This is a genomic window from Ruegeria sp. BB5 (genome assembly GCF_056539405.1).
The window spans coordinates 340684-396256 of the sequence record NZ_JBQFUX010000001.1 but is presented as its reverse complement, the minus strand read 5'-3'; the positions used below and the strand labels follow the sequence as shown (position 1 = coordinate 396256).

Sequence of the window (55573 nt, the reverse complement as noted above, 5' to 3'; positions counted from 1 at the left end):
TCATCTGTCGTATCCGCGGCACATTCTGCGCCGCGGACATCCTGTAATGGAGAGGTCAGATCCTCCATCCTTCATCAGCTGTCGTCAGAGTCCGCCTTGCCGTGTTTCTTGTGCTTGCGACCCATCCGCTCTTTCGCATCGGCGTATTCCTGTTCCGAGATCGTTCCGCTGTTATCCGCGTCGATACGGTCAAACATCTTGCCAGCGCGGCGCGGTTTGGGCAACTCGTCTTCACTCAGAAAGCCGTCCTGATTGGCGTCGTGTTTTTCGAACATCTTGGTCACGCGGTCATTGGCGCGTTTTTGGCCAGCGGCCTGCATTTCTTCGACGCTCAGTTTGCCGTCGCCGTCAGCGTCAGCGTTCGAGAATCGCTGCGTGCGGTGGGCCTCCAATTCTTCCTGCGTCAGTTGACCGTCACCATTGGCATCCAGTTCTTGAAAGCTTGCAGGTTCACGATCCTTTGGTCCGGCCGCCAATACGGACGTACCTGTGATTGCAATAGCCGAGATAAGGATGGCCGGAATGAATTTGGCGCTTTTCATGTCGTTTTCCCTTTGTTTGGCGGCCCCATCGCCGCTGCTCACATAAGTTCAAACGCAGGGCTGGATGCTTTCCGTCGCAAAAATCCAAAAAACTTTGCAGGCATTTACCAACACCCCACGCCACAAAGCGACGCACCCCTCTTTTTTTCAGGGCAAAACAAGCGCATTATCCGGCTCAAACGAACGCGCGAGTTTTACAATGACAGATCAAACGATCGACACCACGACTGAGAATGACCGCCCCACTTGGCCTGCTTTGGTCAAAGGCTTCCGCTGTCGCTGCCCCAAATGCGGCGAGGGCAAGGTTCTGAAAGGCTATCTGAAGGTCAAGGACAGCTGCGACTCTTGTGGGCAAGAGCTGTTTCACCATCGGGCAGATGACGGTCCGGCGTACCTGACCATTCTGCTGGTCGGACACCTGATGGCACCGGCCCTTCACGTGTCTTATGTAGAGTTTCGCCCGGAACCGATGACCATGTTCCTGATCTTTGCCATCGGTTGTACGGCCCTGTCCTTGTTCCTGCTGCCTCGGCTGAAGGGGGCGGTTGTCGCGTACCAATGGGCACGTCGCATGCACGGATTCGAAAAAGCGCAATGACCTCGCCCATCGGCTCGCACAGAACATGACAGTCGACAAATCAGCGATACGGGACGCGGCAACGGTCATCGTTCTGCGAGATCGTATGATCGAGCCGTCCATCCTGATGGGGCAACGCGGTGCAAAGGCCGTATTCATGCCCAATAAGTTCGTGTTTCCCGGCGGTGCAGTCGATGCCGAGGACAGCTCGGTCCCTTTGGCCACGCCCCTGCCCGCGTTGTGCAGCGACAGGCTGGACGAAAAGTCCGAACCAGGATTGCAAAACGCACTGGCCGCAGCCGCAATTCGTGAATTGTGGGAAGAAACAGGGCTGATCCTGGGGGATCCCGGCGGGTGGAGCGGCACAGTTCCGGACGATTGGCAGGGCTTTGCCGACTTGGGTTACCGCCCATCGGCCAGCGCGCTGCAATTTGTGTTCCGTGCTGTGACCCCTCCGGGGCGCCCACGCCGTTTCGACGCACGGTTCTTTCTGGTCGATGCCAACGCCATTCAGGGGGATCTGGATGATTTCAGCCGCGCGTCGGATGAGCTGTCCCATTTGCAATGGGTCCCGCTGGACCGCGCGCGCGAACTGGACCTGCCCTTCATTACCGAGGTCGTTCTTGCGGAAATAGCGGCCCGGGCTACAAATCCCGAACCACCCGCCACAGTGCCGCTATACCTGCATACCGAAGAACAAAGCCTGTTCTTGCAGCTCAAGGGTTATCCCATGCCCGACGCGGAATAGGCGTCACCTCATCCGGCTGACAACCGTCGTCACCTCGGGTTTTTTACCGATTTCTGACTTGGCGGTCTGGCGCACGATGCGGCGCAAAGCTTCCTCCAGCTTGTCATCGTCGCGCAACGTCTTGGCCTCGGCCCGCATCAGGAATTGGTTCAGGTCCTCTTCCAACACTTCAATCAGCGCCGCCCGCGACGTCCCGATTTCAGGCAAACCCATCGTGTCGCACCACGGCTCACCCAGCGGCTCGTCCTCTTCGTCCAGAATGACCGTCACGGTCACGTGCCCGTTCAAAGCCATGCGAATACGGTCACGCACGATCCCGTCCAGAGCCCCGACCTTGACGGTGCCGTCCAGATAGGTGCGGCCGGTTTCAATATAATCCACCACCTGCGGCGCATTGCCTGTCAGGTCAACCATCGTTCCGTTGACGGCCAGAATGCCCGTACGCCCACCGGCCTCGGCCAGTTTAGTGTGTTCACGCAAATGCCGATGCTCGCCGTGCATCGGGATCACCATCTGCGGGTCGATCAGGGCGTGAACTCTTTCAAGATCCGGTCGGTTGGCATGGCCGGACACGTGGTACAGACCTGAACTGTCATCCACCACATCCACACCCTTTTCGCTGAGCTGGTTCATGATGAAAATCACGCCGCGCTCATTTCCGGGGATGGTTTTGGATGAGAACAGGAACAGATCACCCTCTTTCAGCTCCAGCCCGCGGTATTTGCCCCGCGCCAGTTGGGCACTGGCGGCGCGGCGTTCGCCCTGGCTGCCGGTCACGATCAGCATCAGGTTCTGGCGCGGCATGTCCACGGCCTCTTCGGCACTGACAACCTTGGGAAAATCCGTGAGGATTCCAGTTTCAGTCGCGGCTTCGATCATCCGTCGCATAGCACGACCCAGCAACACAACCGAACGCCCGGCGCGCTGGCCCGCTTCGGCCAGTGTTTTCACCCGTGCAACGTTCGATGCAAAGGTGGTCGCAACCACCATACCTTCGGCGCTTTCAACCAGTTTGGTGATCTCGGGGCCAACCTCGGATTCCGAACGACCCGCATGGCCAGAAAAAACATTGGTGCTGTCACAGACCAGCGCCTTAACACCGGATTTCGCGACCTCGGCCCACAGATCGGGATCAAAGGGCTCACCCACCACGGGGTTTTCATCCAGCTTGAAGTCACCAGTATGCACAATCCGCCCCTTGGGCGTGTCGATCACCAGCGCAGCACTTTCGGGGATCGAATGCGACACAGGCAGGAAGCCAATCGTGAAGGGACCGACCGAGACCTGCTCGGGCCAGGCCGATACCGTGCGGACCGCGTCCTCGGGGTGGCCATGTTCCTCCATCTTGCGACGGGCAATGTTGGCGGTGAAGGCGCGTGCATAAACAGGTGCGCCCAGTGTCTCATAGCAATGGGCCACGGCGCCGACGTGGTCTTCGTGCGCGTGGGTGACGAATACGGCCTCGAGTCGGTCCGCCCTTTCGCGCAGCCACGAGATATCGGCATGGATCAGATCAACGCCCGGCGTCGTGTCCATATCCGGAAAGGTCACGCCAAGATCCACCAGGATCAGACGCTCTTTCCCGGGCTTTCCATAGCCATAGACATACGCATTCATGCCAATTTCGCCGGCACCACCCAGCGGCAAATAGATCAGTCGTTCACTGCTCATGTCGAGCCATTATCCTTGTTATAGCGATGGATCACGGTCAGCCCGTGCATCGTCAGATCTTCTTCGATCGCGTCAAACCCGACATCCGCCTGATCGAACAAAGGCGCAAGCCCACCGGTGCCGACCACTTTCATCGGCATGCCGTATTCCGCCTTGATCCGGGCAATCAGCCCTTCAATCAAACCGGAATAGCCCCAATACACGCCGGACTGGATGCAGCCAACAGTATTCGTACCAATCACCTTTTCCGGGCGGGTAATGTCGATATGCGGCAATGCAGCCGCGCCTTGGTGCAGAGCCTCAAGGCTGAGGTTCACACCCGGTGCAATGATGCCGCCAACATAGGCCCCGTCGTGGGCCACTACATCGAAATTCGTGGCCGTCCCGAAATCGACCACAACTACATCGCCGCCATGGCGGTCAAACGCGCCCACGGCATTGGCCAACCGGTCCGGGCCGGGGATTGTTCCTTCGTCAATGCGCGGTGCCACGGGCAACAGGCATTCAGGCTTGCCCACAACCAGCGGCCGACACCCAAAGAAGCGATCAGCAAAAATACGCAGGTTAAAGACCACACGCGGCACGGTCGAGGCGATCACCACGTCAGTGATCTCCGCTTCGATCCCGTAATGTTTCACCAGCGTCGAATACCAAGTGAAATAGGCATCCGCCGTACGCGAATGATGGGTCGAGGTGCGCAGGGTACACAGGAACTTTTCGCCGTCCCAGATCGAGAAAACGGTATTGGTGTTGCCGCAGTCGATAGCCAGAAGCATCTGAGCCCCCTTTAGAAGTACACGTCCGCCGCAGGAATGCTGACACGGCCTTTTGCGGTCTTTAGGACAAGGTTGCCGCCCGAGTCCACGGTTTCAAAGGTTCCAACCGTTTCAGATGTCGAGGTTCGCGCGGTGATCACTTCACCCAAGCGAGCGGCACGAGACAGCCAGGCAGTGCGAATCGGTTCGAACCCGTAGGTCACGAACTGAATTTCATATTGTGCATAAGCCGCGGCCAATTCGGTCAGAAAATCCTCGGGCAGCACTGCGGCACCGGTTTCCGACAACAGAGAGACTGGCCGCACCGCGCTTTGTTCCACCGCATAGGCTGGGGGCGCCTCGGAAAGATTTACACCGATGCCAATCGACAGATACGACACGCCCCCGCCCTTTCCGGTGCTTTCCAGCAAGATGCCCGCCAGCTTGCCCCCGTTCAGCAGCACGTCGTTGGGCCACTTCAATGACAGCCCGTCGGCGCGACCGGTGACCGCGACACAGGCGTCGAACAGCGCCAAGGCCGCCACAAAGCTGCGCAAGGCCGCTTGTTCCGGATTACCCTGCGGTCGCATTAACAAGGTCGCCGCCAGGTTGCCCTTGGGGTTGACCCACGCCCTACCCCGTCGTCCCCGCGCCGCCGTCTGGTGATGCGCCATGATCCACACAGGGCCCGGCGCCGTAGGGGCAAGCCGGGCAGCCTCATTCAATGTACTGTCGACTTCCTGCACGATGTGCAGTCCGTATCCTTGCGGCCAATCAGTCACGTCAAAAAGGCCCGGCCTTTTGACCGAGCCCCCTGTAATTGGATGTTAAACACGTCAGTTGACAAGCGTCGCTGCCGCAGCCGCAGCCGCGCCTTCGATGCCGAACTGATAGAAAACGCCCACCAGCATCAACGCCGCCGACCCCATCAGCGCGACCCACAGAACCGGGGTCGAGTGGGTTTCGATCGGATCCTCGTTCTCGGCCCCGAAATACATGTAGAACACGATCCGTAGGTAATAGAACGCACCGATCACAGAGGCGATGGCCGACACGATCACCAACCCGGTCAGACCCGCGCTGATACCAGCCTGCCAGACGCCGAACTTGGCGAAAAAGCCCAACATTGGCGGAACGCCAGCAAGGCTGAACATTAGGATCAGAACAGCCAAGGCCTTACCCGGATCGCGTTTAGAAAACTGGCGCAGCGCATCGATATCAGTGACGGGTTTGCCATCGCGTTCCATCATCAGGATGAAGGCAAAGGTGCCGATATTCATGGTCACGTAAATTGCCAGATACATCAGCATCGCTTTGATGCCCATTTCCGTACCCGCTGCCAGACCGATCAGCGCATAACCCATATGGGCAATCGACGAAAACGCCATCAGCCGCTTGATATTGCGCTGACCAATCGCGGCAACCGCACCCAGCAGCATCGACAGAACCGAAAGCAGCACGATCACCTGCTGCCAGTCTTTCACTACGCCACCAAAGGCGTCATGCATCAGGCGGGCAAACAGCGCCATCGCTGCCACTTTTGGTGCGGTAGCAAAGAAGGCGGTGATCGGCGTGGGCGATCCTTCGTACACGTCCGGCGTCCACATATGGAAGGGCACAGCCGAAACCTTGAAGGCAAGGCCCGAGATCAGGAAGATCAGGCCGAACAGCAGACCAACCGAGATGTCGTCATGGTGGACCGTTTGGATGATGCCCGAAAACAGCGTCGTGCCGGTAAAGCCATAAACAAGCGATGCACCATACAGCAGCAGCCCCGAACTGAGCGCACCCAGTACGAAGTACTTCAGACCGGCCTCAGTTGATTTGGCGCTGTCACGACGCAACGCAGCCACGACGTACAGCGACAGGGATTGCAGCTCCAGCCCCATATACAAGGACATCAGATCGCCTGCGCTGACCATCATCATCATACCGACAGCAGCCAGCGCCACCAGCAACGGGTATTCGAACCGCAACAGATCGCGGCGGGTCATATATTCCTGGCTCATCACCAGAACAGCCGCAGCCGAAAGCAGGATCGCGACCTTGGCAAACCGCGAGAACCCGTCATCGACGAACATCCCGTTGAACGCCACGTTGGTGCCATCGCCATTGGTTGCAATCCAGAAGGACAGCAGCGCCATCAGCCCCGCCGTCGTCCACACCAGAATTGGCGCCAGCGCGTCTTTCGTCGTGTAAACTGCCCCGATAAGGGCGGCCATCGCATACACGGCCAGAACGATTTCCGGCAGGATTATTGTCAGATCAGCCTGGATCATGTCTCCAAAGCTCCCTTAATGCGAGGCGGCCGTCTGGGTCGCGGCCTCAGCCGCGGCCAGAGCCGAGTCATAGTTCGAAATCAGCGCGGCGGTCGAATTGCCGATCACATCGGTTACCAGCGACGGGTAAACGCCCAACAGGATGGTCATCACGATCAGCGGCGCAAAGATCAACCGCTCGCGCGAGCTCATGTCCGTCATTGCCTTGAGGCTTTCCTTGATCAGATCGCCAAACACGACCCGGCGATACAGCCACAGCGCATAGGCAGCCGAGAAGATCACGCCAGATGCAGCCACAGCCGTCACCCAAGTATTGACCTGGAACGCGCCCATCAGCGTCAGGAATTCACCGATGAACCCGGATGTACCCGGCAGGCCGACATTGGCCATTGTGAACAGCATGAAGACCAGCGCGTATGCGGGCATGCGGATCACCAGACCGCCATAAGCGTCGATGTCACGCGTGTGCATCCGGTCATAGATGACACCGACACACAGGAAGAGCGCGGCCGAGATAAACCCGTGGCTGAGCATCTGGAAGATCGCGCCGTCAATACCCTGCTGGTTCGCAGCAAAGATACCCATAGTCACAAAGCCCATATGAGCAACCGAGGAATAAGCGATCAGCTTTTTCATATCCTCCTGCACCAGCGCCACCAGCGAGGTGTAGACTACTGCGATGGCCGACATCCACAGCACCAGATCAGTCATCACCGCTGACCCGACTGGGAACATCGGCAGACTGAACCGCAGGAAGCCATAGCCGCCCATCTTCAGCAGGATCGCCGCCAGCACAACCGAGCCTGCAGTCGGCGCCTGAACGTGTGCGTCAGGTAGCCAGGTATGAACCGGCCACATCGGCATTTTCACCGCAAACGAGGCAAAGAAGGCCAGGAACATCAACGTCTGCATACCGCCGACGATGTAAACGCCCAGCACGCTGAACCCTTCGGACGAGAAATGGTGGCTCATCAAGGCTTCGATATCGGTGGTGCCTGCATCGGAATACATCGCAACCATCGCCACCAGCATCAGCACCGAGCCGAGGAAGGTATAGAGGAAGAACTTGAAGCTGGCGTAAATCCGGTTCGCCCCACCCCAGATGCCGATGATCAGGAACATCGGGATCAGGCCGGCCTCGAAGAACAGATAGAACAGGACCAGATCCAGCGCCATGAATACGCCCAGCATCAGCGTTTCCAGCAGCAGGAAGGCGATCATGTATTCTTTGACGCGGTCGGTGACCTGCCAGCTGGCCAGAATGGTCAGCGGCATGATGAAAGTGGTCAGCAGTACGAACAGAACGCTGATACCGTCTACACCCATCTTGTATTTCAGACCCAGCAGCCACTCGGCCTCTTCCACCATCTGAAAGCCGGTATTGGACGGATCAAACCCTGTATAGATACCGATCGAGACAAGGAAGGTCACCGTGGTCGCCACCAGTGCAACCCATTTCGCGTTGCGCTGCGCAGCCGCGTCCTCACCATGCAGGAACAGGGCCAGGATGCCTGCCGCCACTGCCGGAATAAAGGTGACGATCGAGAGGATATTATCCATTAGTGTGCGCCTCCGCCGATCGACATCCAGGTGACCAGGGCAGCGATACCCAGAACCATCCAGAAGGCATAAGTAAAGATGTAGCCCGTCTGTGCCTTGCCTGCGAGGCGGGTAAAGAAGGGAATAACGCCCATCGAAACTCCGTTCAGGAAGCCGTCGATGGTATTGCCATCACCGCGTTTCCACAGGAACCGACCAAGCGCAACGGTGGGTTTGACAAAGATCGCATCGTAGATCTCGTCAAAGTACCACTTGTTCAGCAGGAACAGGTAAAGAGGACGCTGGTTCTGTGCCAGACGCCCCGGCAGGGACGGGTTCACGATATAGAACCAATAGGCCATGACAAAACCCAGCGCCATCGCGACAAAGGGTGAGACCTTGACCCATTTCGGGGCGGCATGCGCATCGTCCAGAATATGGTTGTCCGGCGCGATATAGATCGCGCCCTCGCCCGGCTCACCCGCGAAGACATAGTGGTGATCACCGCCATGCGCATCCTTCTCGCCGTGCCCATCATCGGCATGAGTATCTTCTGCGTGCCCCTCATCAGCGTGTGCATCATCCGCATGTGAATCCGCAGTGCCATGATCGCCCGCCTCGGCATGCTCCGACGCCTCGGCCACCGGAATGCCATAGAACTTGCCGACCTTGTCCGCATGACCAAAGAAGTTGCCATACCAGATCATCCCGGCAAAGACCGCGCCCAAGGACAGCACGCCCAAAGGAATCAACATGGTCATCGGGCTTTCATGCGCATGCTCATGCGTATGCTGATCACCGCGCGGCGTACCATAGAAAGTCAGAAAGATAAGGCGCCAGCTGTAGAACGCAGTGAACGCAGCCGCGATCACCAGCAGCCAGAAGCCATAGGCAGACCCACCAGCATAGGCACTCTCGATGATGGCATCTTTGGACAGGAACCCGGCGAACCCGATGGTGGTCAGCGGAATACCAACGCCGGTAATAGCCAGTGTCCCGATCATCATCGCCCAGAAGGTATAAGGGATTTTCTTACGCAGACCGCCGTATTCGGTCATTTCCTGCTCGTGATGCATAGCGTTGATCACCGAACCGGCCCCAAGGAACAGCAGCGCCTTGAAGAAGGCGTGCGTAAACAGGTGGAACATCGCAGCCGAATACATGCCCACACCGGCGGCCACGAACATGTAGCCCAGCTGCGAACATGTCGAATAGGCGATGACGCGCTTGATGTCGGTCTGCACCAGACCCACGGTCGCCGCAAAGAACGCGGTCGAGGCGCCTAGTACGGTGATGAATCCGGTCGCACCCGGCGCGAACTCCATCAGCGGCGACATGCGGCAGACAAGGAAGACACCTGCAGTCACCATGGTCGCAGCGTGGATCAGCGCCGACACCGGTGTCGGGCCTTCCATCGCATCCGGCAACCAGGTGTGCAGGATCAGCTGCGCCGATTTACCCATCGCACCGATGAACAGCAGCACACAGATCACCTCGATGGCATTCCATTCACCCCACAGGAAGTGCAGTTGCGTTTCCGCTAGCTCAGGGGCCGACGCGAAAATGTCGGAAAAATTGATGCTGTCCGTCAAGAAGAACAGCGCAAAAATCCCCAGCGCAAAGCCAAAGTCACCCACCCGGTTGACAATGAACGCTTTCATCGCCGCCGCGTTGGCCGATGGCTTGCGGTAGTAGAAGCCGATCAGCAGGTAAGACGCGACACCCACACCTTCCCAGCCAAAGAACATCTGAACCAGATTATCCGCCGTCACCAGCATCAGCATGGCAAAGGTAAAAAACGACAGATAAGCAAAGAAGCGCGGCTTATAGCTCTCGCCTTCGCGCCATTGCGGATCATGGGCCATATAGCCAAAGGAATACAGGTGTACGAGCGCCGATACGGTCGTCACCACGATCAGCATGATCGCGGTCAGCCGGTCCAGCCGCACGGCCCAGCTTGTCGAGAGCGAGCCGCTCTCGATCCAGCGCATGATCTCGACCTGCTGGGTCACCCCGTCAAAGGTGAAGAACACGATCCACGACAGTAAACAGGCCAGAAACAGCAGGCCGGTGGCGGTCCACATCGCGGCCTTTTCGCCAATGAATCGCCAGCCGAACCCGCAAAGCAGCGCGCCCACCAGCGGGGCAAAGAGGATGGTAGTTTCCATGTTCTCTTACCCCTTCATCATATTGACGTCTTCAACCGCGATGGTGCCGCGGTTACGGAAGAAGCAGACCAGAATGGCCAGACCAATCGCCGCCTCGGCCGCTGCAACGGTCAGCACGAACAGCGTAAACACCTGCCCGACCAGATCGCCGAGGAAACTGGAAAACGCCACAAGGTTGATATTCACCGCCAGCAGCATCAGTTCGATGCTCATCAGCAGGATGATGACGTTCTTGCGGTTCAGAAAGAGACCGAAGATGCCGATGACGAACAGTGTCGCCGCGACCGTAAGATAGTGTTCAAGTCCGATCATCGTCTCAAAGTCCCTGCCCCGGTTTCACGTCCTTCAACTCCATCGCCTTGGCCGGGTCGCGCATCATCTGGCCGATGATGTCCTGACGCTTGATGTCCTGACGGTGGCGCAGCGTCAGAACAATGGCGCCGATCATGGCCACCAGCAGGATCAGGCCCGCCAGCTGGAACAGAAGGAAGTATTGATCATAAAGAATGACGCCCAGCGCCTCGGTGTTGTGGCGGTCCACCGGAACCGGCTGCGCCAGATTGGCCGCCGCACCCTGCGCGCTGTCCCATGCGCCAAAGGCCATGACGAACTGCATCAGAATGACCAGACCGATCAACAAGGCCAATGGCATGTAACGCGCCATCTCGGCCTTCAGCTCGGCAAAGTCCACGTCCAGCATCATCACCACGAACAGGAACAGCACCGCGACCGCGCCGACATAGACGATGATCAGCAGCATTGCCACGAACTCGGCCCCCAGCAGCACGAACAACCCGGCCGAGGAGAGGAAGGAAAGGATCAGCCACAGCACCGAATGAACCGGCTGGCGGCTGATCACCGTGAACAGCCCGCCGGTGATGGCGCTGATGGCAAACAGGTAGAAGGCAAAGACGGTCATTGATCCTCATCCTCGTTATCGCCCATGACCTCTTGCGCCAGATCCAGCGCGCGGGTCATGGCCGGGATGCCGGCAAAGACCGACATCTGGCCGATCGTTTCCACGATCTCTTGTTTCTTTGCGCCCGCTTCCAACGCGTGACGCACGGTCTGACGCACCGCTGAATCCGCCTGCGCGCCCTGACAGGTCAGCCCGGCCAGCGTCAGCAGCAGGCGGGTCTTGGCGTCCAATCCGTCCTTGTTGACGGTGTTGCCGAACATCATCTCCATGACCTCTTTGGGCATGGTGGGCCACAGCGCTTCGAACCCCTTGGGCGAGAAATTCTCGAGCCCCGGGTTCATCGCCTTGGCCATGTCCTGTGCCTGTTTGAGCATTTGCTCGAATGGGTTTGTGGGCTTGTCACTCATCTGTACGGCGCATCCATTTCCAGGTTGCGGGCAATCTCGGCTTCCCAGCGTTCGCCGTTATCCAGCAGTTTTTGCTTGTCGTAGAACAGCTCTTCGCGGGTTTCGGTGGCGAACTCGAAATTCGGGCCTTCGACGATTGCATCGACCGGGCAGGCCTCCTGACAGAAGCCGCAATAGATGCACTTGGTCATGTCGATGTCATAGCGCGTGGTTCGACGGCTGCCGTCCTCGCGCGGTTCGGCGTCGATGGTGATGGCCTGCGCCGGGCAAACCGCCTCGCAGAGTTTGCAGGCGATGCAACGTTCCTCGCCATTCGGATAACGACGCAAGGCGTGCTCGCCCCGGAACCGCGGGGATAGAGGACCCTTCTCGTGCGGGTAATTTATGGTGGCCTTGGGGGCGAAGAAATATTTCAACCCCAGCTTCATGCCGACCCAAAAGTCCTGCAGCAGGAAGTATTTGGCAGCGCGGGTATAGTCGATCTGCGTCATGATTAGCCTCCTACGCTCCAACGGGCGAATGCGCCCCAGAACCAGTCGAATTTCGCCGCAAAAGCCACGAACACCACCCAGGCCAGCGAGAACGGCAGGAACACTTTCCAGCCCAACCGCATCAGCTGGTCATAGCGGTAGCGGGGTGTGATCGCCTTGACCATTGCGAAGAGGAAGAAGAAGAACGCCATCTTCGCAACCATCCACAGGACACCGTCGGGCAGGCCCGGGATCGGCGACAGCCAGCCACCGAAGAACAGCAGCGATGTTAGCGCGCACATCAGGAAGATCGCAATGTATTCGCCTGCCATGAACAGCAGGAAGGGTGTGGCCGAGTATTCCACCTGATAACCGGCGACCAGTTCGGATTCCGCCTCGGGCAGGTCAAACGGTGGGCGGTTGGTTTCCGCCAGCGCCGAGATGAAGAACAGGAAGACCATCGGGAAATGCGGCAGCCAGTACCAGCTGAATAGGCCCAGCCCGCCATCCTGCGCGCGTACGATGTCGCCGAAATTCATCGACCCTGTAGAAATGATCACACCAATGATGATCAGGCCGATGGAAACCTCGTAAGAAATCATCTGCGCAGCTGAGCGCAACGATCCTAGGAACGGGTACTTTGAGTTCGACGCCCAACCACCCATAATCACGCCATAAACCTCCAACGAAGATACGGCGAAGACATACAGAATGGCAACGTTGATATCTGACAGGACCCAGCCATCGTTGAACGGGATCACCGCCCAGGCGATCATCGCCAGAACAAAGCTGGTCAGCGGTGCCAGAATGAAAACCGTGCGGTCGGCCCCGGCGGGGATGACCACTTCTTTCACCACATATTTCAGCGCATCTGCCACCGATTGCAGCAGGCCATAGACGCCCACCACATTGGGACCGCGGCGCATCTGTACCGCCGCCCAGATCTTGCGGTCACCATAAACGAGGAACAACAGCGAGATCATCACAAAGGCAACAACGGCAAGCACTTGCGCCAGAATGATGATGGCTATTCCGCCTGGGGTGTTAAAGAAATCAGCCATTGGTCCTCACACCGTGGGTATTCCGTTTTCCGCGTAAATTGCGAAGGCCATTTGCCTGCGCAAACTGCGGCTGGGTCGGCGCGTTGGTGTAAACAGCATCCGCCGCACTTACGCCACCCTTATTGTTGCGTCTCACGCGCATTTTCACAGCCACCTTATTGCAGGCGCCTAAAAGCGATATGAAACAGGTCTGTTTCATTCCGCCGCGATCTTCCCGGCCTTGCGTGCCTGTGCCTGCGCCGACAGCTCTGCCATCAGTTGCGAGGCGCGGGCGATTGGATTGGTCAGGTAAAAGTCCTTGATCGCATTGCGGAAAGTGGCTGTACCTAGGGGGCCAGCCTCCATCAATTGCACTTCGTTTTCGATCACCTCGTCGATGCGCGTCAGATGCGGCACTGCTTCGATCAGCGCACTGCGCAATTGCGCCAGCGAGTCGTAAGGCAGCGTCGCGCCCAATTCGGCCGACAAGGCCCGCAGGATCGCCCAGTTTTCCTTGGCCTCACCCGGTGCAAAGCCTGCGCGCATGGCCAGCTGAGGACGGCCTTCGGTGTTCACGAACAGGCCGTTTTCCTCAGTATAGGCGGCGCCTGGCAGGATCACATCGGCGCGGTGTGCGCCCCGATCGCCATGGCTGCCCTGATAGATGACGAACGCGCCCTCACCGATCTCGACCTCGTCCGCGCCAAGGTTATAGATTACGTCCGCCGCGCTGATCGCGTCCATACCACCTTCGTTTGTCGCATCCACGTCCATCGCACCCACGCGCGAGGCTGCTGTATGCAGAACGATCAGACCGCTTTCTGTATTTGCAGCAATGGCTTGCGCAGTGGCCAAAACAGCGGCACCGTCAGCCTCTTGCAGCGCACCCTGCCCCACAACAACCAGAGAGGCCTTGCCTTTGATCACATCATCGCCGCCCATATCGACGACTTTTTGCAGTGCTGCGCGGTCATCACCCATGTGGTGATACTTATAGGTCAGATCGACAGCCGGACCGACCAGAGCAACCTCGGCCCCGTGCGCCCATGCCTTGCGGATACGCGCGTTCAAAACCGGAGCTTCCTCACGCGGGTTGGTGCCGATCAACAGAATACGCTCGGCTCTGTCGATATCCTCGATCGCAGCAGTCCCGGCATAAGCTCCACGGTTACCCGCAGGCAGTCGGGCACCGTCGGTGCGACACTCGACGACACCGCCCAGGCTTTCGATCATCTGTTTGAGCGCAAAGGCCGCTTCGACTGGCGCCAGATCACCCACGATACCCGCCGGTTTCTCGGCACCTTTCAGCGCCTCGGACGCTTTGGTCAGCGCCTCGGGCCACGAGGCCGGGCGCAGCTTGCCGTTTTCGCGAATATATGGGCAGTCCAAACGCTGACGCCGCAGACCGTCCCACACAAAGCGGGTTTTGTCGCTGATCCACTCTTCGTTCACGCCGTCATGGTTGCGCGGCAGGAAGCGCATGACCTCACGCCCCTTGGTATCCACCCGGACGTTCGAGCCCAAGGCATCCATCACGTCGATGCTCTCGGTCTTGGTCAATTCCCACGGACGAGCCGTAAAGGCGTAAGGTTTCGAGGTCAGCGCCCCCACCGGACACAGGTCGATGATGTTGCCCTGCAGGTTCGAATCCAGCGTCTGGTTCAGATACGAGGTGATCTCGGCATCTTCTCCGCGCCCCGTCTGACCCATCTGAGTGATCCCGGCAACCTCGGTCGTGAACCGCACACAACGGGTGCAGCTGATGCAGCGGGTCATCGCAGTGCCAACCAGCGGTCCCAGATCCAGATCGTCCACCGCGCGCTTGGCTTCCTTGAAGCGGCTGCCCGACAGACCATAGGCCATCGCCTGATCCTGCAAGTCACACTCGCCGCCCTGATCACAGATCGGGCAATCCAGCGGGTGGTTGATGAGCAGAAACTCCATCACCCCTTCGCGGGCCTTTTTGACCATGGGTGAGTTCGTTTTGACCTCCGGCGCTTGTCCTTCGGGGCCGGGGCGCAAATCGCGCACCTGCATCGCGCAGGACGCCGCAGGTTTGGGCGGGCCCCCAACGACCTCAACTAGGCACATCCGGCAGTTCCCTGCGATCGACAAACGTTCGTGATAACAGAAACGCGGCACCTCGACCCCGGCTTGCTCACAAGCCTGGATCAGGGTCATCGCACCATCGACTTCGATTTCCTGCCCGTCGATATTGATCTTACGGAGGTCAGACATCGTCTAGTTCGCCCTCAAATACACGCCAATGGCGCTGTTTCTTTCAATCTCTGCCCGCCCCAGCGTGCAGAAGGAATTGGGGTTTTCGTAGGTGACACCGTGTTGGGCCAGATACGCCTCGCCCTTGGCGCGCATCCGGTCCTTTTCGGCATCCGAATCCACATACGCCCGGATTTCGTTGTCCGAGTATCCCAGTTTGTTCGCTTGCGACTTCAATCCCCACAGCACACCGATCGCTTTCAGACGCCGCCCGCTGATCGAGGGGCAATACTCTGAAATCTCATTTGCAATAGCGATGTAATAGAGTTCGTTGTCGATCTCTTTGACTTCGCGCAAGGGCGGTTTCGCTTCAACGATGGTGGGCAAAGCCAGCACAGACAGCAGCGTCAACATTTTCACACTGGACATGACAAATCCTTTCGTCTTGGGAAACCCAAGACGACCGGCAGTCGGGGTGCTATGCAATAACATCCCCCGTGTCATCGAGTGATATGCGAACACGCGCGTCATGGTCGCTGGCAAGCTCCTGCAAAGGTCAACTTGTCGTCGCTGACACGCAAGTTCTGGGGTTCAGTATCCGGGCCGACCTTCCACGCGATGCTGGAAGAACCGAAGTTCTTGATGCAGAATTTCGTCCCCTCGTACCGTCCCGCTTCGCGCGCGCCGTCCAACGAGGCAGAAACCCCATTCACAACCACGGTGAATTCGGTCGGCATCTTCTTTTTATCGACGGGCTTTGCTTTGGCCCGAAAATACTTACCGTCAAAAAGGACACGATCACTGGACGACGTGATGCCACCGCACGCCGAAACAAGTGACAACGTAAGGACGCCGGCCAACATGGACACGCGACCGGCAACACTTTTACGTCCTAGCATCTGATATTTTCCCCAAGTCTTCATCAAAACGCCGCCACTATTGCCATAATCCCCATCACGACCATGCAGGCCCAGGCGATGACATACAGAACCGAGCGCAAACCAGCAGACGGTTTGCCGATACCGCGAATATGCACCACCAGCATTATCAGGCGCGCCAGCAACGCGACCGAAGCCAGCAGGTTAACCCAAAATGGGCTGGCCCCCATAAGAATGGCCGCGACAATGACCGTCAGATAGGCGGGCAGCGTCTCGGTCCCATTCAGGTAGGCGCGATTCAGGCGATAGGCCTTGTCAGCATAGTCTTGTTCGGGTGTGGCCCCCGGCGCCAACCCTTTGCTTTGTTTCGCCAAAGCCGTGAATGGCGACATGAACAGAAGCACGAGCGTGAAGATCACTATCGAAGTAACTGCGTGGGAGTAGTCGGTTAGAAATTCCATCTAGGTCACTCCTTTACCAGAAATCGCCCGATAGCATCTTCGGTTCCTGCCACGCCTCGTCCAAACGCACAAAGAGATTTTTTGTTTGAAATTTCTACATTTCTGTCGTCGAGAACCTTCCTTACTTGCCCCTTAAGCCAATCGGATCTCCCATAGAATAAGAACTTGCGCATTTTTTGCCGACGCAATCCCTGAACCGCAGTCAGTTCTGTCGCAGTCAGCACGTAACTCTGGTAATCAGAACCGCCAACAGTGGCCAGACCGCTGCATCTGTCTTTTATGAAATGAGCCGCAAGAACCTCACCGACAGCCTGATCGTATGCCGCACGTTTCGCAGCTGCGGCTGGGGCTGCTACAGCCCCGATAAGCAAGAGTGCGACACAAGTTGTTCGAAAGCTCCGCATCTCGATCACTCCGCCGCCATCGCACCCATCCGACCCGTTTTCTGGGCCTTGATGCGATCTTCAATCTCTTCGCGGAAGTTACGGATCAGGCCCTGTATCGGCCAGGCAGCCGCATCGCCGAGGGCGCAGATCGTGTGACCTTCAACCTGTTTGGTCACGTCGAACAACATGTCGATCTCTTCCAGCTCGGCCTCGCCGCGCACCAGACGGTCCATCACGCGCATCATCCAGCCGGTGCCTTCACGGCAGGGCGTACACTGACCGCAACTTTCATGTTTGTAGAATTTCGACAGCCGCCAGATCGCCTTGATGATGTCCGTGGACTTGTCCATCACGATGACCGCAGCAGTCCCCAGGCCCGAGCCCAGATCGTTGCGCAGATGATCAAAATCCATGATCGCATCGCGCATGTTCTCGCCGCGCACACAGGGTACCGAAGAACCACCCGGAATAACCGCCAGAAGATTGTCCCAACCGCCGCGAATGCCGCCGCAATGGGTTTCGATCAGCTCCTCAAAGGGAATAGACATTGCCTCTTCGACCACGCAGGGGTTGTTCACGTGACCCGAAATGGCAAACAGCTTGGTCCCTGCATTGTTCTGACGGCCGAATCCGGCAAACCAGTCCGCACCACGGCGCAGGATGGTCGGCACAACCGCGATGGATTCTACGTTGTTCACCGTGGTCGGGCAGCCATACAACCCCGCGCCCGCCGGGAACGGAGGCTTCATCCGCGGCATACCTTTCTTGCCCTCAAGGCTTTCGATCAGGGCGGTCTCTTCTCCGCAGATATAGGCACCGGCGCCGTGATGCAGGAACAGATCGAAATCCCAACCCGAACCGGCGGCGTTCTTGCCTAGCAGACCCGCGTCATACGCTTCGTCAATCGCGGCCTGCAGCGCCTCGCGCTCGCGGATGTATTCGCCGCGCAGGTAGATATAGCAGGTGTGTGCGTTCATCGCGAATGACGCGATCAGGCAGCCTTCGATCAACGTGTGCGGATCATGGCGCATGATCTCGCGGTCTTTGCAGGTGCCGGGCTCGGATTCATCCGCATTCACCACCAGATAGGCCGGACGACCATCACTTTCCTTGGGCATGAACGACCATTTCAGACCAGTTGGGAAACCCGCGCCACCGCGCCCGCGAAGGCCCGAGTCCTTCATCGTCTGAATGATCCAGTCGCGCCCATTACCAATCAGGCCAGCTGTGCCGTCCCAATGCCCCCGGGCCTGCGCACCTCTCAGCGTACGCTCGTGCATCCCGTAGATGTTGGTAAAGATCCGGTCCTGATCCTTCAGCATCGCGTGTTACCTTCAGCTATCCTGACGCATGCGCCAGAGTTGAAATATGTTGACGCCCGCATAGACAAACGCCGCCAGAGCGGCGAGATCAAACAACAACGCATGGCGCGTCGTCAGTTCCAGTGCGGGGCCAATGAACAGGTTCATGGCAAGCCAAATGGTCATCGTCACTGCAATGACGATACCTATGTGACGACCCTTGCGGGCTATGGCCTGTTCTTTGTCCTTGTCCATCTCATCCTTCATGCCCCGGATGGGCATGCGTCCTAGTCTTCGTAAGTGCCGTCTTTCTTGGCACGTTTGGCGAACTCGGTTACCTCGCCCGCCGCCAGCTTACCGGCCTGTTCGATCCAGCCGTCCCGCTCGATCCGACCTTTGAACTTCAGCCGCGCATCAACCCAAGCCACCTGTTCCGATGTCCAGGCCGCAATCTGGTCGTAGTGGTAAAAGCCCAACTCGTTCAGCGTTTCTTCCAGCTTGGGTCCGACACCTTTGAGCATCTTCAGGTCATCAGCTTTTCCATCGCGCGGCGCGGTCAGGGTTTCCGGCTGGTCTTCTTTCGCCTTCGCCTCTTCGGCCTGTTTCACCGCAGGCTTGCCCGGTGTCGGCGCTTTCGGAGGTTTTGGTGCCGCCTTGGTCGCTGCAGCCTTACCGTCCTTACCCAGCCAAGGGGTCAGGATGGGCACTTCGGTCCCATCAATCCGCTTGACTGTATCGCCCAGATCATTCGCCAGTTCGACACTGGCGTTAAACTGGGTTCGACCACTGTCATATTCCGTCAGACTGGTCAGACCCTTGAGAGGTTCTGCCGCATAACGCCCATTCTGCGGGCCCGGTGTCGGAACTTTGCCCGCAACCAAATCGTCGAGGATTTTGCCAAAGCTCTCGGTGGTCAGGTCCTCATAATAATCCTTACCAATCTGCGCCATCGGCGCGTTGGTACAGGACCCGAGGCATTCCACCTCTTCCCAGCTCAGCTTGCCATCGGCAGATAGTTCATGCGGCCTGGCAGCGATCTTGTCCTTGCAGACCGCAATCAGATCCTCGGCCCCGCAGATCATGCAGGACGTCGTGCCGCAGACCTGAATATGTGCCACCGAGCCAACCGGCTGCAATTGGAACATGAAGTAGAAAGACGCGACCTCAAGCACGCGGATGTAGGCCATGCCCAGCATGTCGGCGACGGATTCAATCGCCGGACGACTCAGCCAGCCCTCTTGTTCCTGCGCGCGCCACAGCAGCGGGATAACCGCGCTGGCCTGGCGCCCCTCGGGGTATTTGGTGATCTGCGCTTCGGCCCATTGCTGGTTGGCAGCGGAGAAGGCAAAGCTTTCGGGTTGTTCGGGGTGGAGGCGGCGGAGCATTAGCGGTCAATCTCTCCAAATACGACGTCCATGGTGCCGATGATGGCGGCAACATCGGCCAATTGGTGGCCTCCGGCGACGTGGTCCATAGCTTGCAGGTGCAGGAACCCCGGTGCGCGCAGTTTGGCGCGGTAGGGTTTGTTGGTGCCGTCGGCGACAAGATAGACGCCGAACTCACCCTTTGGGGCCTCAACGGCGGCGTAGACCTCACCGGCGGGAACGTGGAAACCTTCGGTGTACAGTTTGAAATGGTGGATCAAGCTTTCCATCGAGGTCTTCATGTCTGAGCGTTTCGGCGGGGTGATCTTACCTCGGGCCAGAACGTCACCCTGGCAGTCGCGGATTTTGACGATGGCCTGCTGGATGATCGACAGCGACTGGCGCATCTCTTCCATGCGCACCAGATAACGGTCGTAGCAGTCGCCGTTCTTGCCGACGGGGATCTGGAATTCGAACTCGTCATAGCATTCATAAGGCTGCGCGCGACGCAAATCCCATGCCAGACCAGACCCGCGCACCATCACGCCCGAGAAGCCGTATTTCTGGATGTCATCCTCGGTTACGACGCCAATATCGGCATTACGCTGTTTGAAGATACGGTTTTCGGTCAGCAGACCGTCGATGTCATCGAGAACGGCGGGGAATTCGTGGCTCCACGCCTCGATATCGTCCAGCAGTTCCGGCGGCAGGTCCTGATGGACACCACCAGGGCGGAAATAGGCGGCGTGCAGGCGGGCACCGCAGGCGCGCTCATAGAACACCATCAGCTTTTCGCGTTCCTCGAAGCCCCACAGCGGCGGCGTCAGCGCGCCGACGTCCATCGCCTGCGTGGTCACATTCAGCAGATGGTTCAGGATGCGCCCGATCTCGGAATAGAGAACACGGATAAGCGAGCCGCGACGCGGCACTTCAACCCCGGTCAGCTTTTCGATGGCCAAACACCAGGCGTGCTCCTGGTTCATCGGTGCCACGTAATCCAGACGGTCGAAATACGGCAGGTTCTGCAGATACGTCCGGCTTTCCATCAGCTTTTCGGTGCCACGGTGCAGCAGACCGATATGCGGGTCACAGCGTTCGACAATCTCACCGTCCAGCTCAAGCACCAGACGCAAAACCCCGTGTGCCGCAGGGTGTTGCGGGCCGAAGTTAATGTTGAAGTTGCGGATCTTCTGTTCTCCGCTCAGCGCGTCCGTGCTGCCGTCATCGTATCTTGAGCCGTCCATCAACGCCCCCGTTCTTTCTTTTTCGCTTCGGCCCGAACCCGAACCTTTTCAGCTTCGGCCGCTTTGGCAGCGGCACCTGCCAGCAGCACCCCCAGCGCACCCAAAATGATAAGTTCACCCATCATCTCAGCGGCGCTCCAACTCTTGCAGTTTCAGCCCAACCCACCACAGCAACGCAATTGTGCCAAATGGAACCAGACAAAGAAGGCACCAGAACTTGTTGATCCCGAAAAACGGCAAAATCTTCACCATCGGAATGATGGTCAGTGCAGAAAGGATCAGCCACCAGATGCCACCCATTATTCAGTCTCCTGTTTTTCATCCCCCGGAAGAATGTAGTTCGCGCCTTCCCACGGGGACATGAAATCAAACTGACGGTATTCCTGCACCAACGACACCGGCTCATAGACAACGCGCTTTTGCGCTTCGTCATAGCGCACCTCGGTATAGCCGGTGGTCGGGAAATCCTTGCGCAGTGGGTGGCCGCGGAACCCATAGTCGGTCAGGATGCGGCGCAGGTCCGGGTGGCCCGAGAACAGGATGCCGAACATGTCGAACACCTCACGCTCGAACCAGTTCGCCGAGGGGTGAACGTCAACGATCGAGGGCACCATGTCTTCTTCTCGAATTGAAACCCGCAGGCGGATGCGCTGGTTCTGGTACATCGACAGGAAGTGATACACCACATCGAACCGCTTGGCCCGTTCGGGGTAATCCACGCCAGTGATGTCAACCAGCGACGAAAACTGGCAATTCCGGTCGGATTTCAGGAACTCAATGAATTCCACAAGGTTCGACGGCGCCACATCCACGTTCAGTTCGCCATGGGTCACATCCCAGGACAGAACGCAATCGGCCCGTTTCAGTTCAAGCTGCGCGCCGAGTTCTTTGAGTGCTTCGCTCATCAGCTCTCTCCTCAGCGTACGATGGTGCCGGTGCGGCGGATTTTGCGTTGCAACTGCATCAGGCCATACAGCAACGCCTCGGCGGTTGGCGGGCACCCGGGGACGTAGATATCCACTGGAACCACGCGGTCACAGCCGCGCACGACCGAATAGGAATAGTGGTAATACCCACCGCCATTTGCGCAGGACCCCATCGAGATCACATAGCGCGGCTCGGGCATCTGGTCGTAAACCTTGCGCAGCGCCGGGGCCATCTTGTTAGTCAGCGTTCCCGCCACGATCATTACATCGGACTGACGTGGGGACGCCCGCGGGGCGATACCAAACCGTTCGGCATCATAACGCGGCATCGAGGTGTGCATCATCTCAACCGCGCAGCAGGCCAGACCGAAGGTCATCCAGTGCAGCGATCCGGTGCGGGCCCAGTTGATGATGTCTTCGGTCGAGGTCAGCAGGAACCCTTTGTCCTGCAACTCGGCATTCAGGGCCTGGGTTGCGACTTCTTTGTCGACACCGGCAGTGTTTGCACCCGTCATCACTCCCATTCCAAGGCCCCCTTCTTCCATTCATAGGCAAAGCCGATGGTCAGAACACCCAGGAACACCATCATCGACCAGAACCCTACATCGCTGATGTCCTTGAAGCCGACGGCCCACGGAAACAGAAAGGCGATTTCCAGATCGAAGATGATGAACAGAATCGAGACCAGATAAAACCGGACGTCGAATTTCATCCGCGCATCGTCGAAGGCGTTGAAGCCACATTCATATGCGCTGACCTTTTCAGGGTCGGGGTTGCGGACTGCCAGAACCACAGCCGCCAGAATCAGGACGATTCCAAGGCCGACAGCAACGGCCAGAAACACCAGAATCGGGAGATACTCCCGTAGCAGGTCTTCCACGAATAGCTCCTTTCCTGCGCAACCCGGTCGGGGGGCGCCGTCAATTGGCGTGTTGACTGGACATTCTCTATCCGCGCGGGGTCAGAGGGTCAACCGAACACAGTCGCAGACGGGAGTAATAATCCACTTGTCATGCCCTGTGATCCGGGAAAGGTGATTCCTACTGCAACTGCAATGAAATTAAGGCCTAAACCTAACTTTTCCATGCAGGTTTTCGCTTTTCAAAGAACGCACCGATTCCCTCCATCGCCTCGTCGGTTTCCCACCGATCCACCAAGGCTCCGATCGTCTGGTCAATCACAGCATCGTCAATATTGGGTCCCAGCTTGCTGACCAAATCCTTGGCCGATGCAACCGCGCCTGGCGCACAGGAAAGATAGGGCAGAACTTCGGCTTCGACCGCATCAGCTAAATCGGTTGCCGGAACGTTTTTGGCCAGCAGCCCAAGCTCGACCGCCTCGACAGCATCGAACAACCGGGCCGACATGAACACGCGCCGCGCCCGCGCCTCACCCATCCGGGCAATCACATATGGACCAATCGTGGCGGGGATCAGGCCCAGCCGCGTTTCGGTCAGGGCCATCTTTACGCTGTCCACACCAATGGCCACGTCGCAAACAGCAGTCAGCCCAACACCACCGCCAAACGCATTGCCCTGAATCGCACCGATCAGCGGGCGGGGCATGGTGTTCAGCGCCTGCAGCATTTCGGCCAGCTTGCGCGCCTCGGCAAACCGCGTTTCGGGGTCGGCGGCCATCTGGTCCTGCATCCAGCCCAGGTCACCGCCCGCACAGAAACTCTTGCCCGCCCCGGTCAGAACCACTACGCGAACTGTGTCATCTGCACCCAGTTGCGCGGCCGCTTGTGTCAGTTCGGCAATCATCTGCGCCGACATCGCGTTGTGTTTTTCCGCCCGGTCGAGCGTCAAAGTCGCAACTCCACGCGCGTCTGTCGTCACCGAGATCGTTTCAAACATGCCCGCCCCTCACTCTGGCCGCATGGCCCGCGCCATTTGCGCGGCCTGCTCTACGATTTCCAGATCAAGTCCGGTTTCATAGCCCAACCGCTCCAGATGGGCGGCCACGGCCTCGGTCGCAACATTCCCCGCAGCTCCGGGCGCATAAGGGCAGCCGCCCAATCCACCAACTGCCGTATCAAAGGTCCGCACGCCCAACGCCAGGGCAGCATCGATATTGTCGAGCGCCCGGCCATTGGTGTCGTGAAAATGCCCAGCCAGACGGGTTACCGGCACGCGTTCTCGTACGGCCAAGAGCATATGCGCGATGGTATCTGGTGTCCCCTGCCCGATTGTATCGCCCAATGAGATCTCATAGCAGCCCAAGCCAAACAGCTGATCTGCGACCTCGGCCACCTTCTTGGGCGGTGTTGGGCCATCATAGGGGCAGTCGGTCACGCAAGAGACATAGCCACGCACCGGCAGATCAATGTGGCGCGCGGCCTCGAGGATCGGTGTAAACCTCTCGATGGATTCGGCAATCGTGGCGTTGATATTGGCTTTCGAAAATCCCTCGGAGGCCGAGGCGAATACTGCAATTTCATCCGTTTTGGCCGTCAGGGCATCCTCATATCCACGCATGTTGGGCGTCAGCGCGGCATAGCGCACCCCATCTGTCCTTTTTATTCCGGCCAAAACTTCCGCACTGCCGGCCATCTGCGGCACCCATTTGGGCGATACAAAACTGGCCACTTCGATCCGGTTGAACCCGGCGCGGCTGAGGCAGTCGACCAGCGCCACTTTCTCGGCCACCGGGATCTCACACTGTTCATTTTGCAGGCCGTCACGTGGACCTACTTCGAAAATCTCGACCCGCTCACCCATGGCTGCGCTCCTCCCGGTTTTGTTTCGTGTCCTGTTCGGATGGCCTGACTGTGCCACGCGATGCGGTGCGCGAACAGGTCACTCTTCTTTCAATCTGATCAGGGCCGCTCCGGCTTCGACCTGCGCGCCGTCCTCAGTCAGCACCTCGGCAATGACACCGTCGCGGGCGGCCAGAAGGGAATGTTCCATTTTCATCGCCTCCAAAATGGCAAGCCTGTCTCCCTCACTTACCTTTTGACCCACGGTGGCAAACACCGCCTTGACCAACCCGGGCATGGGGGCTTCGATCACGTTAGTATCGCCTGCAGCGCTGGCATCGCGGTCCAGCGGATCAACAATGTCAAACGCCTGCCCGTAGGTGTCAAAGACCGTGATCCGCGCGCCCGAAACCGACACCTGCGGCATTGGGTTGCCGTCAATGGACCAGATACCGTTGCTGCGCTCGGCAATGACAGTATCTTCCCCGACCTGCCAAACCTGACGATTTGAACCTTCAACCTGAACATCAAGATCAAGGGTGTCATCTGCCTTTAGCTGAACTGCTCGGTGCAACGGAGCCCACAGGGAAAACCCAGTCTCTTCCTTCGTATCGACCAAGTCCAACGCCATCATCGCAGCCGCCACGCATGTCGCTGCCGAAATCGGAGCTACCAGTGTCAGCGCATCAATATCCCGCCCGATCAGCCCGGTATCTACATCACCTGTGGCGAAACCGTCATGCCGGGTCAGCGCGCCCAGAAAGGCGAGGTTGGTCACGGTGCCTGCGACCTCGGTCTGCTGCAGGGCACGATGAAGCTGTTCCAATGCAACCGCGCGCGTGGGGCCATGGACAATGACTTTAGCGATCATCGGGTCATACCAAGGGCTGATCGTATCACCCGCACGCACTCCGCTATCGGCACGGCAGGCCGTAGGGAATTGCAGATGCGTCAGGGTGCCCGTTGCAGGCAGGAAGCCCTTGGGCACGTCCTCGGCATAAAGACGGGCCTCAAATGCGTGGCCAGTGATGGATAGATCGTCCTGACGTTTCGGCAACGCCTCGCCAGCGGCGACCCGCAATTGCCATTCGACCAGATCGACCCCGGTGATCGCTTCGGTCACGGGATGCTCGACCTGCAGGCGCGTGTTCATCTCCATGAACCAGAACCTGTCCGGACGCAGCCCGTCCGAAGCATCAACGATGAATTCAACCGTCCCTGCGCCCTTGTACCCGATCGCCTCGGCGGCCCGCACGCCCGCCTGCCCCATCGCCTCGCGCATCTCAGCCGTCATACCCGGGGCCGGAGCCTCCTCGATCACCTTCTGGTGTCGGCGTTGAAGCGAGCAGTCTCGTTCAAACAGATGCACCGCATGGGTGCCGTCGCCAAACACCTGCACTTCGATATGGCGGGGTTTGGCGACAAATTTCTCGACCAGAACGGCGTCATTGCCAAAGGCTGTTTTGGCCTCACCCCGTGCGCTGTCCAATGCTGAGGCGAAATCCTCGGGACGTTCAACCAGCCGCATGCCCTTGCCGCCGCCACCTGCCACGGCCTTGATCAACACGGGATAGCCGATGGTTTCAGCAGCGCCCGCCAGATGTTCGGGGTCCTGATTGTCACCATGATATCCCGGCACAACCGGCACGCCTGCCTGCTCCATAAGAACCTTGGCCGCATCCTTGAGACCCATCTTGCGGATCGCATCCGCCGAAGGGCCGATGAACGTCAAACCAGCCGCATCGACCGCATCCACGAATTCGGGGTTTTCCGAGAGAAAGCCATACCCCGGATGGATCGCCTGAGCTCCGGTATCCAGCGCAGCCTGAATGATCACGTCGCCCTTCAGGTAGCTTTCAGCGGGAGCCGCGCCGCCGATACGGACAGCCTCATCGGCCATCTGCACATGTTTTGCCGAGGCATCCGCGTCGGAATAGACCGCAACACAGAAGACGCCCATTTTCTGAGCCGTTTCCATGACGCGACATGCGATCTCGCCCCGGTTGGCAATCAGGATTTTGTTGAACATGTCTTACCCCTCAACAGCCAGATCTTCGACAAGACGGAAACGTTCGCACAATAACTCCATCTCGGGATCGAAACCGCCATTGCGCTCGAAGTAACAACGGTGATCCTCGCGCCATCCTTCAAGCGTTTCATTCTCACCCTCGGCCAATGCAAAGTCCTCAGTCACATCGCAAAAACAACAGATCGTGACATCGACCGTTTCGATCACCAAAGCCGGGGTGTCATCCCATTCCAGAGCGATATCGCGTCGCCCGACAACTGGTGTCTCAGGGCTTCCGCCCGGATAGTCGCGCAGCGCCCCACAAGTTGCTTTTTTTTGGCCTGAGCGCACCAATGCCAGCAATTCAGCACTCAAGGCAGCGCTATCGCCGAACTTAAAAGTCTGTGCGTCCGGGTAGCGGGTCATTACTTCTTTCAGGTCCATGCGCATCACATCCTGAACACGCCGAAACGTGTCTCTTCAATCGGGGCATTCAGCGCGGCTCTCAGCGACAGCGCCAGCACATCGCGGCTTTTGCGTGGGTCAATGATGCCATCATCCCACAACCGAGCAGAGGCATAGAGCGGATGCGACTGTTCCTCGAACATCTCCAGTGTGGGGCGTTTGAACTCGGCCTCCTCCTCGGCAGACCAGGTGCCGCCCTGCCGTTCGATCCCGTCGCGTTTGACGGTGGCCAGAACACCCGCCGCCTGTTCGCCTCCCATCACGGAAATCCGCGAGTTCGGCCATGTCCATAGGAAGCGCGGCTGATAGGCCCGTCCCGCCATGCCGTAATTCCCGGCCCCAAAAGAACCGCCGACCAGCATCGTGACCTTCGGCACGTTCGTCGTGGCAACTGCTGTCACCATCTTGGCCCCATGCCGTGCGATGCCTTCGTTTTCGTATTTCCGACCAACCATGAACCCGGTGATATTCTGCAGAAACACCAGAGGGATTTTCCGCTGCGAACACAGCTCGACAAAATGCGCGCCCTTCTGCGCAGCTTCGGAAAACAGCACGCCGTTGTTGGCAATGATCCCGACAGGGCAGCCTTTGACATGGGCAAAGCCAGTCACCAGCGTCTCGCCAAAGCGCGGTTTGAACTCATCGAAACGCGAGCCGTCGACCAACCGCGCGATCACCTCGCGGATGTCATACGGCGTGCGCAGATCGGCGGGCACTACACCCAGAATTTCCTCGGGGTCATAGGCCGGGTCCTCGGGGGTGGCCCAGTCCACTGTCTGCGGCTTGCGCAGGTTCAGCGAACCGACCGCGCGGCGCGCCAAGGCCAGCGCGTGGGCGTCATCCTCGGCCAGATAGTCGGCTACACCAGACAAGCGAGTATGAACGTCGCCGCCACCCAAATCTTCGGCGCTGACGATCTCTCCGGTCGCGGCCTTGACCAGAGGCGGCCCGGCCAGAAAGATCGTGCCTTGGTCACGCACAATGATCGTCACATCCGACATCGCAGGAACATAGGCCCCACCCGCCGTACACGAGCCCATTACCACGGCGATCTGTGCAATCCCTTTGGCGCTCATCCTTGCCTGATTGTAGAAGATGCGGCCAAAGTGGTCGCGGTCGGGGAAGACCTCATCCTGATTGGGCAGGTTCGCGCCGCCGCTATCGACCAGATATATGCAGGGGAGGTTGTTTTCCTCAGCAATCTCCTGCGCCCGCAGATGTTTCTTGACCGACATCGGGTAATAAGTGCCGCCCTTCACGGTGGCGTCGTTGCACACCACCATGACCTCGCGCCCCTGCACCCGGCCAATACCCGCGACAACCCCAGCACAGGGCGCAGCATCGCCATACATCGCATGCGCCGCCGTCGCCCCGATCTCAAGGAACGGAGACCCCGGGTCCAGCAAGTTCGCCACCCGACGACGTGGCAGCATCTTTCCCCGGGATTCATGCCGCGCGCGGGATTTCTCACCACCGCCCATGCGGGCTGCTTCGGCGGCGGCAGTGATTTGTGCCAGCGCATCGAGATGAGCGGTGCGGTTTGTCTTGAAGCCCTCAGAGGCGGGCATGGCTTTGGATGTGAGTTTCATTCTTTGCTTTCCTGGTCCATCAGAAAACCCGCCGAAATAAGAAGCATCATCTTTCCTCCAACAACGTCTTTAACCAAACCACTCTTTGGCTTGTTCGCTCCAAGCGACACCCGGCCCCAAGGAGTTTCGCACCTGTTCCCCCTCTCCACTGAAGATACTCCACCAAGCAGTCCGCCTCCCGCATTTCTTCCCAACGTTCTTGTGCTTCGGTTAAACTCGGCACTCTAAAAGGTAGAGAGGAAGCTTTCTCAGCGTCTCCTTCATCAAGCATGCTGTAATGAACCAGCAGGTCTGCGGCACTCTCGTCCACCAGCGTGTCCCAGACCGCTGTTTCAGCTTCGACGCAAAAGTAAATTCCCAGAGTGCTTTGCCCCCAAGAAATATCTTCATTCATGCAATCGCCCGAAAAAGCACCAATACAGTCGGAAAGGTCTGTTGGTGCTCCAGCACTTTCGACACACCCACGGACTTGAGCATCCATGTAGGCTTGGTCCACGGTAGTTTGTCCGTGCTCATCTTGAACTTGATAGTTCTGTGCCCAAAGGTCTTGGGGCAGCACAAAGGTGAGAACTGAAACAGTGCCTAGAGTAAGCAAATCAAAGCTGTGCAACTTATTCAGCATTGTTTGTCCTCCGCCGCCGCTCGCACTTTCAATTCCTTCCGGACCACCTTCCCCGTCACCGTCATCGGCAACTCCTCCAGAAATGCGACCTCACGCGGATAGGAATACTGAGCCAGACGCGCCTTGACCCAGTCCTGCAACTCCGACCTCGAAGCCTCGGCCCCCGGTTTCAGCACCACATAGGCCTTCACGATCTCGGTCCGTAGTGGGTCGGGCTTGCCGACCACGCCCACGGTCGCCACCGCCGGGTGGGTTAGCAGGCAATCCTCGATCTCGGCCGGGCCGATGCGGTATCCGGCTGAGGTAATCACGTCATCATCGCGACCGACAAAGCGTAGATACTCGCCCTCCCACACGCCGCGATCTCCGGTGATCAGCCAGTCGCCGCGAAACTTCTCAGCCGTCGCCTCTGGCCGATTCCAATATTCCAGCAACATCGAGGCCGAACCGCGCCGAATGGCCACGTCACCCTCCTCGCTGATCGGATTGCCGTCCTCATCGATCACAGCAACCTCGTGCCCTGGCACTGGCTTACCAATGCAGCCGGGTTGTACCGGGAAATCCTCGGCGCAGGAGGAGACGACCATGTTGCATTCCGTCTGGCCGTAGAATTCGTTGATCGTCAGGCCAAACGCCTGTTGCCCCCAGGCCAGCATCTCGGCCCCCAGCGGCTCACCGCCCGAAGCGACCGAGCGCAGACCGGGGATGGCCTGATCCGCCGCCTTCAGCATGCGAAGTGCGGTCGGAGGGAAGAACACGTTCCGCACACCGCCGCGGGCGATCACGTCGGCGCAGGCTTCCGGCGTAAACTTTTCCAACCGCGCCGCGACCACAGGAATACCCAGCGCAAGCCCGGGCATCAATACGTCGAACAGACCTCCGATCCAGGCCCAATCCGCAGGTGTCCATAGGCAATCGCCTTCGCGCAGGTGATTGTGGCTGATCGAGACACCCGGCAGGTGGCCGGTCAGAACCCGGTGCCCATGCAGTGCGCCCTTGGGGCTACCCGTGGTGCCCGAGGTATAGATCAGCACCGCCGGGTCCTCGGGGCCTGTATCTGAGCAGGGGAACGGATCATCCGATGGCGCAATATGTTCGACCAGAACCGGGTGGGCCAGATCGCCCAGCAACGCGGCTCCTTCGGCATCGGTCAGCACCTGACGCGCACCCGCATCCCCCACGCGCGAGGCCAACGCATCCCGTTTGAACAGCTTGAACAGCGGCACCGAAACCGCCCCAAGCTTCCAGATCGCCAGATGCGCCGCCGCACACCAGGGCGACTGGCTCAGCAACACACCCACGCGGTCGCCGGGCTGCACCTGCTGATGCAGTTCACGTGCAATCCCGTCCGTCATGCGCGTGAGTTGACCAAAGGTAACGGCTTCGCGGTACCCGTCTGTCAGATCAACGATGGCCACATTGTCACGAGGATGCGCCAGGCATTGTCGCGCCATATTGAGTTGATCCGGAATATCCCAGACGCCCGACTTCCGCATACCGGGTATGCACCTATCGGGATGCATGCGCGAAACCCCTTGTTTTTCTTACCCTTGGCGGGTGCGGGCGCCCCCCTGCTTTCACAGGAACTTGATGCAGATCAGAGTTCGCAACGGTCCGGTCCTGCACAAGCGACTCATCAACAAATTCAAAGGCCATAAAATGACCAAAACACTCGCCGCTTTGACGCTCTCGACTGCGCTTGTCGCACTTGCCGCCCCTGCAATGGCCCAAAACCAAGGTGACTGGACCGTGGGTGTCGGTGTTGGTTATCTGGACCCGAAATCCGACAACGGAACCCTGGCTGGTCTCGATACCGACATTGACGCAGACACCAGCGCGATCTTCACAGTAGAGTATTTTGTCCAGGACAATCTTGGCATCGAACTGCTGGCCGCGACCCCGTTCAGCCACAGCATCGCGCTGGGGGGCACCGATCTGGCCAGCACCAAACACCTGCCGCCCACCCTGTCGCTGAACTATCACTTCGCGACCAACAGCGCCTGGAAGCCATATGTTGGCGCCGGTCTGAATTACACCATCTTCTTTGACGAAAAATCCGCGCTTGGGGATCTGGACATCGACAACTCCTTCGGTGTGTCGCTGCAAGCCGGTTTGGACTACATGGTCACCGAAAAAGGAGCTGTGCGTCTGAACGTGCGCTGGTTCGACATCGACTCCGACGTTAAACTGAACGGCACCGATATCGGCACTGCAGAAATCGATCCCTGGCTGGTCGGCGTATCCTACGTCCATCGCTTCTGATCCTTGTCTTTAACGCCCCGCCACCCTTTGGCGGGGCGTTTTTCTCAGCGCATTTCGCTCATCAACTCGCGCCCGATCAGCATTCGGCGAATTTCGCTGGTGCCCGCGCCGATCTCCATCAGCTTGGCGTCTCGGAATATCCGGCTGACCGCTGAATCCGACAGGAACCCGGCCCCGCCCATCGCCTGCACAGCCTGATGCGCCTGCGTCATCGCCTGTTCCGAGGCGTAAAGGCAGCACGCCGCTGCATCCTGACGGGTCACGTCACCCCGGTCACAAGCCTTGGCAACTTCATAGACATAAGCCCGCGCGGAATTCATCGCGGTATACATGTCGGCAATCTTGCCCTGCATTAGTTGGAAGCTACCGATCGGTTTGCCGAACTGCTTACGCTCGGCCAGATAGGGCATGATCTCGTCCAGACAGGCAGCCATGATGCCGGTGCCGATCCCAGCCAGCACGACGCGTTCATAATCCAGACCTGACATCAGAACCGCAACGCCCTTGCCCTCTTCGCCCAGAACGTTCTCGAACGGCACTTCGACATCTTCAAAGATCAGTTCGGCTGTGTTCGACCCCCGCATCCCCAGCTTGTCGAAATGCGTAGAGGTCGAGAATCCCCTCATCTCTTTCTCGATCAAAAAGGCCGTGATCCCTTTTGAACCCGCCTCGGGGTCAGTCTTGGCATACACGACTAGCGTGTCCGCGTCCGGCCCATTGGTGATCCAATATTTGTTGCCGTTAAGACGGTAGTGATCGTTACGCTTTTCCGCGCGCAGCTTCATCGACACAACGTCTGATCCGGCCGAGGCTTCGGACATTGCAAGCGCTCCAACATGGTCACCCGAGATCAGGCGCGGCAGGTATTTCGCCTTCTGCTCGTCATTGCCGTTCAGCTTGATCTGATTGACGCACAGGTTCGAATGCGCCCCGTAAGACAGCGAGACCGAAGCCGAGGCCCGCGCCACCTCCTCCACCGCTACGGTGTGGGCCAGATAGGACATCCCCGCCCCGCCATACTCTTCGGGCACGGTGATGCCCAACAGCCCGAGGTCGCCCATCTCTTTCCACAGTTCATTGGGAAAGGCGTTCGATTGATCGACCTCGGCCGCCATCGGTTTGACCCGATCCTGCGCCCAGCGATGCACCATCTCGCGCAGAGCGTTCACATCCTCACCCAGATCAAATTGCATTGTGGCCGTGAACATGTTGCGACCTCCTCATCGAATTAATGAACACTTGTTCAATAATTAGGTAACAGCGAATCCTCCACGGGTCAATGAGAAGGCTAGCACTAAAGAAAATGCCACCCCGAACAGGGTGGCATTTTTCAAGATTAAAGCGTGCGCCAAAGGCGCACTCAATTGGATCACGATTGAAACACAGCCCCAACTTCGGCCCGGATGATGCGCGCGATCAGGCGGCAGTCGTCCAGCGAAAAAGTCAACGGCACGCGCATATCCATCACCCCGGCAAGGATACGATCACTTGCGGGCAAAGGCGTGCTTTCGGCATAGCGCCAACTGTCATAGCGCGAGGTGAATCCCGTCGGCTCCGCCCCACCAAACCACTTAATCTCGACCCCCCGTGCGCCGCAACGACGGATTACCTCGGCAATACGTTCGGGCGTCCAGTCGAGCAGCAAGAACTGGATCGACGAACCGACATAGGTCTCTTGCTCGGGACGCTCGACGATGGTCAGGCCGGGGGTGTCCCGCAGGCCGGTTGCGATTTCGTCATAGCGTTCGTTCCAGCGCTGCACCTGCCGGTCAAGATCACGCAGTTGCGGGCGCAGGATCGCGGCGCGCAGATTGTCCATGCGGCCGGACACATTGGGCGTGGTGTATTTGATCTTTTCAAACACCTCGGGCCCCGGTGCGGCAAGGTGGCGTTCATATAGCATGTACGAGCCCGACAGCATCGTGGCCTTGGCCGCAATCACTTCGTCATCGGTGATCAGCAGACCACCTTCACCGGAATTGACGTGTTTGTACGTCTGGCAGGAATAGCACCCAATCGCCCCCTGACGCCCCGACAATTGCCCGCGCCATGCGGCACCCATTGTGTGGGCGCAGTCCTCGATCACCGCAACGCCCGCCGCATCACACATCTGCATTAACCGGTCCATATCGCACAGATGTCCGCGCATGTGGCTGAGCATCAGCACCCGCGCCTGATCCAGCTTGACCTCAAGATCATCCAGATCAATCGTCAGATTCTCAGTCACGCCCACAAAAACTGGCCTTGCCCCGACCGAGGCAATCGATCCCGGCACCGGCGCAAGCGTGAAGGCGTTGGTCAAAACCGGATCACCCGGCTGCACCCCCACGGCCCGCAATGCGGTGGCCAGTGCATAACCCCCAGAAGACACAGCCAGACAGTATTTCGCCCCCATTTGCGCCGCGAACTCCTGCTCCAGCAGCGCGGTTTCGCCCAACTCTCCGGGTACGACGTTATAGCGATGCAGACGCCCATGGCGTAGAACGGCCATGGCGGCGTCAATCGCCTCTTCTGGAATAGGTTCCTGCTGGGTGAAGCTGCCAGTGAATGTTTCGGTCATGGGCTAGTTCTGATCCTGCAAAGGGTTGGGGTCAAGAATTTGTGCCGCCGCACCAATCAGTCCGGTGACCAGCTCAGGCAGATCATCAAAGTGATGCAGCAGTGCTTCGGGTTCCAATGCGGCCATATCTTCCCCGGACGGGCCAAACGTCACCAGCACCGAGGGCACGCCCGCTGCCCGCGCCGTATTTCGGTCGGTGTCGGAATCGCCGATCAGCACACACAAATCGGGGTGTCCCCCGGCCCGGCGCGCGGCTTCGCGCAGTGGTTCGGGGTCCGGTTTGCGCACGGGCAACGTGTCTGCCCCCACCAAAGACGCAAACTGATCCCGCACGCCCATCTGGGTCAGCAACTGATGGGCCAGAGCCTCGGGTTTATTGGTGCAGATACCTACGCCATAACCTTGGGATTTCAGCATTTCGACAGCCTCAAGCGCACCGGGATAGAACCGAGTGTGGGTGTCGATGTCCTTCGCGTAAGCCTCAAGCAGGGTGGGATAATAGGCCAGAACAGTATCCTCATCATAAGCACCGACCCGCTTCAGCCCATGGGTCAGCATCATCCGTCCACCCCGCAAGGCAACGGCTGCGTCATCATCGTGAACCAGGACATCCCCATGCCCCATCTGGCGAAAACAGTGGTTGGCCGCCGCGAGCAAATCGCCCGACGTATCGGCCAAAGTTCCGTCCAGATCGAAGATTACTGTGCGCATTGTGCCTCCTGCCTCGGCGGTTTATTGCCGTCTCGTGTTGCAAACGGCAATCTTGTTTGATCCGTGAACCGCTTGCGCCTTTGCCCTCAGCGGATAAAACGGAGCGCAACAAAACACAAAGAGAAATCGATTTCATGAGCACTGCCCTTGTCATCCTTGCCGCTGGAAAAGGCACCAGGATGCATTCGGATATTCCCAAAGTTCTTCATCCCATCGCGCAGGTCCCGATGCTGGTGCACGCTATGCGCGCCGGGGCCATATTGTCGCCCGAGCGGACCGTGATCGTCACCGGGCACGGGGCTGAAGCCGTAGCCAAGGTTGCAACTGCCGAGGATGAAGCGGCGCAAATCGCTGTTCAGGACGAGCAGTTGGGCACTGCCCATGCCGTCGCGCAGGCACGCGAGGCTTTGGACGGATTCACCGGCGACGTCGTGGTTTTGTATGGCGACACGCCGTTTCTGCAGCCCGATACGCTGGAACGCATGATCGCGGCGCGGGCAGAAAACGATCTTGTCATTCTGGGGTTTGAGGCCGCCGATCCTGCGCGTTATGGTCGCCTGGTGATGAACGGTGACAGTCTTGAGCGGATCGTCGAATTCAAAGACGCATCGGATGAAGAGCGCGCGATAACCTTCTGCAACTCTGGCCTTTTGGCCTGTGATGCGCAGACGTTGTTTTCCCTGATCGACACGGTAGGAAATGACAACGCGGCAGGCGAATACTATCTGACCGATGTCGTGGAAATCGCGCGCGCGCGCGGCCTGAAAGTCACCGCAGTCGCCTGTGACGAAGCGCAGACATTAGGTGTGAACTCCCGCACCGATTTGGCTGCGGCAGATGCTGTGTTTCAGGCCAATGCCCGTGCCGAGCTGTTGGATCTTGGCGTCACCCTGATGGCACCCGATACTGTTTATCTGGCCGCTGACACCGTCATAGGGCGCGACACTGTGATTGAACCCAACGTGGTTTTTGGCCCCGGCGTCACAGTCGAAAGTGGTGCTACAATCCGGTCGTTTTCGCATTTGGAGGGCTGCCACGTCAGCCGCGGTTCTATTGTTGGCCCCTATGCCCGCCTGCGCCCAGGTGCCGAGTTGGCCGAAAACGCCCGCATCGGCAATTTTGTCGAGATAAAGAACGCCGAGATCGCCGAAGGGGCCAAGGTTAACCACCTCAGCTATATCGGTGACGCGTCGGTAGGTGCGGCGTCGAATATCGGCGCTGGAACAATCACCTGCAACTATGACGGTGTGATGAAGCATCGCACCACAATTGGTGAGAATGTTTTTATCGGCTCAAACACAATGCTGGTGGCCCCGGTGAAGGTCGGAGACGGCGCAATGACAGCCACCGGCACAGTCGTGACGCGAGACGTCGAGTCCGACGCGCTGGCCGTGGCCCGCGCCAAGCAGGACAACAAGCCGGGTTATGCACGTAAATTGTTTGATATGTTGAAGGCGAAGAAGGCTCGCCGCGACAAAGGAGCCTGATCTATGTGTGGAATTGTAGGTGTACTGGGGCAACACGAAGCCGCCCCTATTTTGGTTGAGGCGCTGAAACGGCTGGAATATCGCGGCTATGACAGCGCCGGTATTGCGACGGTCAATGACGGTGAACTTGGGCGGCGTCGGGCTGTGGGCAAGTTGGTCAACCTCAGCGATTTGCTGGTGCACAATCCTCTGCGCGGAAAATCGGGCATCGGGCATACCCGTTGGGCCACACATGGCGCACCATCAGTCACCAACGCGCACCCGCACAAGGCAGGCCCCGTGGCCGTGGTGCATAACGGCATCGTCGAAAACTATCGCGATTTGCGGGCTGAGTTAGCCGAACATGGCGTCGATTTCGTCACCGAGACCGATACCGAAACCGTGGCCCTGATGGCCGAGCATTATCTGAACAATGGACTATCGCCCGTTGATGCGGCGTTCAAAACCATCGACCGGCTTCAAGGGGCGTTTGCACTTGCATTTCTGTTTGACGGGCAAGACGACCTGATCGTCGCGGCGCGTAAGGGCTCACCTTTGGCCATTGGGCATGGGGAAGGCGAAATGTATGTGGGTTCGGACGCCATTGCGCTGGCCCCGCTGACGGATCGTATCACCTATCTTGAAGAAGGCGACCGGGCGGTCCTGACCCGCACTTCGCTTGAAATCCGCAACGAAGCCGGAGAACTGGCCAACCGCGAGACCCGCCAGATCAAACTGGATCAAACACGGGCCGACAAGGCGGGTCACAAGCATTTCATGGCAAAGGAAATCGCCGAGCAACCCGTGGTGGTTGCCGAGGCAATCCAATCCTACCTGCCCACTGGCGGCAACGAGATAACTCTGCCGTGTGAGCTGGATTTCAGCAAGCTGGACCGCCTGACCATGGTCGCCTGCGGAACTGCCTTTTATGCCTGTCTGACAGCAAAGTACTGGTTCGAACAGTTGGCCAGAATGCCCGTCGAGGTCGATATCGCCAGCGAGTTTCGCTATCGCGAACCTCCGATCCCCGATCGCACGGCGGCCTTGTTTGTCAGCCAGTCGGGTGAGACCGCCGACACGCTGGCCGCGCTGCGCTATTGCGAGGGCAAGGCCGATAAGATCGTTTCGGTGATCAATGTCCCCGAAAGCTCGATCGCGCGCGAAAGCGACATCGCCCTGCCGATCCATGCTGGGGTTGAGATCGGTGTGGCCTCGACCAAAGCTTTCACTTGTCAGCTAAGCGTATTGCTGATGCTGGCGCTCAAGGCGGCTGCGGATCGGGGCACCCTAAGCGATGAGGAACTGGCTGATCATGCCGCCGCATTGCGTGGATTGCCGACCGCACTAAATGCCGCGCTGGATCAGAACCAGTCCATCAAGGCCTCGGCCCAGCGCTTGTCCGAGGCGCGCGATGTGCTGTTCCTGGGCCGCGGCCTGATGTATCCACTGGCTATGGAAGGTGCGCTGAAACTAAAAGAAATCAGCTATATACACGCCGAAGGTTATGCGTCGGGTGAACTGAAGCACGGCCCCATCGCCCTGATCGACAAACACATGCCAGTAGTGGTCATGGCCCCGCGCGACACAGTGTTCGACAAGACCGTGTCGAACATGCAAGAGGTCATGGCGCGCAAAGGCAAGGTCATACTGGTCTCGGATGATGACGGCGTTACCGAGGCCGAGGATGGGGTGTGGAGCACTATTCGCATGCCCCATATTCATCCCAGCCTTGCCCCGATCCTGTATTCGGTTCCGGCGCAGCTGCTGGCCTATCATACGGCTGTCGCCAAAGGTACCGATGTGGACCAGCCCCGCAATCTGGCGAAATCCGTCACCGTCGAATAAGCCAAGATCGGGCTGCACCCACGGCCCGTTTCACCAGCAGGGCGACAAACATTGAATTTCTATCTGGATCAGATCAAAGCTCATGCCGACCCCGTACGCGCGAGCCAAATGGCGGCCTATCACAAGGTTGACCGCCCCTATCTGGGTGTCGCGAACCCCGTTCTGAACGACCTGACGAAAGATTGGCGTCAAGACCTGGATGTATCTGAGCGCGTGGAGTTGGCGGATGCCTTGTGGCAGACCAATATACACGAGGGCCGTCTGGCCGCGGCCAAACTACTGACCCAGGCCCGCATTCGGCCTGATGGGGCGGTCTGGGATTTACTGCACAGCTGGTTGCCCGATTTCGACGCCTGGGCTGCGGCCGATCACGCCTGCATGGCGATGCAAAAACGTCTGTCAGCCGACCCAACCCGATTGGATCAGGTGGAAATCTGGACGACTTCCGATCATATGTGGACACGGCGCGCAGCGCTGGTGGCCACCCTTCCCTGGACCAAGCAGAATCACCCCAAACCCGACGATCTGGCACGGCGCGATCGCATCCTTGGCTGGGCGGCAAGCTATGTGCCGGACCGGGACTGGTTCATTCAGAAAGCTATTGCTTGGTGGCTGCGTGACCTGTCCAAACACGACGCTGAACGCGTCATCGCGTTTCTGAAAAGCCATGGTGACGCGATGAAGCCTTTCGCCCGCCGCGAAGCCGGAAAATACCTGAAAGATCAGTTGGAATAGACCTCAAGTTCAACCAATTCGTCGAATGGCAACAACAAGGCCCGCATCGCATCCAGAGACAATCGACTGCCGCCGCTTTCGGGCCCTGGCGCTGGGACCAGCGTAATATAAGCCTGCGAGCCGGTTCTGGGAACGACCACGCGACCGGTGAATTCGACGTCGACCAGCGGAGTTTCCAACCAACGACCCGGCGTGGTCGGATCGCCCAATCCGGCTATGGTCGTCTTTGCGCCCACCCAGCCGGCAGCAGTGGCCGCAACGGGTTCTGGTTCAACTGCTTCCTCTGCCACAACCTCTTCGACCGCGACGTCTTCAGGTTCAGAAGGCGTCTTTTCGCCCCCAAAGACCCGATCTGTCGTGGACCGCACGGTGTCGCATCCGGCCACCAGAATACACAAAGCGAATAGCATATATCTCATGCCATCAACCTATCGCCCTGTGCGCATCTGTACCAGCGCAAAGGAAACTTCGCCCTTGTCGCAGGCAAGTCGCGGCTTTACCTATGTCGCATGACTGCTCCGCTTATCGACCCATTCGCACGTGCGATCACCTATCTCCGCGTCTCTGTTACAGACCGCTGCGATTTCCGCTGTGTTTACTGCATGTCCGAGGACATGAAGTTTCTGCCAAAGAAAGACCTGCTGACACTGGAAGAGCTGGACCGCATGTGCTCGACCTTCGTGAAGTTGGGGGTTGAAAAGCTGCGCATTACCGGTGGTGAGCCGCTTGTGCGCAGAAATATCATGACGTTTTTCAACAGCATGACCCGCCATCTGGACAGCGGCGCGTTGAAAGAGCTGACGTTGACCACCAATGGCTCGCAGCTGCACCGTTTTGCCGATGACCTGTACGCAGCAGGTGTGCGCCGGGTAAATATCTCGCTGGATACGCTGGACGAAGATAAATTCGCGGCGATCACCCGCTGGGGCCGTCTTAAACAAGTGTTGAACGGCATCGACGCGGCGCAGAAAGCCGGGCTGAGGATAAAGATCAACGCGGTGGCCCTGAAGGGCTTCAACGAAGAAGAATTGCCGACGATCACGAAATGGTGTGCGGAACGCGATATGGACCTGACCTGGATCGAGGTCATGCCCATGGGCGATATCGGCAATGAGGATCGTCTGGATCAATATTGGTCGCTCAAGGATGTTCGTAAGGAATACGAGAACCACTATTCCGTGACCGATCTGGCAGAACGCAGCGGCGGGCCAGCGCGTTATGTTCGCCTAGAGGAAACCGGCCAAAAGATCGGCTTCATCACCCCTCTGTCGCATAATTTCTGCGAAAGCTGCAACCGCGTGCGCCTGACCTGCACTGGTGAGCTGTTTATGTGTCTGGGCCAAGAGGACATGGCTGACCTGCGTGGTCCACTACGCGATCACCCCGATACAGAGCAACCGCTCGAAGACGCAATCCGCGCGGCGATCAACCTCAAGCCCAAGGGACATGATTTCGACTATTCCCGCCAGGCGGTCGACGGCAAGATGAGCCGTCACATGAGCCACACAGGCGGCTGACGTGCCGGACCAGACGGGCCGACCGACCCTGCTGTATCATCTATATTGCGGCCTGACCTCTGTTGCGGGACCGTTCGTCTGGCGCACCGTAAGGAACAAGCTGCAAGCCGCGGATGTTTCCGTAACCCGACAACAGGAACGCCAAGGCCGTGCCAGCCTGCCCCGCCCCGACGGCCAGCTGATCTGGTTCCACGCCGCCAGCGTTGGTGAAACCCTTTCGGTCATCAGCCTGATCAAACGGTTGGGGGAACGTCTGCCGGATGCCGAGTTTCTGATCACCTCTGGCACGCCAACCTCGGCTGCGCTGATCGAAAAACGCTTGCCACCACGAACGCGGCACCAGTACCCTCCACTAGACACCGCAAGCCCCGTGCGGCGCTTTCTGGACCACTGGCACCCGAATGCCGGTATTTTCGTGGAAAGCGAAATCTGGCCTCGCCTGATTGTCGAAGGTGCCAACCGTGGCATGCCCTTGGCTCTGCTCAACGCACGCCTGTCGGACAAATCCGTCGAAGGCTGGAAAAAACGCCCGGACACAGCCCGGTTCATTCTGGATCATTTTCGCCTGTTCCTGACCCAGAACGACAAGACCGCGCAAAACCTGATCGTGATGGGCGCGCCCGCTGAACGTGTACAGCCGGGCACGAATCTTAAGGCCATGTCTGACCCCTTGCCGATTGATCAGGCCACGTTGTCCGAAATCCGCGCACAGATCGGCGCCCGCCCCGTCTGGATCGCCAGTTCGACACATGCCGGTGAAGAGGAAACCGTTCTTGCCGCCCACGCAGAGCTGCTCAAACGTTGGCCCGACCTGCTGCTGTTGCTGATCCCGCGCCACCCTGAACGCCGCGCCGAGGTCGCCAGTCTGGCAACCCAAGCGGGGCAAACTGTGGCCATTCGATCGAATGACGACAAGATCACCGACAAAACGCAGGTCTACATGGCAGATACGCTGGGTGAAACCGGCACATGGTACGCGCTGTGCCCTATTGTGTTCCTTGGCGGATCACTGAAAGAGATCGGCGGCCACAATCCGTTCGAACCGGCCCAGGCGGGTGCCGCTGTAATCACCGGCCCCGGCTATTTCAACTTTGCCGAAACCTTCGCCCCGCTGATCGAATCCGGCGGGGCGCTACAAGTTCAATCTGCTTCCGAACTGACCGAGGCCGTGGAAACCTGGCTATCGGACCAAACCACACTGGACACAGCCCGTAAGGCTGCGAAATCCTGCGTAAACACCCAACAATCGGCACTGGATGCAATCGTCGAGACGCTATGCACCGAACTCAGCTTAACTGGGTCGGGTTCAACGTCATCTGACTAAGTTTGTCCCGGGTAGCGCGAGGGGCTGGCCCCTCGCGCTACCCTACGCCAAGATCAGGCCGCCGGCATCCGCTGTTCGACAATCTCAGCCCACCAGCTGCACCCTGCCGGAATGGCCTCGTCGTTGAAGTTGTACTCAGGGTGATGCACCGCCGCCGTGTCGCCATTGCCAACCAGAATATACGCCCCCGGCCGTTCTTCGAGCATAAAGGCGAAATCCTCGCCGCCCATGATCAACGGTGCTTCGTCACAATTGCCCGCCACTGAACGCGCGACATCCGCTGCAAAGTCGGTCTGCGCGTCGCTATTCACCATCACCGGATAGCCCAAGTAATAGGTGACATTGGCCGTTCCGCCAAATGTCGCCGCGATTCCGTTGCAAATCTCTTTGATGCGCTTTTCCGCCATTTCCCGCATTTCTGAACTCATCGTACGGACGGTACCTTTGATCTGTACCGTTTGAGGGATGACGTTAAAGGCGGTGGTTGAGGTTTCAAACGACGTGACCGAAACCACGACCTGATCCACCGGATCAGCATTGCGCGACGCCACCGTCTGCAATGCCAGAACCGCCTGCGCCGCCATCACGGTTGTATCGACTGTCTCATGCGGTTTGGCCGCGTGACCGCCCTTGCCCTCAAAGGTGATGTCGAATTGATCTGTGGCCGCAAAGAACGCGCCCGGACGAATGGCAAAACTGCCGACAGGACGGCCAGGCCAGTTGTGCATGCCATAGACCTCTTGGATGCCCCAACGGTCCATCATGCCGTCCTCGCACATCTCGCGGCCTCCGCCGCCACCCTCTTCGGCGGGTTGAAAGATCACCACGACGGTGCCGTCGAAATTCCGCGTTTCCGAGAGGTATTTCGCCGCGCCCAGCAACATCGCCGTATGCCCGTCATGACCACAGGCATGCATCGCCCCATCGGTCTTGGAGGCATACTCCAGACCCGTCGCCTCATGTATCGGCAGTGCATCCATATCGGCCCGCAGACCGATCACCTTGCCCCCCGTGTCGACCTTACCTTTGATCACCCCAACGACCCCGGTGCGACCAATTCCGGTGACAACCTCATCACAGCCGAATTCCTTCAGCTTCTCAGCAACCAGTGCGCTGGTGCGGTGCGTTTCGAATAGAATCTCGGGGTTTTCATGAATATCGCGCCGCCACCCAGTGATTTCACTCTGCAATTCGGCAAAACGGTTTTTGATCGGCATAGTCTTCTCCCATCTTTTTTCTTTGCCCCGGCTTTATCCCGGCGCGGAATTCTCAAGTCAGTCCAAAGACGCAGGCCGCAGCGCGCCGGACAGCAGGACAATCAGGATGGCCAAGGGCAACAAAACCATGAATGCCAATCGTAATGTAAGCATCTCGGCCAAAATCCCAATAAGCGGTGGGCCGATCAGTAACCCTCCGTACCCCAGCGTCGCCACACTGGCGATGGCCTGCCCCGGCGGCACATGCGGATCATTGGCTGCCCGGCTGAAGGCCAGCGGCATGATCACAGCATAACCAACCCCCATCAGGGCAAACCCCCCCAAGGCCAATCCCGCCTCTGATGCCGAGACCACACCGAACACGCCAAGTGCCGCGCAAATGCCTCCAAAACGGGCCGTTGCGACAGGACCAAACCGCGCGATTGCAAATCCGCCAGCCAGCCGAAACGCCACCATCGTCACCGAAAACACGGCATATCCCAACGCAGCGACGCTTTCGGCGGCACCGGTCACATCGCGCAGAAATATGGCACTCCAATCCGCTACGGCACCTTCCCCCAAAGCGCCGCACAGCGCAGTGAACCCAACCAAGATCAACGCACCGGACGGCAGGGCAAAGACACTGCCGTCATGTGAGACAGCTCTGCGCGACGTCCACTTAACCCAGGACAGGGCCAGCGCCAGCGCCACGACAACTCCGCCAGCCAGTAAAAAGTGCTGCATCACTGTCAGTCCCTGCTGCACCGCCCCGTATCCGCTAAGCGCCCCCAACCCGGCGCCCAAACTCCACATCGCGTGGAACGAGGACATGACGGGCTTGTCATAGGCTTGCTCGACCTCGGCGGCCCAGGCGTTCATGGCCACATCCATTGAACCGTGAAAGGCACCGAATACGAACAGGAACCCCGCCAGCGCCCAGAACCCATCGGCCACGGCCAACAGGATCAGAGACAACGTGTACAGCACCGCAATAACCCGCGTGATGGCTACGGCCCCGAACCGATCAGACAACCGCCCCGTCACCGGAAAGGAACACACAGCCCCCGCTGCCATGAACAGCAGACCATAGCCCAATGCCTCATGCGTCAATTCCAGCCTGTCCCGCACGGCTGGAATGCGAGATGCCCAAATGCCAAACAGCGCACCGTTCAGGATGAACATGGCAGCCACCGCCCGCCATGCAGACATAATTCCGATCACAGAAAACTCCCACGCGCAGCTTGCTGTTCCTAAAGCGCCCTAGGTAATTCGCAATTGCGGGCTATTGCAAACGCTTTCGAATCTGACGGATGGCAACCCAGACGCACAGAATGACAGGGATCGTCACAACTGAAGTCAACCGTCCCTGACTGATCCCATCCTCGGTCAGCGGGTAAAGAAAGTCACTGACCAGCGTCACCGCGTAGAAACTGATAGCTACCACAGACAGCCCTTCGACGGTGTGCTGTAACCGCAGCGCAATCTGGGCGCGCCGATCCATGCTTTCCAGCAGCGCCTGGTTTTGCGCACTGCGTTCCACATCGACCCGGGTACGTAACAATTCTCCGGCACGGATCGCCCGATCGGACAAAGCCTGCAGGCGGCGCTCGGTGGATTTGACGGTTCGAATGGCCGGATCGTACCGGCGCATCATGAAATCGGCGAAACTCTGACGGCTCTCAAACCGCTCTTCTCGCAGCACTTCGATCCGTTGGTTCACGATAGCCTCATAGGCCCCCGTAGCCCCAAACCGAAAGGAACACTGGGCGGACAGCGTTTCCAGCTCGGTCGAGGTGGACAATAGATCGGGCAGCAATTCATCTGGGTGCGCCGTGTTGTCGGTCATTTGCCCCATCAACTCGGTCAGCCTACCGTCCAATTCACCGATACGTGGGGTCAGCTGTTTGACGCGGGCAAACCCAAGCATTGACATTGCTTTATAGGTCTCGATCTCACACAAACGCTGAATGATCCGCCCCGTCCTGCGTCGCCCTGTGCCCTTGCTGACAAACAGCGCAAAGCGCATATGCCCGGCCGGATCGATACGGAAATCACTGGCACAAATGGCGGTATCGTCCAGCACCCGGGCTACGGCAAGGCTTTCAGGCTCGAACCAGTTCCCCAAAGAGGACCGGACCGCTTCGTCGTCCTGGCGTTCAACCACGCGGAGCATGGCCGACGTCACCCTCTGCCCTGGGCTGGCCATCAACCAATCAGGGGGAAAGACTTCGAAATCTGCCGGGTTGAAGGGGCGATCGCTGACATTTTGTGTAATCGCAGTGTAAGTGACGAATTCGGTATGCTGTTCCCATTTCAACCAATGACGGCCAATCTGACCAGCGTAATGCGTCGCCTCCGGCTGCGGATGTTGTGCGCCGTGGCGATCCAGCAGATTGATCAGATGGGCCAGATCCTCATTTCGGTCCCGCGCCACGGCTGCGTCTGGCTTCTTGATCGCCAAGAACACCACCGTGCACGGCGTCGCGGCCACCGGAAAGGGGCGCGCGTGCAGTTCATTGGCCAGCGCATAGCGCAGCGGGTGATCATCAATGGGCGTCATGCAGAGCTCCGTTTTGTCCGGGGCACTATACGCCACCTCAAAAATACATCAATTCTCTTTTTATTTCATATACTTAAGTGGATACGGCTGTATACATTCCCTCTATCTCATTGATTTGGCTGCCACAGCTCGATCGGATTGCCCTCGGGATCGTGAATGCAGGCAAACTTTCCCACCTCACTGTCCCACTCAGCACGTGTTTCCACGGTGATCCCGGCGGCCTCAAGCTGCGCTATCAACGCCGCCAAATCGTCTTCTTGGAAATTGATCATCCATTGCTGATCTGCGCGGCCGCAGTATTCCGTATCTTCGGCAAATGGGGCAAATACAGTTAACCCTTCGCGCTGCTACCAGGGCAAAGGATCGTAATGATTGACGCCCAAGTGTTTCTCATACCACGCGCTCAACGCGTCTGGGTCGCGGGCACGAAAGAACACACCACCTATGCCGTTTACTTTCTGCATGGCTACTCTCCTGACACCCACCACGTCAGACCAGTCTATCACAATCCGCCTGCTTCATCTGGCTACAAATATCCCCAAGGTCGGGAGGCAGAGCCTCCTTCACTACAAATAAGAAAAGGGCGCCCGAAGGCGCCCTTTGCAATTTGGTTACACCCCAAGCTCAGTCGATCATGGGCAGCAGTTTGTCGAGGCTGGCCTTTGCGTCGCCATAGAACATGCGGGTGTTTTCCTTAAAGAACAGGGGGTTTTCGATGCCCGAATACCCGGTGCCCTGGCCGCGTTTGGACACGAACACCTGTTTCGCCTTCCAGCATTCCAGAACCGGCATGCCGGCGATGGGGCTGTTGGGGTCTTCCTGTGCCGCAGGGTTCACGATGTCGTTCGAGCCGATGACGATGGCCACATCCGTTTCGGGGAAGTCGTCGTTGATCTCGTCCATCTCCAGCACGATGTCATACGGCACCTTCGCCTCGGCCAGCAGCACGTTCATGTGGCCCGGCAGACGGCCCGCGACCGGGTGGATCGCAAAGCGCACGTTCTTGCCCTGGGCGCGCAGCTTGCGGACCAGTTCGGAAACGGACTGCTGCGCCTGCGCCACGGCCATGCCATAGCCGGGGATGATGATGACACTGTCAGCATCGTTCAGCGCTGCGGCCACACCATCGGCCTCGATGGCAATCTGCTCACCCTCCACGGCCATCTGTTCGCCCTGCGGGCCACCAAAGCCGCCCAGGATTACGCTGACAAAGTGACGGTTCATCGCCTTACACATGATGTAGGACAGGATCGCACCGGACGAGCCCACCAGCGCACCAACCACGATCAGCAGGTCGTTGCCCAACGAGAAGCCGATCGCCGCCGCAGCCCAACCCGAATAGGAGTTAAGCATCGACACAACGACGGGCATGTCGGCACCGCCGATTCCCATAATCAGGTGATAGCCAATGAACAGCGCGGCCAGCGTCATCAGGAACAGCGGGAAGAAGCCGCCGGTCGAGGTGTACCAGACCAAGCAGATCAGCGAGAGACCTGCAGCCGCCGCATTTAGCGCATGACCGCCCGGAAGCTTGGTCGCCGCCGATGTGACCTTGCCGGCCAGCTTGCCATAGGCCACGACCGACCCGGTAAAGGTGATCGCACCGATGAAGATGCCCAGGAACAGTTCGACATGCAGGATTGCCAACTCAGCCGAGGTTTTCTTGGCAATCAGCTTAGCGAATGCCCCCAGATCAGAAAGGTCCGCTTCTTTTGCGCTGTCGGCAATGGCCATGACCTGCGCCACGTTGCCAATCTCAAAATGCGCGTTGAAGCCGACGAACACAGCCGCCAGACCAACCAGCGAGTGCATCGCAGCCACCAGCTGCGGCATCTCGGTCATCTGCACGCGTTGTGCGACGTACTGACCGATCAGGCCACCGCCCGCAATCAGCAGCAGCGACAGCAGCCACAGCCCCGAACCGGGACCAACCAGCGTGGCAAAAACCGCCAGCGCCATACCGACGATGCCATACCAGACCGCGCGCTTGGCGCTTTCCTGGTTCGACAATCCGCCGAGCGAAAGGATGAACAGAACAGCCGCAACAACGTAGGCGGCAGTAGTGAAGCCAAATTCCATGTGCCCGGCCTCCTTAAGATTTCTGGAACATGGCGAGCATGCGCCGGGTTACGAGGAAGCCGCCGAAGATGTTAATCCCGGCCATGAAGACAGACAGCGCCGCTAGCAGAATAACCAGGAACGACCCCGATCCGATCTGCATCAAGGCCCCAACAATGATGATCGACGAGATCGCGTTGGTGATCGCCATCAGCGGTGTGTGCAGGCTGTGAGCAACACCCCAGATCACCTGGAAGCCCACAAAAATGGCCAGCACAAAGACGATGAAGTGCTGCATGAAGCTGGCCGGAGCGATCAGCCCCACCAGCAGCATCAGCGCGCCACCGACACCCAGCAGGGTAAACTGCTGTTTGGTCTGCGCCTTGAAGGCCGCAATCTCTTGCGCCTTTTTCTCTTCCGGGGTCAGTTCCTTGACCTCGGGTTTTTTCTGCGCCGCAATCGCCTGCACCTTAGGCGGTGGCGGCGGGAAGGTGATCTCGCCCTCATGGGTCACGGTCGCGCCACGGATCACGTCATCTTCCATGTCGTGATTGATCTGACCGTCTTTCTCAGGGGTCAGGTCCGTCATCATGTGGCGGATGTTGGTCGCGTACAGAGACGACGATTGCGCCGCCATCCGACTGGGGAAGTCGGTATAGCCGATGATGGTCACGCCATTGTCGGTCACGACCTTCTCATCCGCGACGGTCAGCTTACAGTTGCCGCCCTTTTCTGCTGCAAGGTCGACAATGACCGAGCCCGGCTTCATCGCCTCGACCATATCCTTGGTCCAAAGCTCGGGCGCTTCGCGGTTGGGGATCAGCGCCGTGGTGATGACGATGTCCATCTCCGGGGCCAGTTCACGGAACTTGGCCAGCTGTGCCTCGCGGAACTCGTCCGACTGGACGCTGGCATAGCCGCCGGTGGCCGCGCCGTCCTGCTGGTCTTCTTCAAAATCCAGATAGACGAACTCGGCGCCCATGGATTCGACCTGCTCGGCCACTTCCGGGCGCACGTCGAACGCGTAAGTGATCGCACCCAGCGAGGTCGAGGTCCCGATCGCCGCCAGACCGGCAACACCAGCCCCCACGATCAGCACCTTCGCAGGCGGCACCTTACCGGCCGCCGTCACCTGGCCGGTGAAGAACCGGCCAAAGTTGTTGCCCGCCTCGATCACCGCGCGGTAACCGGCGATATTGGCCATCGACGACAGCGCATCCATTTTCTGCGCGCGGCTGATACGCGGCACCATCTCCATGGCGATGACGTTGGCGCCCTTGGCCTTAGCCGCTTCCATCCCTTCTTCGTTCCCTGCCGGGTTGAAGAAGGAAATCAGCGTCTTGCCCTTGGTCAGTCGCTTTAGCTCGGTTGCGTCGGGCTGTCGGACCTTGGCAACAATGTCAGCCGCTTTCCACAGCGATGCGGCGGTCTTGACCAACTCAACGCCTGCAGCCTCATACGCCGCATCCGAAAAGCCCGCAGCAGCCCCAGCGCCTTTCTCAATCAGGCACTCATAGCCCAGTTTCTGCAACTGCACAGCAGAGTCCGGCGTCATCGCAACGCGGTTCTCGCCCTCATATATTTCCTTCGGTGTGCCTATCTTCACTGGCAGTCCCCCTAGTTCTCACTCAAGCTGAGCGGGTGGTCGGTATTCTTCGTTAAGCAAACATGTATCTTGCGCAACATTATTTCGCAAGTGCAGCATTCACGATATGATATTATCGGTCTGTCCATCCTAAACCCACCGGCGGGTTTTACGTTCGTAACGGGCAAAATCAGCGTGAAAAGTACGGCGCAGGCGGTCTTCTTCGGGCAGAATGAACCGGCGCTCAAGCACCCAGACGAAGATTGGGATCAGGATCAGGGACAGCACCGCATCGAACCTTAAAACCAAACCAGCAAGAATCAGAACGTCGCCAACATAGATCGGGTTGCGGCTGCGTTTATATATGCCTGACTGAACCAGCGCCGAAGGTGTTTCGTGCGGGATAACGGTTGTTTTGTGACGACGAAATTCCACTATCGCCAATACCGCGATCAGGATGCCACCCCCGATCAGCAACCCGCTTAACAAGTCAGTCAATCCGCCGTCCAGCGACAACCCCAAAGGGAAATGACGCGACTGCAGCCAGGCCAGAAAAGCGAACCCAACAAGCCAGACGGGCGGTATGTCGATCCGGTGCATGCGCATCCCCGCAACTGACAACATGCACAGGCATGTCGTTTCTGGCCGATGTCCTACCGCTTTCGAACCGAATTGGCAAAAGCTCAGGTTGTCGCATCAATGGACAGGCCGATACGGATCGGCTAGGCCGAAAGAAAGCAACACAACACAAAGTAGTGAGCCGCCCATGACCGACTTTGCCGCGACCAAAGCCATGTTCGATCTGCCCGAGGATGTCATTTATCTGGACGGCAATTCGCTGGGTCCGTTGCCGCTGGCTGCCAGTGATCGTGTCAGTGACATGATGGTCAAGGAATGGGGCCAGATGCTGATCACCGGCTGGAACAAGGCCGGATGGATGGGTTTGCCGACCGGCCTGGGCGACCGCATTGGCCGTCTGATCGGCGCGGAACCCGGGACGGTTGTGACCGGCGACACCCTGTCGATCAAAGTGTATCAGGCCGTGGCATCTGCGCTGGAACTGTGCCCGGATCGCAAGGTGGTCCTGTCGGATAACGGCAACTTCCCGTCTGATTTGTATATGGTGGACGGGCTGCTGCGCTCGCTGGGGCCGAATTATGAACTACGCGTTGTCGCACCCGAGGACGTGGCCGCAAACATAACCGACGACGTTGCCGTGCTGATGCTTACTGAGGTGGACTATCGCAGCGGGCGCATACACGACATGAAGGCGCTGACCGAACTGGCACATGCAAACGGGACGGTCACTGTCTGGGATCTGGCCCATTCCGCCGGAGCTATCCCAGTGGACCTGTCCGGCTGCAACGCCGATTTCGCGGTGGGCTGCACATATAAATACCTTAACGGGGGCCCCGGTGCGCCAGCCTTTATCTATGTCGCGCCACGCTTGACAGATCGCGCCCGTCCGGCCTTGTCAGGTTGGCTGGGGCACGAGGCACCTTTCGCCTTCGACCTGGACTATCGCCCCGGCAGCGGGATCGAGAGGATGCGGGTCGGCACCCCTCCGATCCTTCAGATGACCGCCCTGTCCGCCGCGATGGACATCTGGGACATGGCGGACATGGCTGATGTGCGCGCCAAATCCATCGACTTGACCGAGTTGTTCATAGCCCGTGTCGAAGGCACCTGCCCTGAGTTGGAACTGGCCAGCCCACGTGATCCGCAGCAGCGCGGCAGTCAGGTCTCGTTTCGGTTTACTGAAGGTTACGCCGCCATGCAGGCTCTGATCGCGCGCGGCGTGATCGGAGATTTCCGCGCGCCGGATATCATGCGCTTCGGGTTCACGCCTTTGTATATCGACGCAAGGGACGTCGAGCGCGCTGTCGAAATCTTAGCTGACATTATGCAAAACCGTTTATGGGATGCACCGGAATTCAAAGTGCGGCAGCGGGTTACCTGACCTCAAGCCCCGCACTGATCAACGCCGCGATCTGCGCAACCTGCTGTTCATAGACCTCTGCACCTGCACCGATCAGCTTGAGCCCCTTAAGCGTGGCCGTAATCGTCCGACCAGTCTCGGCCGCACCGGCCAGCAGGCGCACCCGCCCGGCCCGTTCTTGCTGTGTCAGCCAATCCGCGTATAGCCCTGACAGTTTTGCCTCACCCTCCGCGATGATCTCGGCGGACAAGGATTTGGTGTTATCCAGCATCTCAAGCCCATGAGGCGAGGCCAGTATCGCGGCCATCCCTGCCGTCTGCGCCTGAATCGCACTGGCTAGAACCTCGGACACTGAACCTGACGTTGCCAGCGCCTCGGCAACAGCCGCGCATTTTTCGACATAGTAGACCTCGGTCAGTTTGCTGACGATCGCCTCTTTGTTCTTGAAATGCAGATACAGCGCCGGCCGGGACATCCCCGCCCCCTGCGCAATGTCATCCATCGAGGTTTTTCGGTACCCATAAGCGGCAAAAGCCTGAAAAGCCGAGTTCAGGATGGTTTTTTGCCGTAAATCGTCAACTGCTTCCGTCATACCAGAACCTCTGACATTTTTTGTATATTTTGTCAATTGACACACTGACACTTTGCGCTAAATATGTCAGCAACCAGCCACAGCCAGATGAGGTGCGCCATGGCGACCACCCTGAAGATTAACGGCAAGCAACATCAGGTTGACCTGCCCGATGACGTCCCCTTGCTTTGGGTCTTGCGCGATGAGGTCGGCCTGACCGGCACCAAATTCGGCTGCGGCGTGGCGGCCTGTGGTGCCTGCACGGTTCATATTGATGGCGAGGCTGTGCGCTCGTGCCAGGTGAGCCTGTCGGATGTTTGGGGCGATGTCACCACGATTGAAGGTATCGGGACGCCGGGTACGATGGCGACAATCCAGCAAGCCTGGGTCGATCATCAGGTGGCGCAGTGCGGATATTGCCAGTCGGGCCAGATCATGCAGGCCGCTGCGTTGCTGGCTGAAAACCCTGCACCTTCGGACGCCGATATTGATGAGGCGATGCAGGGCAACCTGTGTCGTTGTGGCACCTACCCCCGTATCCGCGCTGCGATCCATGACGCGGCTGACAAACTGAAGGAGGCGTAACTCATGGCTTCTGTTGGTAAAATCCTTCGCCGCACTTTCCTGATCGGCTCGGCCGCAATTGTCGGCGGCGTAGCATTCGGCGCCTATTATGTCAGCCGCCCCGCCGCGAACCCGCTAAAACCTGGCGAGGGTCAGGCGGCGTTGAACCCGTTTGTCCTGATCGACCAAAACGGCGTAACCCTCTTTGCACCGCGCGCTGAAATGGGTCAGGGCGTCAAGACCACATGGGCCGCGCTGATTGCCGAGGAATTGGACGTGGATCTGAACCAGATCACTGTGCTGCACGGTCCGGCGGCAGCGGCCTACTATAACTCTGCCATGCTGGGGGAAGGTTTGCCCAACAAGGGTTATGACATCTCGGACTTCCAGCACAATCTGGGCGAAGCGCTGGGTGTGCTTGGCAAAGCTCTTCACCTCCAGGTCACGGGTGGTTCGACATCGATGAAGGATGGGTTCGAGCGGATGCGTCAGGCCGGTGCCTCGGCCCGAGACACGCTCAAACGCGCTGCGGCCCTTCGTTTGGGTGTTGACCCGTCGGAACTGGGAACAGCCTCGGGGCATGTCATCGCGTCAAATGGCGACAAGATTGCCTATACGGACTTGGCCGTAGACGCCGCCGGGCTTGAGCCGGTTGAAGTGCCCCTTCGCGATCCGTCCGAATGGCGGTATCTGGGCCAAACCCAGCCGCGTCTGGACATGGTCGAAAAGGCAACTGGTACCGCCGAGTTTGGCGTCGATGTTCGCCTGCCGGGGATGAAATTCGCGGCCGTGCGCATGAACCCCAAGCTGGGCGGCGCGATGAATGGTTTTGACGACAGCGCCGCGCAATCCATGCCGGGGGTCGAGAAAATCGTTGATCTGGGCACAGGTGTCGCCGTGATTGCCAACAACACGTGGCTCGCCAATCAAGCAGTCGAGGCCATCGACGTGGATTGGGGTGACGCCCCCTACCCGCCCGAGACGGATGGCATTTTCACCAAGATCGCCGAGGCGTTTGATGACTCGGCGAATTCGACAATGCGCGACGATGGCGATGTCAGCGTCACACCCGAAGGCGCAACCGAGATTACCGCAGAATACCAAGTGCCCTATTTGGCCCATGCCACGATGGAGCCGATGAACGCCACCGCGCTGTATACCGGCGATGCGTTGGAGCTGTGGTGCGGCAATCAGGCCCCAACCCTGATCCGGTTCCGCGCGGCCAACACCGCTAATCTGGACACCGAAGCGGTACAGATCCACACCACATATCTGGGTGGTGGGTTTGGTCGCCGGGGTGAACTGGATTTCGGCGAGATTGCCACCAAGGTTGCCATGGCCATGCCCGGCACCCCGGTTCAGACGACCTGGAGCCGCGAAGAAGATATGCGCCACGACTATTACCGCCCCGGCGCCATTGCCCGGATGCGCGGGGCAGTGCAGGACGGCAAGGCAGTTCTGATTGACGGCAAAGTTTCGGCGCAATCCTGCACGCAGCAGGCCGTGACGAGATACACTGGCATGCCTGGTGCCGGCCCGGACAAGGTTCTGGTCGAAGGTTTTTTCAACCAGCCCTACGCGGTGCCGAACTACCGCATGAGCGGCCACATCCCCAAACTTGACGTCCCCGTCGGGTTCTGGCGGTCGGTCGGCAACAGCCATAACGGGTTCTTCCACGAAACCTTCATGGATGAGATGGCCTATGCCGCGGGCCGCGACCCGCTGGAATTCCGGTTGGAACTGATGAAGGGTGAACACGCCCCCTCGGCCGGTTGCCTCGAAGCAGTGCGCGAGATGTCCGGATGGACCGGGCAGACACCGGACGGCGTGGGGCGCGGCGTGGCGTTCACCTACAGTTTCGGTACTCCGGTCGCACAAGTGATCGAGGTGGTAGACGAAGACGGCACCATCCGCATCAACAAGGCGTGGATTGCCTGTGATATGGGGCTGGCTCTGGACCCCGAGAACGTCAAAGCGCAGATGTTCGGCGGCATGATGTATGGTCTGTCAGCAGCCTGCTACGGCGAGATCACCTTTGCCGAAGGTGAGGTCGAGCAATACAACTTCCCCGACTACGATGCGATCCGAATGCATACTGCTCCGCAGGTTGAGGTGCGTGTGCTGGAAACCAACCGCCACATGGGTGGCGCGGGCGAACCCGGAACGCCGCCGTCAATGCCGGCGCTTGGCAATGCGTTGTTTGATCTGACCGGAGAACGCGCCCGAAAGCTGCCTCTGAACCAACAGTTTGATCTGTTGATTTGATTGCAATGCGCCGGTCCCCTTTGTGGATCAGCGCGACATTCACGCCCGTTGCTGTACCAGACTGGCATCCGAACCGGTGGCCCATGCCCTTACGGCGGCACCGAATGCCTCGAACAAAGGTCGGGAAACGGGATCGTTGATTGCATCCCATTCAGGGTGCCATTGCACCGATAGAGTAAAGCCTGGCGCATCCTTGATATAGATCGCCTCGGGCGTACCGTCAGGCGCGTGGCCGTCGATGACAACACGGTCACCGACTGTCTTGATACCCTGCCCGTGCAAAGTGTTGGTCATCACTTCGGGCGCGCCGAATAGTTGGTGGAATACGCCACCTTCGTCCAGTGTCACCACATGTCGCAAGGCAAACTTCTCTTCCAAAGTTCCGTCCGGGGGCATGCGGTGGTTCATTCGACCCGGCAAATCGCGTATTTCAGGGTAGAGCGTGCCGCCCATGGCGACGTTGACCTCTTGAAACCCGCGACAAATGCCCATGAAGGGCTGACCACGCTCGACACAGGCCCGAACCAAAGGCAAAGTGACCGCATCCCGCGCCCGGTCGAACTCACCATGCGCGTCAGTGGCGTCCTCGCCGTATTCTTCGGGATGTACATTCGGGCGCCCACCGGTCAGCAGGAACCCGTCGCAGACCTCAAGCAATTCCTCAACCGTGACAAAGCGCGGGTCGGATGGAATCAGCAGCGGCAGGCAATGCGAAACATTTGCCACGGCCTCAGAGTTCATCGTTCCACCCGCATGGGTAGGGTATTCATCGTTCATAAGGTAAGAGTTGCCGATGATACCGACGACAGGTCGAGACATTCCGCATTCCTTGCAGTTTCTGTAACTAACAGGGAAGCTATCCTCAGCAGAAAGAACGTGCAACAGAACACGCCCTGCATGACGGCGCAAGGACGTGTTCAACTGCGCACAAAACGTTCGGGCTATATGGCAAATGTCGGAACAGAATTACAAATGATACCAAGTTTTTGAGAGTTTTTCCCTATTCTCTGGAAAAACCAGCACCACAGACTGATCGAAATCAGGCTTCTCCGGTCAGGCCTGCCCCCTCGACCCCGGTCATACCCGCAACGACATCATTGTCCGAAGTGTCGCCTGTCACACCAATGGCCCCGATCACCGC

At 58.7% G+C, this 55573-nt stretch carries 59 protein-coding genes (2 of these 59 running past the window's edge); 11 read left to right on the top strand and 48 right to left on the bottom strand.

Features of this window, described 5'->3' with window-relative positions; all coding sequences use genetic code 11:
• Positions 1–68, bottom strand: the beginning of a protein-coding gene (locus tag ACR0DL_RS01975; protein ID WP_480687336.1) for an RNA polymerase sigma factor. Its footprint begins 544 nt before the window's first position; only the first 68 of its 612 coding nucleotides appear in the window; it begins with the start codon at positions 66–68; the stop codon falls past the left edge of the window.
• A gap of 6 nt (positions 69–74) precedes the next feature.
• The gene (locus tag ACR0DL_RS01970; protein WP_170348176.1) at positions 75–542 is read right to left on the bottom strand and encodes an EF-hand domain-containing protein; all 468 of its coding nucleotides are present in this window, start codon (positions 540–542) and stop codon (positions 75–77) included.
• A gap of 199 nt (positions 543–741) precedes the next feature.
• Here ACR0DL_RS01970 and ACR0DL_RS01965 point away from each other — a divergent pair, with 199 nt between their 5' ends.
• Complete coding sequence (locus ACR0DL_RS01965; protein WP_170360144.1) at positions 742–1140, top strand: DUF983 domain-containing protein; 399 nt, start codon at positions 742–744, stop codon at positions 1138–1140.
• A gap of 25 nt (positions 1141–1165) precedes the next feature.
• Positions 1166–1867 (top strand): NUDIX hydrolase, encoded by a 702-nt coding sequence (locus ACR0DL_RS01960; RefSeq protein ID WP_480687334.1) that lies wholly within the window; start codon positions 1166–1168, stop codon positions 1865–1867.
• Positions 1868–1870: 3 nt separating this feature from the next.
• Here ACR0DL_RS01960 and ACR0DL_RS01955 read toward each other — a convergent pair whose 3' ends face one another.
• From ACR0DL_RS01955 to ACR0DL_RS01805, 31 genes are all read right to left on the bottom strand, one after another.
• On the bottom strand, positions 1871–3538 hold the full coding sequence (locus ACR0DL_RS01955) for a ribonuclease J (protein ID WP_480687332.1): 1668 nt from the start codon (positions 3536–3538) through the stop codon (positions 1871–1873).
• Positions 3535–4314: a type III pantothenate kinase gene (locus ACR0DL_RS01950; protein ID WP_170360150.1), complete on the bottom strand. Its 780-nt coding sequence runs from the start codon at positions 4312–4314 to the stop codon at positions 3535–3537. The genes ACR0DL_RS01955 and ACR0DL_RS01950 overlap by 4 nt, the downstream gene beginning before the upstream one ends.
• Positions 4315–4325: 11 nt before the next feature.
• Positions 4326–5075 carry a biotin--[acetyl-CoA-carboxylase] ligase gene (locus ACR0DL_RS01945; protein ID WP_480687330.1) on the bottom strand — a complete coding sequence of 250 codons (750 nt, stop codon included), beginning with the start codon at positions 5073–5075 and terminating at the stop codon, positions 4326–4328.
• Positions 5076–5129: 54 nt separating this feature from the next.
• Positions 5130–6572, bottom strand: a complete 1443-nt coding sequence (nuoN, locus tag ACR0DL_RS01940; RefSeq protein WP_170348167.1) for an NADH-quinone oxidoreductase subunit NuoN — start codon at positions 6570–6572, stop codon at positions 5130–5132.
• 15 nt (positions 6573–6587) lie between these two features.
• The gene (locus tag ACR0DL_RS01935; RefSeq protein ID WP_170348165.1) at positions 6588–8132 is read right to left on the bottom strand and encodes an NADH-quinone oxidoreductase subunit M; all 1545 of its coding nucleotides are present in this window, start codon (positions 8130–8132) and stop codon (positions 6588–6590) included.
• Entirely contained in the window at positions 8132–10279 is a 2148-nt protein-coding gene (gene nuoL / locus ACR0DL_RS01930) for an NADH-quinone oxidoreductase subunit L (RefSeq protein WP_480636070.1), read from the bottom strand. Before nuoL ends, ACR0DL_RS01935 begins: the two co-directional genes overlap by 1 nt.
• Positions 10280–10285: 6 nt before the next feature.
• Positions 10286–10591: an NADH-quinone oxidoreductase subunit NuoK gene (gene nuoK, locus ACR0DL_RS01925; protein WP_005984024.1), complete on the bottom strand. Its 306-nt coding sequence runs from the start codon at positions 10589–10591 to the stop codon at positions 10286–10288.
• A 4-nt stretch (positions 10592–10595) separates the two neighbouring features.
• Positions 10596–11198, bottom strand: a complete 603-nt coding sequence (locus ACR0DL_RS01920; protein WP_170348161.1) for an NADH-quinone oxidoreductase subunit J — start codon at positions 11196–11198, stop codon at positions 10596–10598.
• On the bottom strand, positions 11195–11605 hold the full coding sequence (locus ACR0DL_RS01915) for a carboxymuconolactone decarboxylase family protein (RefSeq protein WP_170348159.1): 411 nt from the start codon (positions 11603–11605) through the stop codon (positions 11195–11197). The genes ACR0DL_RS01920 and ACR0DL_RS01915 overlap by 4 nt, the downstream gene beginning before the upstream one ends.
• Positions 11602–12096, bottom strand: a complete 495-nt coding sequence (nuoI, locus tag ACR0DL_RS01910) for an NADH-quinone oxidoreductase subunit NuoI (protein WP_170348157.1) — start codon at positions 12094–12096, stop codon at positions 11602–11604. Before nuoI ends, ACR0DL_RS01915 begins: the two co-directional genes overlap by 4 nt.
• 2 nt (positions 12097–12098) lie before the next feature.
• Positions 12099–13136, bottom strand: a complete 1038-nt coding sequence (gene nuoH, locus ACR0DL_RS01905; RefSeq protein WP_170348155.1) for an NADH-quinone oxidoreductase subunit NuoH — start codon at positions 13134–13136, stop codon at positions 12099–12101.
• A 195-nt stretch (positions 13137–13331) separates the two neighbouring features.
• Positions 13332–15353 (bottom strand): NADH-quinone oxidoreductase subunit NuoG, encoded by a 2022-nt coding sequence (gene nuoG / locus ACR0DL_RS01900; protein WP_480687328.1) that lies wholly within the window; start codon positions 15351–15353, stop codon positions 13332–13334.
• A 3-nt stretch (positions 15354–15356) separates the two neighbouring features.
• Positions 15357–15761 carry a DUF5333 domain-containing protein gene (locus ACR0DL_RS01895; protein WP_254428648.1) on the bottom strand — a complete coding sequence of 135 codons (405 nt, stop codon included), beginning with the start codon at positions 15759–15761 and terminating at the stop codon, positions 15357–15359.
• Between the two features lie 98 nt (positions 15762–15859).
• Complete coding sequence (locus ACR0DL_RS01890; protein WP_254437374.1) at positions 15860–16231, bottom strand: hypothetical protein; 372 nt, start codon at positions 16229–16231, stop codon at positions 15860–15862.
• A gap of 23 nt (positions 16232–16254) precedes the next feature.
• Positions 16255–16671, bottom strand: coding sequence for an MAPEG family protein (locus tag ACR0DL_RS01885; RefSeq protein WP_170348149.1), 417 nt, complete (start codon positions 16669–16671; stop codon positions 16255–16257).
• Between the two features lie 409 nt (positions 16672–17080).
• On the bottom strand, positions 17081–18379 hold the full coding sequence (gene nuoF / locus ACR0DL_RS01880) for an NADH-quinone oxidoreductase subunit NuoF (RefSeq protein WP_480687326.1): 1299 nt from the start codon (positions 18377–18379) through the stop codon (positions 17081–17083).
• A gap of 12 nt (positions 18380–18391) precedes the next feature.
• On the bottom strand, positions 18392–18613 hold the full coding sequence (locus ACR0DL_RS01875) for a DUF5337 domain-containing protein (RefSeq protein WP_170349358.1): 222 nt from the start codon (positions 18611–18613) through the stop codon (positions 18392–18394).
• Positions 18614–18645: 32 nt separating this feature from the next.
• The gene (nuoE, locus tag ACR0DL_RS01870) at positions 18646–19743 is read right to left on the bottom strand and encodes an NADH-quinone oxidoreductase subunit NuoE (RefSeq protein WP_480687324.1); all 1098 of its coding nucleotides are present in this window, start codon (positions 19741–19743) and stop codon (positions 18646–18648) included.
• Positions 19743–20966: an NADH-quinone oxidoreductase subunit D gene (locus ACR0DL_RS01865; RefSeq protein WP_170395741.1), complete on the bottom strand. Its 1224-nt coding sequence runs from the start codon at positions 20964–20966 to the stop codon at positions 19743–19745. Before ACR0DL_RS01865 ends, nuoE begins: the two co-directional genes overlap by 1 nt.
• On the bottom strand, positions 20966–21091 hold the full coding sequence (locus tag ACR0DL_RS01860; protein ID WP_302477176.1) for a hypothetical protein: 126 nt from the start codon (positions 21089–21091) through the stop codon (positions 20966–20968). The genes ACR0DL_RS01865 and ACR0DL_RS01860 overlap by 1 nt, the downstream gene beginning before the upstream one ends.
• Position 21092: 1 nt before the next feature.
• Positions 21093–21266: a hypothetical protein gene (locus ACR0DL_RS01855; RefSeq protein WP_058274391.1), complete on the bottom strand. Its 174-nt coding sequence runs from the start codon at positions 21264–21266 to the stop codon at positions 21093–21095.
• A complete protein-coding gene (locus ACR0DL_RS01850) occupies positions 21266–21871 on the bottom strand; it encodes an NADH-quinone oxidoreductase subunit C (protein WP_170395739.1) in 606 nt (201 codons plus the stop codon). Before ACR0DL_RS01850 ends, ACR0DL_RS01855 begins: the two co-directional genes overlap by 1 nt.
• Before the next feature lie 11 nt (positions 21872–21882).
• Positions 21883–22416 (bottom strand): NuoB/complex I 20 kDa subunit family protein, encoded by a 534-nt coding sequence (locus ACR0DL_RS01845; RefSeq protein WP_010442777.1) that lies wholly within the window; start codon positions 22414–22416, stop codon positions 21883–21885.
• On the bottom strand, positions 22407–22772 hold the full coding sequence (locus tag ACR0DL_RS01840) for an NADH-quinone oxidoreductase subunit A (protein WP_050602775.1): 366 nt from the start codon (positions 22770–22772) through the stop codon (positions 22407–22409). Before ACR0DL_RS01840 ends, ACR0DL_RS01845 begins: the two co-directional genes overlap by 10 nt.
• Positions 22773–22965: 193 nt before the next feature.
• Positions 22966–23748: a crotonase/enoyl-CoA hydratase family protein gene (locus ACR0DL_RS01835; protein ID WP_480687322.1), complete on the bottom strand. Its 783-nt coding sequence runs from the start codon at positions 23746–23748 to the stop codon at positions 22966–22968.
• Positions 23749–23757: 9 nt separating this feature from the next.
• Positions 23758–24612: a hydroxymethylglutaryl-CoA lyase gene (locus ACR0DL_RS01830; protein WP_480687320.1), complete on the bottom strand. Its 855-nt coding sequence runs from the start codon at positions 24610–24612 to the stop codon at positions 23758–23760.
• A 78-nt stretch (positions 24613–24690) separates the two neighbouring features.
• Positions 24691–26619 (bottom strand): acetyl/propionyl/methylcrotonyl-CoA carboxylase subunit alpha, encoded by a 1929-nt coding sequence (locus ACR0DL_RS01825; RefSeq protein WP_170348134.1) that lies wholly within the window; start codon positions 26617–26619, stop codon positions 24691–24693.
• A gap of 3 nt (positions 26620–26622) precedes the next feature.
• Positions 26623–27048 (bottom strand): ASCH domain-containing protein, encoded by a 426-nt coding sequence (locus ACR0DL_RS01820; protein WP_170348133.1) that lies wholly within the window; start codon positions 27046–27048, stop codon positions 26623–26625.
• A complete protein-coding gene (locus tag ACR0DL_RS01815) occupies positions 27048–28652 on the bottom strand; it encodes a carboxyl transferase domain-containing protein (protein ID WP_480687318.1) in 1605 nt (534 codons plus the stop codon). The genes ACR0DL_RS01820 and ACR0DL_RS01815 overlap by 1 nt, the downstream gene beginning before the upstream one ends.
• Positions 28653–28698: 46 nt before the next feature.
• On the bottom strand, positions 28699–29274 hold the full coding sequence (locus tag ACR0DL_RS01810; RefSeq protein ID WP_170374593.1) for a lysozyme inhibitor LprI family protein: 576 nt from the start codon (positions 29272–29274) through the stop codon (positions 28699–28701).
• On the bottom strand, positions 29268–30797 hold the full coding sequence (locus ACR0DL_RS01805; protein ID WP_480687316.1) for an AMP-binding protein: 1530 nt from the start codon (positions 30795–30797) through the stop codon (positions 29268–29270). The genes ACR0DL_RS01810 and ACR0DL_RS01805 overlap by 7 nt, the downstream gene beginning before the upstream one ends.
• Positions 30798–30933: 136 nt before the next feature.
• Here ACR0DL_RS01805 and ACR0DL_RS01800 point away from each other — a divergent pair, with 136 nt between their 5' ends.
• Complete coding sequence (locus ACR0DL_RS01800) at positions 30934–31536, top strand: OmpW/AlkL family protein (protein WP_170348125.1); 603 nt, start codon at positions 30934–30936, stop codon at positions 31534–31536.
• Between the two features lie 44 nt (positions 31537–31580).
• On the opposite strand, the gene ACR0DL_RS01795 is transcribed toward ACR0DL_RS01800, so the two are convergent.
• The 3 genes from ACR0DL_RS01795 to ACR0DL_RS01785 all read right to left on the bottom strand — a co-directional run bounded on the left by ACR0DL_RS01795 (position 31581) and on the right by ACR0DL_RS01785 (position 34807).
• Entirely contained in the window at positions 31581–32744 is a 1164-nt protein-coding gene (locus ACR0DL_RS01795) for an isovaleryl-CoA dehydrogenase (RefSeq protein WP_480662319.1), read from the bottom strand.
• A 161-nt stretch (positions 32745–32905) separates the two neighbouring features.
• The gene (locus ACR0DL_RS01790) at positions 32906–34096 is read right to left on the bottom strand and encodes a DegT/DnrJ/EryC1/StrS family aminotransferase (protein WP_170374589.1); all 1191 of its coding nucleotides are present in this window, start codon (positions 34094–34096) and stop codon (positions 32906–32908) included.
• A gap of 3 nt (positions 34097–34099) precedes the next feature.
• On the bottom strand, positions 34100–34807 hold the full coding sequence (locus tag ACR0DL_RS01785) for an HAD-IA family hydrolase (protein WP_170360194.1): 708 nt from the start codon (positions 34805–34807) through the stop codon (positions 34100–34102).
• Positions 34808–34941: 134 nt separating this feature from the next.
• Between ACR0DL_RS01785 and glmU the strand changes: the two genes are divergently transcribed.
• Genes glmU through ACR0DL_RS01770 form a run of 3 tightly spaced genes read left to right on the top strand, consistent with a single transcriptional unit; the run spans position 34942 to position 38853 of the window.
• The gene (glmU, locus tag ACR0DL_RS01780) at positions 34942–36294 is read left to right on the top strand and encodes a bifunctional UDP-N-acetylglucosamine diphosphorylase/glucosamine-1-phosphate N-acetyltransferase GlmU (protein WP_170532796.1); all 1353 of its coding nucleotides are present in this window, start codon (positions 34942–34944) and stop codon (positions 36292–36294) included.
• A gap of 3 nt (positions 36295–36297) precedes the next feature.
• Positions 36298–38118: a glutamine--fructose-6-phosphate transaminase (isomerizing) gene (gene glmS / locus ACR0DL_RS01775; protein WP_170532793.1), complete on the top strand. Its 1821-nt coding sequence runs from the start codon at positions 36298–36300 to the stop codon at positions 38116–38118.
• Between the two features lie 51 nt (positions 38119–38169).
• Entirely contained in the window at positions 38170–38853 is a 684-nt protein-coding gene (locus tag ACR0DL_RS01770; RefSeq protein WP_480687313.1) for a DNA alkylation repair protein, read from the top strand.
• Here the strand turns inward: ACR0DL_RS01770 and ACR0DL_RS01765 are convergent.
• A complete protein-coding gene (locus ACR0DL_RS01765) occupies positions 38841–39272 on the bottom strand; it encodes a hypothetical protein (protein ID WP_480687311.1) in 432 nt (143 codons plus the stop codon). The two genes, ACR0DL_RS01770 and ACR0DL_RS01765, sit on opposite strands and share 13 nt — an antisense overlap.
• A gap of 90 nt (positions 39273–39362) precedes the next feature.
• Between ACR0DL_RS01765 and moaA the strand changes: the two genes are divergently transcribed.
• Complete coding sequence (gene moaA, locus ACR0DL_RS01760) at positions 39363–40370, top strand: GTP 3',8-cyclase MoaA (protein WP_170348111.1); 1008 nt, start codon at positions 39363–39365, stop codon at positions 40368–40370.
• A 1-nt stretch (position 40371) separates the two neighbouring features.
• Entirely contained in the window at positions 40372–41694 is a 1323-nt protein-coding gene (locus ACR0DL_RS01755) for a 3-deoxy-D-manno-octulosonic acid transferase (RefSeq protein ID WP_480687309.1), read from the top strand.
• A gap of 53 nt (positions 41695–41747) precedes the next feature.
• Here ACR0DL_RS01755 and ACR0DL_RS01750 read toward each other — a convergent pair whose 3' ends face one another.
• The 8 genes from ACR0DL_RS01750 to ACR0DL_RS01715 form a co-directional block, all read right to left on the bottom strand.
• A complete protein-coding gene (locus ACR0DL_RS01750) occupies positions 41748–42911 on the bottom strand; it encodes a M20 aminoacylase family protein (RefSeq protein WP_170374580.1) in 1164 nt (387 codons plus the stop codon).
• A 57-nt stretch (positions 42912–42968) separates the two neighbouring features.
• A complete protein-coding gene (locus ACR0DL_RS01745; RefSeq protein WP_480687307.1) occupies positions 42969–44111 on the bottom strand; it encodes an MFS transporter in 1143 nt (380 codons plus the stop codon).
• A 61-nt stretch (positions 44112–44172) separates the two neighbouring features.
• On the bottom strand, positions 44173–45450 hold the full coding sequence (locus ACR0DL_RS01740) for a DUF3422 family protein (protein WP_170532781.1): 1278 nt from the start codon (positions 45448–45450) through the stop codon (positions 44173–44175).
• A 107-nt stretch (positions 45451–45557) separates the two neighbouring features.
• Entirely contained in the window at positions 45558–45722 is a 165-nt protein-coding gene (locus ACR0DL_RS01735) for a VOC family protein (protein ID WP_480687305.1), read from the bottom strand.
• Between the two features lie 75 nt (positions 45723–45797).
• Positions 45798–45914: a VOC family protein gene (locus ACR0DL_RS01730; protein ID WP_480646143.1), complete on the bottom strand. Its 117-nt coding sequence runs from the start codon at positions 45912–45914 to the stop codon at positions 45798–45800.
• Positions 45915–46074: 160 nt separating this feature from the next.
• Positions 46075–47529, bottom strand: coding sequence for an NAD(P)(+) transhydrogenase (Re/Si-specific) subunit beta (locus tag ACR0DL_RS01725; protein WP_170360212.1), 1455 nt, complete (start codon positions 47527–47529; stop codon positions 46075–46077).
• Positions 47530–47542: 13 nt separating this feature from the next.
• Entirely contained in the window at positions 47543–49114 is a 1572-nt protein-coding gene (locus ACR0DL_RS01720) for a Re/Si-specific NAD(P)(+) transhydrogenase subunit alpha (RefSeq protein ID WP_480636027.1), read from the bottom strand.
• 129 nt (positions 49115–49243) lie between these two features.
• Entirely contained in the window at positions 49244–49693 is a 450-nt protein-coding gene (locus tag ACR0DL_RS01715) for a methyltransferase family protein (protein ID WP_480657869.1), read from the bottom strand.
• Between the two features lie 166 nt (positions 49694–49859).
• On the opposite strand from ACR0DL_RS01715, the gene kynU reads away from it, so the two are divergent.
• Positions 49860–51053, top strand: coding sequence for a kynureninase (kynU, locus tag ACR0DL_RS01710; RefSeq protein WP_480687303.1), 1194 nt, complete (start codon positions 49860–49862; stop codon positions 51051–51053).
• Here kynU and ACR0DL_RS01705 read toward each other — a convergent pair.
• Positions 51046–51624, bottom strand: coding sequence for a TetR/AcrR family transcriptional regulator (locus tag ACR0DL_RS01705; RefSeq protein WP_480687301.1), 579 nt, complete (start codon positions 51622–51624; stop codon positions 51046–51048). The genes kynU and ACR0DL_RS01705 overlap by 8 nt on opposite strands.
• A gap of 99 nt (positions 51625–51723) precedes the next feature.
• Here ACR0DL_RS01705 and ACR0DL_RS01700 point away from each other — a divergent pair, with 99 nt between their 5' ends.
• Entirely contained in the window at positions 51724–52188 is a 465-nt protein-coding gene (locus ACR0DL_RS01700) for a (2Fe-2S)-binding protein (RefSeq protein WP_480687299.1), read from the top strand.
• A 3-nt stretch (positions 52189–52191) separates the two neighbouring features.
• Positions 52192–54432 carry a xanthine dehydrogenase family protein molybdopterin-binding subunit gene (locus ACR0DL_RS01695; RefSeq protein ID WP_480687297.1) on the top strand — a complete coding sequence of 747 codons (2241 nt, stop codon included), beginning with the start codon at positions 52192–52194 and terminating at the stop codon, positions 54430–54432.
• Positions 54433–54471: 39 nt separating this feature from the next.
• Here the strand turns inward: ACR0DL_RS01695 and ACR0DL_RS01690 are convergent, their stop codons facing one another.
• Positions 54472–55251, bottom strand: coding sequence for a gamma-glutamyl-gamma-aminobutyrate hydrolase family protein (locus ACR0DL_RS01690; protein ID WP_480687295.1), 780 nt, complete (start codon positions 55249–55251; stop codon positions 54472–54474).
• Between the two features lie 220 nt (positions 55252–55471).
• Positions 55472–55573: the end of a GlcG/HbpS family heme-binding protein gene (locus tag ACR0DL_RS01685; protein WP_170348089.1), read on the bottom strand. It continues 324 nt past the right edge of the window; only the last 102 of its 426 coding nucleotides appear in the window; its start codon lies off the right edge, out of view; the stop codon is at positions 55472–55474.

What these genes read in the sequence shown, in the direction of transcription:
- ACR0DL_RS01970 (WP_170348176.1), bottom strand. Translation starts at nt 542, where the DNA reads ATGAAAAGCGCCAAATTCATTCCGGCCATCCTTATCTCGGCTATTGCA.
- ACR0DL_RS01965 (WP_170360144.1), top strand. Translation starts at nt 742, where the DNA reads ATGACAGATCAAACGATCGACACCACGACTGAGAATGACCGCCCCACT.
- ACR0DL_RS01960 (WP_480687334.1), top strand. Translation starts at nt 1,166, where the DNA reads ATGACAGTCGACAAATCAGCGATACGGGACGCGGCAACGGTCATCGTT.
- ACR0DL_RS01955 (WP_480687332.1), bottom strand. Translation starts at nt 3,538, where the DNA reads ATGAGCAGTGAACGACTGATCTATTTGCCGCTGGGTGGTGCCGGCGAA.
- ACR0DL_RS01950 (WP_170360150.1), bottom strand. Translation starts at nt 4,314, where the DNA reads ATGCTTCTGGCTATCGACTGCGGCAACACCAATACCGTTTTCTCGATC.
- nuoN (WP_170348167.1), bottom strand. Translation starts at nt 6,572, where the DNA reads ATGATCCAGGCTGATCTGACAATAATCCTGCCGGAAATCGTTCTGGCC.
- ACR0DL_RS01935 (WP_170348165.1), bottom strand. Translation starts at nt 8,132, where the DNA reads ATGGATAATATCCTCTCGATCGTCACCTTTATTCCGGCAGTGGCGGCA.
- nuoL (WP_480636070.1), bottom strand. Translation starts at nt 10,279, where the DNA reads ATGGAAACTACCATCCTCTTTGCCCCGCTGGTGGGCGCGCTGCTTTGC.
- nuoK (WP_005984024.1), bottom strand. Translation starts at nt 10,591, where the DNA reads ATGATCGGACTTGAACACTATCTTACGGTCGCGGCGACACTGTTCGTC.
- ACR0DL_RS01920 (WP_170348161.1), bottom strand. Translation starts at nt 11,198, where the DNA reads ATGACCGTCTTTGCCTTCTACCTGTTTGCCATCAGCGCCATCACCGGC.
- ACR0DL_RS01915 (WP_170348159.1), bottom strand. Translation starts at nt 11,605, where the DNA reads ATGAGTGACAAGCCCACAAACCCATTCGAGCAAATGCTCAAACAGGCA.
- nuoI (WP_170348157.1), bottom strand. Translation starts at nt 12,096, where the DNA reads ATGACGCAGATCGACTATACCCGCGCTGCCAAATACTTCCTGCTGCAG.
- nuoH (WP_170348155.1), bottom strand. Translation starts at nt 13,136, where the DNA reads ATGGCTGATTTCTTTAACACCCCAGGCGGAATAGCCATCATCATTCTG.
- nuoG (WP_480687328.1), bottom strand. Translation starts at nt 15,353, where the DNA reads ATGTCTGACCTCCGTAAGATCAATATCGACGGGCAGGAAATCGAAGTC.
- ACR0DL_RS01895 (WP_254428648.1), bottom strand. Translation starts at nt 15,761, where the DNA reads ATGTCCAGTGTGAAAATGTTGACGCTGCTGTCTGTGCTGGCTTTGCCC.
- ACR0DL_RS01890 (WP_254437374.1), bottom strand. Translation starts at nt 16,231, where the DNA reads ATGCTAGGACGTAAAAGTGTTGCCGGTCGCGTGTCCATGTTGGCCGGC.
- ACR0DL_RS01885 (WP_170348149.1), bottom strand. Translation starts at nt 16,671, where the DNA reads ATGGAATTTCTAACCGACTACTCCCACGCAGTTACTTCGATAGTGATC.
- nuoF (WP_480687326.1), bottom strand. Translation starts at nt 18,379, where the DNA reads ATGCTGAAGGATCAGGACCGGATCTTTACCAACATCTACGGGATGCAC.
- ACR0DL_RS01875 (WP_170349358.1), bottom strand. Translation starts at nt 18,613, where the DNA reads ATGGACAAGGACAAAGAACAGGCCATAGCCCGCAAGGGTCGTCACATA.
- nuoE (WP_480687324.1), bottom strand. Translation starts at nt 19,743, where the DNA reads ATGCTCCGCCGCCTCCACCCCGAACAACCCGAAAGCTTTGCCTTCTCC.
- ACR0DL_RS01865 (WP_170395741.1), bottom strand. Translation starts at nt 20,966, where the DNA reads ATGGACGGCTCAAGATACGATGACGGCAGCACGGACGCGCTGAGCGGA.
- ACR0DL_RS01860 (WP_302477176.1), bottom strand. Translation starts at nt 21,091, where the DNA reads ATGATGGGTGAACTTATCATTTTGGGTGCGCTGGGGGTGCTGCTGGCA.
- ACR0DL_RS01855 (WP_058274391.1), bottom strand. Translation starts at nt 21,266, where the DNA reads ATGGGTGGCATCTGGTGGCTGATCCTTTCTGCACTGACCATCATTCCG.
- ACR0DL_RS01850 (WP_170395739.1), bottom strand. Translation starts at nt 21,871, where the DNA reads ATGAGCGAAGCACTCAAAGAACTCGGCGCGCAGCTTGAACTGAAACGG.
- ACR0DL_RS01845 (WP_010442777.1), bottom strand. Translation starts at nt 22,416, where the DNA reads ATGGGAGTGATGACGGGTGCAAACACTGCCGGTGTCGACAAAGAAGTC.
- ACR0DL_RS01835 (WP_480687322.1), bottom strand. Translation starts at nt 23,748, where the DNA reads ATGTTTGAAACGATCTCGGTGACGACAGACGCGCGTGGAGTTGCGACT.
- ACR0DL_RS01830 (WP_480687320.1), bottom strand. Translation starts at nt 24,612, where the DNA reads ATGGGTGAGCGGGTCGAGATTTTCGAAGTAGGTCCACGTGACGGCCTG.
- ACR0DL_RS01825 (WP_170348134.1), bottom strand. Translation starts at nt 26,619, where the DNA reads ATGTTCAACAAAATCCTGATTGCCAACCGGGGCGAGATCGCATGTCGC.
- ACR0DL_RS01820 (WP_170348133.1), bottom strand. Translation starts at nt 27,048, where the DNA reads ATGCGCATGGACCTGAAAGAAGTAATGACCCGCTACCCGGACGCACAG.
- ACR0DL_RS01815 (WP_480687318.1), bottom strand. Translation starts at nt 28,652, where the DNA reads ATGAAACTCACATCCAAAGCCATGCCCGCCTCTGAGGGCTTCAAGACA.
- ACR0DL_RS01810 (WP_170374593.1), bottom strand. Translation starts at nt 29,274, where the DNA reads ATGCTGAATAAGTTGCACAGCTTTGATTTGCTTACTCTAGGCACTGTT.
- ACR0DL_RS01805 (WP_480687316.1), bottom strand. Translation starts at nt 30,797, where the DNA reads ATGCATCCCGATAGGTGCATACCCGGTATGCGGAAGTCGGGCGTCTGG.
- ACR0DL_RS01800 (WP_170348125.1), top strand. Translation starts at nt 30,934, where the DNA reads ATGACCAAAACACTCGCCGCTTTGACGCTCTCGACTGCGCTTGTCGCA.
- ACR0DL_RS01795 (WP_480662319.1), bottom strand. Translation starts at nt 32,744, where the DNA reads ATGTTCACGGCCACAATGCAATTTGATCTGGGTGAGGATGTGAACGCT.
- ACR0DL_RS01790 (WP_170374589.1), bottom strand. Translation starts at nt 34,096, where the DNA reads ATGACCGAAACATTCACTGGCAGCTTCACCCAGCAGGAACCTATTCCA.
- ACR0DL_RS01785 (WP_170360194.1), bottom strand. Translation starts at nt 34,807, where the DNA reads ATGCGCACAGTAATCTTCGATCTGGACGGAACTTTGGCCGATACGTCG.
- glmU (WP_170532796.1), top strand. Translation starts at nt 34,942, where the DNA reads ATGAGCACTGCCCTTGTCATCCTTGCCGCTGGAAAAGGCACCAGGATG.
- glmS (WP_170532793.1), top strand. Translation starts at nt 36,298, where the DNA reads ATGTGTGGAATTGTAGGTGTACTGGGGCAACACGAAGCCGCCCCTATT.
- ACR0DL_RS01765 (WP_480687311.1), bottom strand. Translation starts at nt 39,272, where the DNA reads ATGAGATATATGCTATTCGCTTTGTGTATTCTGGTGGCCGGATGCGAC.
- moaA (WP_170348111.1), top strand. Translation starts at nt 39,363, where the DNA reads ATGACTGCTCCGCTTATCGACCCATTCGCACGTGCGATCACCTATCTC.
- ACR0DL_RS01750 (WP_170374580.1), bottom strand. Translation starts at nt 42,911, where the DNA reads ATGCCGATCAAAAACCGTTTTGCCGAATTGCAGAGTGAAATCACTGGG.
- ACR0DL_RS01740 (WP_170532781.1), bottom strand. Translation starts at nt 45,450, where the DNA reads ATGACGCCCATTGATGATCACCCGCTGCGCTATGCGCTGGCCAATGAA.
- ACR0DL_RS01735 (WP_480687305.1), bottom strand. Translation starts at nt 45,722, where the DNA reads ATGATCAATTTCCAAGAAGACGATTTGGCGGCGTTGATAGCGCAGCTT.
- ACR0DL_RS01730 (WP_480646143.1), bottom strand. Translation starts at nt 45,914, where the DNA reads ATGCAGAAAGTAAACGGCATAGGTGGTGTGTTCTTTCGTGCCCGCGAC.
- ACR0DL_RS01725 (WP_170360212.1), bottom strand. Translation starts at nt 47,529, where the DNA reads ATGGAATTTGGCTTCACTACTGCCGCCTACGTTGTTGCGGCTGTTCTG.
- ACR0DL_RS01715 (WP_480657869.1), bottom strand. Translation starts at nt 49,693, where the DNA reads ATGCACCGGATCGACATACCGCCCGTCTGGCTTGTTGGGTTCGCTTTT.
- kynU (WP_480687303.1), top strand. Translation starts at nt 49,860, where the DNA reads ATGACCGACTTTGCCGCGACCAAAGCCATGTTCGATCTGCCCGAGGAT.
- ACR0DL_RS01705 (WP_480687301.1), bottom strand. Translation starts at nt 51,624, where the DNA reads ATGACGGAAGCAGTTGACGATTTACGGCAAAAAACCATCCTGAACTCG.
- ACR0DL_RS01700 (WP_480687299.1), top strand. Translation starts at nt 51,724, where the DNA reads ATGGCGACCACCCTGAAGATTAACGGCAAGCAACATCAGGTTGACCTG.
- ACR0DL_RS01695 (WP_480687297.1), top strand. Translation starts at nt 52,192, where the DNA reads ATGGCTTCTGTTGGTAAAATCCTTCGCCGCACTTTCCTGATCGGCTCG.
- ACR0DL_RS01690 (WP_480687295.1), bottom strand. Translation starts at nt 55,251, where the DNA reads ATGTCTCGACCTGTCGTCGGTATCATCGGCAACTCTTACCTTATGAAC.